47 protein-coding genes and 1 tRNA gene (1 of these 48 running past the window's edge) are annotated in these 57,671 nt (G+C 70.7%); 27 read left to right on the top strand and 21 right to left on the bottom strand.

Features of this window, described 5'->3' with window-relative positions:
- Positions 1–419: the 3' portion of a hypothetical protein gene (locus J2X59_RS09215; RefSeq protein WP_326496466.1), read on the top strand. The gene continues 88 nt to the left of window position 1, outside the view; the window shows 419 of its 507 coding nt (coding positions 89–507); its start codon lies beyond the left edge, outside the window; it ends in the stop codon at positions 417–419.
- 89 nt (positions 420–508) lie between these two features.
- On the opposite strand, the gene J2X59_RS09210 is transcribed toward J2X59_RS09215, so the two are convergent.
- The 8 genes from J2X59_RS09210 to J2X59_RS09175 all read right to left on the bottom strand — a co-directional run bounded on the left by J2X59_RS09210 (position 509) and on the right by J2X59_RS09175 (position 9,709).
- On the bottom strand, positions 509–2,932 hold the full coding sequence (locus J2X59_RS09210; protein ID WP_326496465.1) for an MDR family MFS transporter: 2,424 nt from the start codon (positions 2,930–2,932) through the stop codon (positions 509–511).
- Between the two features lie 212 nt (positions 2,933–3,144).
- Positions 3,145–4,764 (bottom strand): phosphoglucomutase (alpha-D-glucose-1,6-bisphosphate-dependent), encoded by a 1,620-nt coding sequence (pgm, locus tag J2X59_RS09205; RefSeq protein WP_066652245.1) that lies wholly within the window; start codon positions 4,762–4,764, stop codon positions 3,145–3,147.
- A 210-nt stretch (positions 4,765–4,974) separates the two neighbouring features.
- Positions 4,975–5,220 carry a hypothetical protein gene (locus J2X59_RS09200; protein ID WP_066652247.1) on the bottom strand — a complete coding sequence of 82 codons (246 nt, stop codon included), beginning with the start codon at positions 5,218–5,220 and terminating at the stop codon, positions 4,975–4,977.
- Between the two features lie 120 nt (positions 5,221–5,340).
- Entirely contained in the window at positions 5,341–6,003 is a 663-nt protein-coding gene (locus J2X59_RS09195; RefSeq protein WP_326496464.1) for a methyltransferase domain-containing protein, read from the bottom strand.
- Positions 6,000–6,650 (bottom strand): TIGR04282 family arsenosugar biosynthesis glycosyltransferase, encoded by a 651-nt coding sequence (locus tag J2X59_RS09190; protein WP_326496463.1) that lies wholly within the window; start codon positions 6,648–6,650, stop codon positions 6,000–6,002. The genes J2X59_RS09195 and J2X59_RS09190 overlap by 4 nt, the downstream gene beginning before the upstream one ends.
- Positions 6,647–7,390 carry a glycosyltransferase family 2 protein gene (locus J2X59_RS09185; RefSeq protein WP_058728516.1) on the bottom strand — a complete coding sequence of 248 codons (744 nt, stop codon included), beginning with the start codon at positions 7,388–7,390 and terminating at the stop codon, positions 6,647–6,649. Before J2X59_RS09185 ends, J2X59_RS09190 begins: the two co-directional genes overlap by 4 nt.
- A gap of 388 nt (positions 7,391–7,778) precedes the next feature.
- Positions 7,779–8,852, bottom strand: coding sequence for an NAD-dependent epimerase/dehydratase family protein (locus tag J2X59_RS09180; protein WP_326496462.1), 1,074 nt, complete (start codon positions 8,850–8,852; stop codon positions 7,779–7,781).
- Complete coding sequence (locus J2X59_RS09175; RefSeq protein WP_326496461.1) at positions 8,849–9,709, bottom strand: MTAP family purine nucleoside phosphorylase; 861 nt, start codon at positions 9,707–9,709, stop codon at positions 8,849–8,851. Before J2X59_RS09175 ends, J2X59_RS09180 begins: the two co-directional genes overlap by 4 nt.
- Positions 9,710–9,826: 117 nt before the next feature.
- Between J2X59_RS09175 and J2X59_RS09170 the strand changes: the two genes are divergently transcribed.
- The 7 genes from J2X59_RS09170 (at position 9,827) to J2X59_RS09140 (ending at position 15,743) form a co-directional block, all read left to right on the top strand.
- On the top strand, positions 9,827–11,068 hold the full coding sequence (locus J2X59_RS09170; protein ID WP_326496460.1) for a molybdopterin molybdotransferase MoeA: 1,242 nt from the start codon (positions 9,827–9,829) through the stop codon (positions 11,066–11,068).
- The gene (gene moaC, locus J2X59_RS09165) at positions 11,065–11,565 is read left to right on the top strand and encodes a cyclic pyranopterin monophosphate synthase MoaC (protein ID WP_326496459.1); all 501 of its coding nucleotides are present in this window, start codon (positions 11,065–11,067) and stop codon (positions 11,563–11,565) included. Before J2X59_RS09170 ends, moaC begins: the two co-directional genes overlap by 4 nt.
- Positions 11,562–12,074, top strand: coding sequence for a MogA/MoaB family molybdenum cofactor biosynthesis protein (locus tag J2X59_RS09160; protein ID WP_326496458.1), 513 nt, complete (start codon positions 11,562–11,564; stop codon positions 12,072–12,074). The genes moaC and J2X59_RS09160 overlap by 4 nt, the downstream gene beginning before the upstream one ends.
- Entirely contained in the window at positions 12,071–12,499 is a 429-nt protein-coding gene (locus J2X59_RS09155; protein ID WP_326496457.1) for a molybdenum cofactor biosynthesis protein MoaE, read from the top strand. Before J2X59_RS09160 ends, J2X59_RS09155 begins: the two co-directional genes overlap by 4 nt.
- Positions 12,496–13,164, top strand: coding sequence for a hypothetical protein (locus J2X59_RS09150; RefSeq protein ID WP_326496456.1), 669 nt, complete (start codon positions 12,496–12,498; stop codon positions 13,162–13,164). Before J2X59_RS09155 ends, J2X59_RS09150 begins: the two co-directional genes overlap by 4 nt.
- A gap of 58 nt (positions 13,165–13,222) precedes the next feature.
- Complete coding sequence (locus tag J2X59_RS09145) at positions 13,223–13,621, top strand: PLD nuclease N-terminal domain-containing protein (RefSeq protein ID WP_066652280.1); 399 nt, start codon at positions 13,223–13,225, stop codon at positions 13,619–13,621.
- Positions 13,622–13,895: 274 nt separating this feature from the next.
- Positions 13,896–15,743: an ABC-F family ATP-binding cassette domain-containing protein gene (locus J2X59_RS09140; protein WP_326496455.1), complete on the top strand. Its 1,848-nt coding sequence runs from the start codon at positions 13,896–13,898 to the stop codon at positions 15,741–15,743.
- 59 nt (positions 15,744–15,802) lie between these two features.
- On the opposite strand, the gene J2X59_RS09135 is transcribed toward J2X59_RS09140, so the two are convergent.
- From J2X59_RS09135 to J2X59_RS09125, 3 genes are read right to left on the bottom strand one after another with little or no spacing between them, the layout of a single operon-like run.
- Positions 15,803–16,366, bottom strand: coding sequence for a hypothetical protein (locus J2X59_RS09135; RefSeq protein ID WP_326496454.1), 564 nt, complete (start codon positions 16,364–16,366; stop codon positions 15,803–15,805).
- Positions 16,367–16,401: 35 nt separating this feature from the next.
- Positions 16,402–16,869, bottom strand: coding sequence for a VOC family protein (locus J2X59_RS09130; protein WP_326496453.1), 468 nt, complete (start codon positions 16,867–16,869; stop codon positions 16,402–16,404).
- A 58-nt stretch (positions 16,870–16,927) separates the two neighbouring features.
- The gene (locus J2X59_RS09125; RefSeq protein WP_066652288.1) at positions 16,928–17,422 is read right to left on the bottom strand and encodes a MarR family winged helix-turn-helix transcriptional regulator; all 495 of its coding nucleotides are present in this window, start codon (positions 17,420–17,422) and stop codon (positions 16,928–16,930) included.
- Positions 17,423–17,516: 94 nt separating this feature from the next.
- On the opposite strand from J2X59_RS09125, the gene J2X59_RS09120 reads away from it, so the two are divergent.
- The 4 genes from J2X59_RS09120 to J2X59_RS09105 all read left to right on the top strand — a co-directional run bounded on the left by J2X59_RS09120 (position 17,517) and on the right by J2X59_RS09105 (position 21,737).
- Positions 17,517–17,588: transfer RNA gene (locus J2X59_RS09120), tRNA-Gln, on the top strand.
- A gap of 44 nt (positions 17,589–17,632) precedes the next feature.
- A complete protein-coding gene (locus J2X59_RS09115; protein WP_326496452.1) occupies positions 17,633–18,772 on the top strand; it encodes a sensor histidine kinase in 1,140 nt (379 codons plus the stop codon).
- Positions 18,769–19,428, top strand: coding sequence for a response regulator transcription factor (locus J2X59_RS09110; protein WP_326496451.1), 660 nt, complete (start codon positions 18,769–18,771; stop codon positions 19,426–19,428). The genes J2X59_RS09115 and J2X59_RS09110 overlap by 4 nt, the downstream gene beginning before the upstream one ends.
- Before the next feature lie 98 nt (positions 19,429–19,526).
- Positions 19,527–21,737: an MMPL family transporter gene (locus tag J2X59_RS09105; protein ID WP_326496450.1), complete on the top strand. Its 2,211-nt coding sequence runs from the start codon at positions 19,527–19,529 to the stop codon at positions 21,735–21,737.
- Between the two features lie 87 nt (positions 21,738–21,824).
- Here J2X59_RS09105 and J2X59_RS09100 read toward each other — a convergent pair whose 3' ends face one another.
- Positions 21,825–22,829: a LacI family DNA-binding transcriptional regulator gene (locus tag J2X59_RS09100; RefSeq protein ID WP_326496449.1), complete on the bottom strand. Its 1,005-nt coding sequence runs from the start codon at positions 22,827–22,829 to the stop codon at positions 21,825–21,827.
- Positions 22,830–22,955: 126 nt separating this feature from the next.
- On the opposite strand from J2X59_RS09100, the gene J2X59_RS09095 reads away from it, so the two are divergent.
- The 6 genes from J2X59_RS09095 to J2X59_RS09070 all read left to right on the top strand — a co-directional run bounded on the left by J2X59_RS09095 (position 22,956) and on the right by J2X59_RS09070 (position 33,618).
- Positions 22,956–24,329, top strand: coding sequence for an MFS transporter (locus tag J2X59_RS09095; protein ID WP_326496448.1), 1,374 nt, complete (start codon positions 22,956–22,958; stop codon positions 24,327–24,329).
- Positions 24,330–24,352: 23 nt separating this feature from the next.
- Positions 24,353–26,863 carry an alpha-L-rhamnosidase gene (locus J2X59_RS09090; protein WP_326496447.1) on the top strand — a complete coding sequence of 837 codons (2,511 nt, stop codon included), beginning with the start codon at positions 24,353–24,355 and terminating at the stop codon, positions 26,861–26,863.
- Positions 26,860–29,175, top strand: coding sequence for a glycoside hydrolase family 3 C-terminal domain-containing protein (locus J2X59_RS09085; RefSeq protein WP_326496446.1), 2,316 nt, complete (start codon positions 26,860–26,862; stop codon positions 29,173–29,175). The genes J2X59_RS09090 and J2X59_RS09085 overlap by 4 nt, the downstream gene beginning before the upstream one ends.
- Positions 29,176–29,202: 27 nt before the next feature.
- The gene (locus J2X59_RS09080; protein ID WP_326496445.1) at positions 29,203–29,988 is read left to right on the top strand and encodes an SDR family NAD(P)-dependent oxidoreductase; all 786 of its coding nucleotides are present in this window, start codon (positions 29,203–29,205) and stop codon (positions 29,986–29,988) included.
- Between the two features lie 63 nt (positions 29,989–30,051).
- Positions 30,052–30,939, top strand: a complete 888-nt coding sequence (locus J2X59_RS09075) for an alpha/beta hydrolase (RefSeq protein WP_326496444.1) — start codon at positions 30,052–30,054, stop codon at positions 30,937–30,939.
- Positions 30,940–30,990: 51 nt separating this feature from the next.
- Complete coding sequence (locus J2X59_RS09070; RefSeq protein ID WP_326496443.1) at positions 30,991–33,618, top strand: family 78 glycoside hydrolase catalytic domain; 2,628 nt, start codon at positions 30,991–30,993, stop codon at positions 33,616–33,618.
- Between the two features lie 72 nt (positions 33,619–33,690).
- Here the strand turns inward: J2X59_RS09070 and J2X59_RS09065 are convergent, their stop codons facing one another.
- The 6 genes from J2X59_RS09065 to J2X59_RS09040 form a co-directional block, all read right to left on the bottom strand.
- A complete protein-coding gene (locus tag J2X59_RS09065) occupies positions 33,691–35,976 on the bottom strand; it encodes an alpha-L-rhamnosidase (RefSeq protein WP_326496442.1) in 2,286 nt (761 codons plus the stop codon).
- Between the two features lie 121 nt (positions 35,977–36,097).
- Complete coding sequence (locus J2X59_RS09060) at positions 36,098–36,979, bottom strand: carbohydrate ABC transporter permease (RefSeq protein WP_442781423.1); 882 nt, start codon at positions 36,977–36,979, stop codon at positions 36,098–36,100.
- Positions 36,976–37,905, bottom strand: coding sequence for a carbohydrate ABC transporter permease (locus J2X59_RS09055; RefSeq protein ID WP_442781427.1), 930 nt, complete (start codon positions 37,903–37,905; stop codon positions 36,976–36,978). The genes J2X59_RS09060 and J2X59_RS09055 overlap by 4 nt, the downstream gene beginning before the upstream one ends.
- 5 nt (positions 37,906–37,910) lie before the next feature.
- A complete protein-coding gene (locus tag J2X59_RS09050) occupies positions 37,911–39,236 on the bottom strand; it encodes an ABC transporter substrate-binding protein (protein WP_326496441.1) in 1,326 nt (441 codons plus the stop codon).
- A gap of 188 nt (positions 39,237–39,424) precedes the next feature.
- The gene (locus J2X59_RS09045) at positions 39,425–40,516 is read right to left on the bottom strand and encodes a LacI family DNA-binding transcriptional regulator (RefSeq protein ID WP_326496440.1); all 1,092 of its coding nucleotides are present in this window, start codon (positions 40,514–40,516) and stop codon (positions 39,425–39,427) included.
- A 45-nt stretch (positions 40,517–40,561) separates the two neighbouring features.
- Complete coding sequence (locus tag J2X59_RS09040; protein WP_326496439.1) at positions 40,562–41,572, bottom strand: LacI family DNA-binding transcriptional regulator; 1,011 nt, start codon at positions 41,570–41,572, stop codon at positions 40,562–40,564.
- 134 nt (positions 41,573–41,706) lie between these two features.
- Between J2X59_RS09040 and J2X59_RS09035 the strand changes: the two genes are divergently transcribed.
- The 7 genes from J2X59_RS09035 (at position 41,707) to J2X59_RS09005 (ending at position 50,634) form a co-directional block, all read left to right on the top strand.
- Positions 41,707–43,068, top strand: a complete 1,362-nt coding sequence (locus tag J2X59_RS09035; RefSeq protein WP_326496438.1) for an MFS transporter — start codon at positions 41,707–41,709, stop codon at positions 43,066–43,068.
- Positions 43,065–43,532, top strand: a complete 468-nt coding sequence (locus J2X59_RS09030) for an L-rhamnose mutarotase (protein ID WP_326496437.1) — start codon at positions 43,065–43,067, stop codon at positions 43,530–43,532. Before J2X59_RS09035 ends, J2X59_RS09030 begins: the two co-directional genes overlap by 4 nt.
- Positions 43,529–44,701 (top strand): L-rhamnose isomerase, encoded by a 1,173-nt coding sequence (gene rhaI, locus J2X59_RS09025; RefSeq protein ID WP_326496436.1) that lies wholly within the window; start codon positions 43,529–43,531, stop codon positions 44,699–44,701. Before J2X59_RS09030 ends, rhaI begins: the two co-directional genes overlap by 4 nt.
- Before the next feature lie 4 nt (positions 44,702–44,705).
- Positions 44,706–46,793 carry a bifunctional aldolase/short-chain dehydrogenase gene (locus J2X59_RS09020; protein WP_326496435.1) on the top strand — a complete coding sequence of 696 codons (2,088 nt, stop codon included), beginning with the start codon at positions 44,706–44,708 and terminating at the stop codon, positions 46,791–46,793.
- A 4-nt stretch (positions 46,794–46,797) separates the two neighbouring features.
- Positions 46,798–48,288 (top strand): rhamnulokinase, encoded by a 1,491-nt coding sequence (locus J2X59_RS09015; protein ID WP_326496434.1) that lies wholly within the window; start codon positions 46,798–46,800, stop codon positions 48,286–48,288.
- Between the two features lie 128 nt (positions 48,289–48,416).
- Positions 48,417–49,607, top strand: a complete 1,191-nt coding sequence (locus J2X59_RS09010; protein ID WP_326496543.1) for an alpha-hydroxy acid oxidase — start codon at positions 48,417–48,419, stop codon at positions 49,605–49,607.
- A 109-nt stretch (positions 49,608–49,716) separates the two neighbouring features.
- Complete coding sequence (locus J2X59_RS09005; RefSeq protein ID WP_326496433.1) at positions 49,717–50,634, top strand: helix-turn-helix transcriptional regulator; 918 nt, start codon at positions 49,717–49,719, stop codon at positions 50,632–50,634.
- On the opposite strand, the gene J2X59_RS09000 is transcribed toward J2X59_RS09005, so the two are convergent.
- Both J2X59_RS09000 and J2X59_RS08995 read right to left on the bottom strand, forming a co-directional pair.
- Positions 50,614–51,948 (bottom strand): glycosyl hydrolase 53 family protein, encoded by a 1,335-nt coding sequence (locus tag J2X59_RS09000; protein ID WP_326496432.1) that lies wholly within the window; start codon positions 51,946–51,948, stop codon positions 50,614–50,616. The two genes, J2X59_RS09005 and J2X59_RS09000, sit on opposite strands and share 21 nt — an antisense overlap.
- A gap of 131 nt (positions 51,949–52,079) precedes the next feature.
- Entirely contained in the window at positions 52,080–52,766 is a 687-nt protein-coding gene (locus tag J2X59_RS08995) for a FadR/GntR family transcriptional regulator (RefSeq protein ID WP_326496431.1), read from the bottom strand.
- A gap of 44 nt (positions 52,767–52,810) precedes the next feature.
- Between J2X59_RS08995 and J2X59_RS08990 the strand changes: the two genes are divergently transcribed.
- Positions 52,811–55,297, top strand: coding sequence for a family 78 glycoside hydrolase catalytic domain (locus J2X59_RS08990; RefSeq protein WP_326496430.1), 2,487 nt, complete (start codon positions 52,811–52,813; stop codon positions 55,295–55,297).
- Between the two features lie 82 nt (positions 55,298–55,379).
- Positions 55,380–56,618, top strand: coding sequence for an MFS transporter (locus tag J2X59_RS08985; protein ID WP_326496429.1), 1,239 nt, complete (start codon positions 55,380–55,382; stop codon positions 56,616–56,618).
- 291 nt (positions 56,619–56,909) lie between these two features.
- On the opposite strand, the gene J2X59_RS08980 is transcribed toward J2X59_RS08985, so the two are convergent.
- Positions 56,910–57,671, bottom strand: a 762-nt coding sequence (locus J2X59_RS08980; protein WP_326496428.1) for a hypothetical protein, incomplete at its 5' end; no start/stop codon positions are given.

Raw genomic sequence — 57,671 nt, 5'->3', positions numbered from 1 at the left:
CCCCGTCGTCGCGGCCCGAGGACGCGGAGCGAGCGGGGCAGCAGTTCGTGGACGACTCGGCCAGTGCGCTCGGAGGGGACTGGACCGTGGAGGAGGGCCCACGGCTCGGGACGTGCACGGACGAACGCGGCAACGGCGAGGGCGTGCACTCCACGATCCTGTCCTCGCGAGCCGAGCGCGGCGACGTCGAGACCGATGTCAGCACCCTCACCACGCTGTGGAAGCGCGCCGGGCTCGTGACGGAGCGCTTCACCAACGGGGACGGCAGCTACTCCGGACTCAACGGCAGGGGCGCCGGGACCGCGGACATCGCGTTCGACTCGTCCGACCCGGGCGGCGGCGACACGATCAGTGCGACCTCGGAGTGCGCCGCTGGCAACTACGTCGAGCTCCGGGAGCAGGAGCGCGGGCAGCGCTGACGAGCGCGGCGCCCGTCCGGGCGGGACGACGGAGGCGACACCCTCGACGTCGTACGACGTCGACGATGTCGCCTCCCAGCGGCGGCGGGCTACTCCGCCGTGTGTCGCCCGTGGTGCTCGGCCGTGGTACCCGGCGGCGTGGCCCCGTCCGACGCGGCGTGCGCCGGGTGCGTCCGGATGGTCGCGGTCGTGGCCGGAGGCTCGTCCACCGGTGCCGCCGCGGCGTGCGCGCCGTGCGTGGTCGCGTCGGTGAGCGGTGCCCGCGTGCCGCCCTCGGGGTCGTGACCGGCACGGTCAGCTGCACCCGTGTCGGAGGCGAGCCGGTCGGCGGGGGAGGTGGTGCCTCCGGACCGGTCCTGCGGCTGCTGCACCGTGACGTCGGGCGAGGTCGGGACCGCCCGGACCGACCCTGTGTCCGGGGTGACCAGCGAGCCGGTGTCCGCCGCCGCCTGCTGCGCGTCCGCTGCCAGGCGGTCGGAGTCGCCCTTCGCCGCGTTCGCCTGTTCCTGCAGTGCAGACACCTTGCGGAGCGGCGGGACCCGGAAGAACCAGGTCAGGACGAAGGCGAGCAGGATGACGCCCAGCCCGACGGAGTAGACGACGACGGCCGACTGGCTGAACCCGACCAGGAACGGACGGGTGAGCCGCTGGTCCGCACCGTTGAGGAACGACGTGTCGCTCGTGGCCGAGCCGGCGGACGAGCTGGCCGCCGTGTCGCCGTTCTCCAGCTGGTCGACCAGCTTCGGCGCGACCTCGTCGACCACGGCCTTCCGCTGGTCGGCGTTGCTGTAGTCGATCTGCAGCGTGCCGTCGACGACCTCGGCGTTCGCCTTCGACGCGGCGGTCTCGAGCGCCTGCTGCTCGGCGGCCGACTTGTTCGCGGCGACCTGCTCGGCGATGACCGAGTCGGCGGAGGCTGCGGGGATCCGGCCGGCGGCGACCTGCTGCTGCACCTGCGCGGTGACCTGCTTCGTCACGGCCTGGTCCGCGGCCTGCTTCGCCGCTGCGGCACCCTGGTCGAGACCCTGCTGCACGTTCTGCTGCACCGGGTCGACGATCTTCGACCAGATCTGGTCCATCACGCCCTTGTTCTCGGACGCGCTCGCGACCGAAGGGGTGAGCGCGGCGGTGAGGGCCGGCTTGAGCGTCGACTCGTTCTGCATCGCGCCGGTGATGTTCGTCGGCATGAGCGTGAACAGGACGGACAGGAGCACCGCGGTGCCCATCGTGCCGCCGATCTGGCGGAAGAACGTCGCCGCACTCGTGGCGACGCCGATGTCCCGCGGGGAGACCGAGTTCTGCGCGGCGAGGGTCAGTGTCTGCATGAGCTGCCCGAGCCCGAGACCGATGCCGAACATGCCGAGCATGAGGAACCAGAGGGGGCTGTCGGCGGTCAGGAAGGTGAGGAGCGTGAAGCCGATCGCCGTGAACGCGGTGCCCGTGATCGGGAAGGCGCCGTAGCGGCCGGTGCGCGAGATGATCTGACCCGAGGCGATCGAGGAGATCATCAGACCGAGCACCATCGGCAGCATGGCGAAGCCGGACTCGGTCGGGGTGACGCCCTTGACGATCTGCAGGTAGAGCGGGATCGTCAGCATCGCACCGAACATCCCGAAGCCGACGAGCACGGACAGGACCGCGGCCATTGAGAACACCCGCGAGCCGAAGAGCTTGAGTGGGAGGATCGCGTCGTCGCCCATGGAGCGCTCGACGATCACGAAGGCGACGAGACCCAGCGCGCCGATCGCGTAGCAGGCGATCGCGCCGGGGGAGTCCCAACCCCACTCGCGGCCCTGCTCGGCGATGAGGAGCAGCGGGACGAGGGTGACGATGACCAGCGAGGCGCCCCACCAGTCGATGCGGGGCTTCCCGCGGTCGCCGAACTTCGGCAGGTGCAGGAACGTCGTCACCATGAAGAGCGCGATGATGCCGACGGGCACGTTGACCAGGAAGACCCAGCGCCACCCGCTGACGAACAGGATCTCGGACGCGCCGGCGAAGAGGCCGCCGACGAGCGGCCCGATGACCGAGGAGATGCCGAACACGGCGAGGAAGTAGCCCTGGTACTTGGCGCGCTCGCGCGGGGCGAGCATGTCCCCCATGATCGCGAGCGGCAGCGACATCAGGCCGCCGGCGCCGAGGCCCTGCAGCGCGCGGAACCCGGCGAGCATGAGCATCGAGGTCGAGAACGACGCGGCGAGCGACCCGAGGATGAAGATGCCGATCGCGGTGAGGAACAGCGGGCGGCGGCCGAAGATGTCGGAGAGCTTGCCGTAGATCGGCGTCGTGATCGTGGACGCGATCAGGTAGGCCGTGGTCACCCACGCCTGCTGGTCGAGCCCGTGCAGGTCGTTGCCGATCGTGCGGATGGCGGTGCCGACGATGGTCTGGTCGAGCGCGCCGAGGAACATGCCGGCCATCAGTCCGTAGATGACGAGCAGGATCTGTCGGTGGTTCATCACCGCGTTCGAGGACGTGGTGGGGGCCGCGGGTGCGGTCGCCGTCTGGGTCATTCGGTCTCCCGTGCGTACTGGTGCTCGCGCGTCGCTCTCGCCCGGGCGCGGGGGAGCGTTGTTGCGCGCACTGCAAAAATACAACCAGCGCAAACGGATTGTTCCCATCCGCCTCGTTCCTGTGGACATCGGCAGGGTCCTCCGGCGGATGCGGAGGAGCGACAGGGGCGCCACCGGACGGATCCGGTGACGCCCCTGTCGGTCGTCGGGGACTACGCGCCCAGGGCGGCGTCCACGATCTCCTTCGCCTCGCGCTGCACCTGCTCGAGGTGCTCCTGCCCGACGAAGCTCTCCGCGTAGATCTTGTAGACGTCCTCGGTGCCGGAGGGCCGTGCGGCGAACCACGCGTTCTCCGTGACCACCTTGACGCCGCCGACGGCGGCGTCGTTCCCCGGCGCCTTCGAGAGCTTCGCGGTGATCGGGTCGCCGGCCAGGGTGTCGGCGGTGATCGCGTCGCCGTCGAGCTTCGAGAGCCGGGCCTTCTGTTCCTTGCTCGCAGCGGCGTCGACCCGCTGGTAGACCGGCGCACCGAAGCGCTCCGTGAGCTCGGTGTAGAGCTGCGAGGGGGTCTTACCGGTCACCGCGGTGATCTCGGACGCCAGGAGCGCCAGGATGATGCCGTCCTTGTCGGTCGTCCACGCCGTGCCGTCCTTGCGGAGGAACGACGCGCCCGCGGACTCCTCGCCGCCGAACGCCACGGAGCCGTCGATGAGACCGGGGACGAACCACTTGAAGCCGACGGGGACCTCCCACAGCCGGCGGCCGAGCGACTCCGCGACGCGGTCGATGATGCTCGACGACACGAGCGTCTTGCCGATCGCCGCGTCGTCGCGCCACTCGGGGCGGTGCGCGTAGAGGTACTCGATCGCGACGGCGAGGTAGTGGTTCGGGTTCATCAGGCCGCCGTCGGGCGTGACGATGCCGTGGCGGTCCGAGTCGGCGTCGTTGCCGGTCAGGACGTCGAAGTCGTCCTTGTGGGCGAGCACCGACGCCATCGCGGACGGGCTCGACGGGTCCATGCGGATCTTGCCGTCCCAGTCGAGGGTCATGAACGCCCACGTCGGGTCGACCTCGGGGTTCACGACGGTCAGGTCGAGGCCGTAGTGGTCGCGGATGCGCTCCCAGTACGGCAGCGACGCCCCACCCAGGGGGTCGGCGCCGATCTTCACCCCGGCGCGCTTGATCGCGTCGATGTCGATGATGTGCTCGAGGTCCGCGACGTACGTGCCGAGGTAGTCGTAGCCCTCGGCTGCGGTCTCGTCCTGGCGGCGGACGTCGGCGTTCCCGCCGGCGATGATCGCGTTCGCCCGGTCGGCGATCCACGACGTGGCGTCGCTGTCGGCCGGGCCACCGTGCGGCGGGTTGTACTTGAAGCCGCCGTCACGAGGGGGGTTGTGGCTCGGCGTGATGACGATGCCGTCGGCGGTGTCGCCGTGCTCCGCGCGGTTGTACCGGATGATCGCGTGGCTCAGTGCGGGCGTCGGGACGAAGCCGTCCTCGGCGTCGGCGAGCACGCGGACGCCGTTGGCGGCCAGGACCTGGAGCGCGGTCTGCTCCGCCGGCGCGGAGAGCGCGTGCGTGTCCCGGCCGATGAACAGCGGACCGGTGGTGCCCTGCTCGGTGCGGTACTCGACGATCGCCTGCGTGATCGCGGCGATGTGCGTGTCGTTGAAGGCGGTGTCGAGCGACGAGCCGCGGTGGCCGGAGGTGCCGAACACCACCTTCTGCTCGGGGATCGACACGTCGGGGACACGCTCGTGGTACGCGGCCAGGAGGGCGTCGAGGTCGACGAGGTCGTCTGCGGTCGCGGGGGTGCCGGCGCGGTCGTTCATGCGCCCATCCTGGCACCAGGACCCTCCGCGCGTCGCCGGGTGTCACGCAGCCGCACGGGTCCGGCAGGAGACTGCCCCGGTACGGCACGAGCGGCCGCCCTGCCGGGGACGTGGGGGGACGTCCCGGGTCGGCACGAGCGGCCGCCCTGCCGGGGACGTGGGGGGACGTCCCGGGTCGGGCGACCGCTCGCGGTCTGGGGGAGCCGGGGCTCAGGCGGTCCGGAACGATCCGGTCGTCGTCCGCAGCGAGCCGGTCACGGTCCGCGTCGAGGACGTCGCGGTGCCGGGACGGCGGGACTGGGTGTCCACGAAGCGGCCGAGCGCACGGCCCGCCCCGGTGCCGGTGTAGCTGCCGACCGGGCGCCACGCGGCCTCGACCGTGTACGCGCCGAGCTCGTCGCGCTGCTCGAGACCGGAGACGTAGGCGCCGCCGAGGGGGTTCTGTCGGTTCTGCACGGGTGCTCCTCGTCGTCGTGCCGAGGATCCCGGGCCGTCGGACCGACGACCAGGACGCCGTCGGCTGTTGCCCACGACGCTACCGCGTTGTCTTGAATCATGCAAGACAACGCGACGCGATCACGCGACGAGTTCGCAGAACGTCCGTCCGTCGGCGGTCCAGCTCTGCCGGGCACGCAGCCCCGCGGTGGCCGCGTGACGGAGGAGTGCGTCGACGCCGACCTCGGCCCACGGGAAGCCCTCGCTCCGGTTGCCGTCCACGTCGACCACGTGCGCGGTGAACGCACGGTCCGCCGCGCGGTCCACGTGGGTCTCGACGACCACGCGACCGCCGTCACGGACGATCTCGCCGCACCGGGCCAGGAGCGCGACCGGGTCGCCGCCGATGCCGATGTTGCCGTCGATCACGAGGGCGGTGTCCCAGCGGCCCTCGTCGGGGATCGGGTCGAACACCGAGCCCTGCACGGCCGTGCCACCGGAGCGTCGGGCGATCGCGACGGCCTCGGTGGAGACGTCCACGCCGAGCGAGGGGATGCCGAGCGCCCGGGCGGCGACGAGCATGCGACCGGGGCCGCACCCGATGTCGATCACGGGGCCGTCCGCGCCCTCGAGGAGGGAACGGTCGATCCGGTCGGCTGCGGCGCTCCAGCGGCCGACGTCCATCGTGACCTCGACGTCGGGACGCTCCGGGTCGGTCAGGCGCAGGTGGCCGTCGGTCTGCAGGGCACGGGCGTACGGTTCGCCGCCGCCGGCGCCGAACGTGACGGTGTCGTGCATCGTCATCGGGCACCTCCGGTCGTCGTGGTCAGGGTCGTGTCGTGCTCGGCGGCGAACGCCGTGGCGAAGCGCGAGGTCGGCGCGAGGGCGGCGACCTGCTCGGCGTCCGCGACGGTGTCGACGTCGAGCAGCGCGGGCAGGGTGCCGACCGACAGTCCGGCGTCGGTCAGGCGCGCGAGCTGCACGGCGCCCGTGTCGTCCTGCGACATCGGGACGCCGCGGAGCAGGGCGCCGTCGGGCTCGCGCAGGTACAGCGACCAGAAGCCACCGTCGTCCGCCGGACCGAACCACGCGTCGCGGTCCGGGTCGTCGAACACGGGTGCGAGGTGCTCGGGGGTGGCCTGCGGGGTGTCCATGCCGACGAGCAGCGTCGGACCCGTCATCGCGTCGAACATCGCCCCGAGGCGTTCGTCGAGCCCGCCACCGACCTGGTGCAGGACCTCGAAGTCGTCGGTGCCCTCGGGCAGGACGACGCCGTCGTAGAGCAGCACGCGACGCGTGGCGGGCAGGGCACGCACCGTCGCGATCGTGTCGGCCAGCGCGGCCGAGGCGACGCGGGCTGCACCCTCCGGGGTCAGGGCCGGCGTCAGCCGGGTCTTGACCTTGCCGGGCAGGCACTCCTTGGCCACGACGACCACCGTGACGTCCGTCATGAGCGTGCTCCTTCCGTGGTGGACCCGGCCACGTCGCGGGCCGGACCGGGCGCGACCACGCGGGGGCGTGCCTCCCGGCCGTACTCACGCAGCAGACGGGACATGTCGCGGACGGCGTTGACCGTCCCGCGGAGCGTGCCGGTGACCTTGCTGTCACCGACGCGCTGGGCGTACCCGATGTCGGACTCGTCGACCCGCCACCCGGCCGCGTGTGCCGCCAGGACCATCTCGAGTGGGTAGCCGCTGCGCCGGTCCTGCAGGTCGAGGGCGACCAGGTCGGCGCGGCGCATGACGCGCATCGGCCCGAGGTCGCGGAGGCGGTAGCCGGTCGCGCGGCGCATCAGGACCGCGAGCACGCGGTTCGCGAAGCGGGCGTGCGGCGCCCACGCGCCACGGGTGGTCGGCACGCGCCGACCGAGGGCGAGGTCGGTCCGCCCGTCGGCCACGCGGGCGACGAGGTCGGGCAGCTCTGCGGGGTCCATCGAGGCATCGGCGTCGCAGAACGCGACGTACTCCGCGGTCGCGGCGGCGACGCCGGCGGCACACGCCGAGCCGAAGCCCTTGACCGGTTCGGTGACGACCGTCGCGCCGTGGGCGCGGGCGACGTCGGCGGATCCGTCGGTCGAGCCGTTGTCGACGACGATGGCGCGGTACCCCTCGGGCAGGCGGCCGATGACGCGCGGGAGCGCGTCCGCCTCGTCCAGGCAGGGGAGGATCACGTCGACGGTCATGTGGTCCATTCGGTGCGGGTCGCCCTGGCGACGGGGCCGATCTCCGGTCGCGCGCGTCGCGTCCTCGTCGGGCTGGTCGCCGGCGGGTGGGGTTCGGTCCATGCTCACGACGTAACACGATGACACGTCGCGGGGTACAGGATCCTGTCCCCCGGGGCGTGTCGAGCGCGGTGATCGGACCGTCTGGCCCGCCTTCGGGGGACGGCCGGGAGGCCCGGGTGCGGTCCCGGGTCCGCGTGCGCGGGCGGGTGGTGCGTGCTCGCCCCGCGCTGCGGTGGCGTCCCGCGCTGGCGGTGGCGGACGCGAGACTCGCCTGGGCGGACACGGCTCGCGCCCCGAGGCGCGAGCCGTGTCCGCTGAGACGAGTCTCAGGCGGCGTCGTCCGCTGGACGCTGCGTCACCGCTGCACGGCGGCGCGGAGCGGTGCGGTCGCGAAGTCACGCATGCCCTGCTCGAAGTCGACCTGCGCGTGCCAGCCGAGCTCCGAACGGATCCGCTCGGACGACGCCGTGACGTGCCGGACGTCACCGAGCCGGTACTCGCCGGTGACGACCGGCTGCGGGCCGTCCGGCCCGGCGATGGCCGCGGCCATGTCACCGATGGTGTGCACGACGCCCGAGCCCACGTTGTACGCGCGGAAGGTCTCAGCGGGCAGCTCCGCGGTCGCGGCGATCGACGCGGCGTTGGCACCCGCGACGTCGTCCACGTGCACGAAGTCGCGACGCTGGCGGCCGTCCTCGAAGACGCGGGGTGCCTCGCCGCGGGCCAGGGCAGAGCGGAAGAGCGACGCGACACCGGCGTACGGGGTGTTCGACGGCATGCCCGGCCCGTAGACGTTGTGGTAGCGCAGGGCGATCGCGGTACCGCCGGTCGCGCGGGCCCACGACGAGGCCAGGTGCTCCTGCGCGACCTTCGTCTGCGCGTAGACGTTGCGGGGGTCCAGGGCGGCCGATTCGTCGATCAGCCCGGGCACGAGCGCGCGGCCGTCGGGCCCGATCGGGTCGAAGCGTCCGGCGTCGAGGTCCTCACGTCGTCGTGCCGGCGGCCGCATCGGTTGACCGTCGGCGGTCTCGTACGCGCCCTCGCCGTAGACCACCATCGAGCTCGCGACGACCAGGCGGCCGATGCCGTGCCGGTCCATGCCCGCGAGCACGTGCGCGGTCCCGGCGTCGTTGGACGACACGTAGTCCGGGGCGTCCTGGAAGTCGACGCCGAGGCCGACCTTGGCCGCCTGGTGGCAGACGACGTCGACGCCGTCGAGTGCCGCCTCGAGGGCGACGCGGTCACGGACGTCACCGTGCACGAACGACAGGCCCTGCTGCTCGTGGGCGCGGACGACCTCGGACGGGTCGCCGTGCACGTCGTCACGCAGGGAGTCGAGCACGCGGACCTCGTGCCCCTCGGCGAGGGCGCGGCGGACGATCGCGGACCCGATGAAGCCCGCGCCGCCGGTGACGAGCAGGCGGCTCACGCCGTCGCCCCGAGGACGCTGGCGCTGGCGGCAGCCGGGACGAGTTCGCGCGGGGTGTAGTCGTCTGGCAACGCGGCGACGACGCCGCCGATGGCGCGGACGATGACCTCGTTCGCGCGGGCCAGGCGCTCCATGACGGCGCCGTGGGTGACCGGGGCGTCGGTGGACCGTGCCGCCTCGTCCTCGGTGGGGGCCAGGCCGGCGTCGTCGTCGGTCACGAAGGACAGGTTGACCGTGCCGATGCCGAGCTCGGCAGCGAGCGGCACCTCGGGCGTCATCGTCATGTTGATCGTGTGGCCGCCGGCCTCGCGCATCCAGGTCGACTCCGCGCGGGTCGAGAAGCGCGGGCCCTGGATGACGACGCACGTGCCCGTCGGCCGGAAGGGCACGTCGAGTGCGGCGACGGCGTCGATCGCGGCGCGGCGGAGCACCGGGTCGAAGGGGTCGGCGAAGGACAGGTGCTGCACCTGGTCCTCGAAGAACGTGTCCTTCCGGCCCCAGGTGCGGTCGATCAGTTGGTCGGTCACGACGAAGGTGCCGGGGGCGTAGTCCGGGTGCAGGCCGCCGACCGCGCTGGACGAGACGATCGCACGCACGCCGAGGGACCGGAGGGCCCAGACGTTCGCGCGGTGGTTGATCAGGTGCGGGGCGACCGAGTGCTCGCGACCGTGGCGGGTGAGGAACGCGACGCGCTTGCCGGCCATCGTGCCGACCGTGATCGGACTCGACGTCGGGCCGTAGGGCGTGTCCACGGTGATCTCGTCGGCGGTGCCCTCCTCGAAGAGGCGGTAGAGGCCGGAGCCCCCGATCACCCCGATGCGAGCCGTCGTTCGGTCCACAGGTTCGGTCGTGGTCACGTGGTCCTCCACAGGTCCTCCGGATGTCCTCGGCGCGTGGTGCGCCCTGGATACGCTACTGACGCCCCTCCGGCATCGACCGGGAACGGGGCGTCCCCACGAGGTTCGGAGGCATCCGTGCGCACGATCGGTCAGCACCGCGACGAGGTCGCCGCGCTCCTCGCGCCCGTGCTCGCTGCGCGGGCGGAGGAGACCCTGCCGATCGACGCGCTGGCGGACGGCGCCGGTGCCGGCCGTGGGTACCGGGTGCTCACCCGGGCCGTCTCCGCGCCGGTCCCGCTGCCGGTGTTCGACAACAGCCAGATGGACGGGTTCGCCGTCCGGTCGACCGATGCCGGCAACGACGTCCGCGTGGTCGACCCGATCCCCGCCGGGGCCGTGCCGGCACCGCTCGGCCCGGGCACCGCTGCGCCGATCATGACCGGGGCGCGGATCCCCGAGGGCGCGGACGCCGTCGTGCCGGTCGAGGCGACACCGCCGGGGGCGTTCCCCGCGGCGCTGGGGCTCGACGTGCTGACCGTGCCCGCCGGGACGACCACCGGGACGTTCGTCCGCCGGGTCGGCAGCGACGTCGCCGTCGGCGCCGAGCTCGCCCCGACCGGGTCCCCGGTGACGCCGGCGCTCCTGGGGGCCCTGGCCTCGGCGGGTGTCGGCGAGGTGTCCGTGGTCCGCCCGGTCCACGTGCTCGTCGTGTCCACCGGCAGCGAACTCGCCGGTGACGCCGCGCCTGACGGGCTGGACGGAGCGGGCGCGGTGATCCGCGACGCGAACGGTGTCGCGCTCCGTGCGGCCCTGGCCGAGGTCGGTGCGATCGCCCGTGGCGTCCGGCTCAGCGACGCCCCGGACGCCTTCCTGCCGGGGCTCGAGTCGGCCGTCGGTGACTGGGCCGACGTCGTCCTGACCACCGGTGGGATCAGTGCGGGGGCGTACGAGGTCGTGCGTCAGGTGCTCGAGCCGCGCGGACTCGCCGTGACCCCGGTCGCGATGCAGCCCGGCGGACCCCAGGCCCTCGGACTCGTCGACCTCGCCGGTCGACGAGTGCCGGTCGTGGCGTTCCCGGGCAACCCCGTGTCCGCCCTCGTGTCGTTCGAGGTGTTCCTGCGGCCGGCGCTCGCGGCCCTCGTCGGTGCACCGGACCGCCCGACCGCCGAGCTGCCGGCCGCCGAGTCGGCGAGCTCACCCGTCGGCAAGCACCAGGTCCGCCGCGGCCGGGTCGCCGACGGGCGTGTGCACTTCGTGGGCGGGCCGAGCTCGCACCTGCTCGGGCACCTCGCCGCTGCCACCCACCTCGTCCACGTCCCCCTCGGCACCGACTCCGTCGAACCGGGGGACCCGCTGACCGTCTGGAGCCTCCGATGACCGACGACCACCCGAACGGCGTGCGCGACGCCGAGCTCTCCCACGTCCGCGCCGACGGCACCGCGCACATGGTCGACGTGTCCGACAAGGACGTCACTGCCCGCTCGGCCACGGCCACGGCCACGCTGGTGACCCGCACCGACGTCGTCGAGCGGATCCTCGACGGATCGCTGCCCAAGGGAGAGGTCATCGGCACCGCCCGGATCGCGGCGATCATGGCCGTCAAGAAGACGTCGGACCTGGTGCCGCTCTGCCACCCGCTGCCCATCGCCGGGGTCGAGGTGGACATCACCGGCGACGGCGACCGCGTGCGGATCGACGTCTCCGTGCGCACGACCTCCCGCACCGGTGTCGAGATGGAGGCCATGACCGGCGCGAGCGTCGCGGCACTGACCGTGTACGACATGGTGAAGGCCGTCGACCGCACGGCCGTGATCACGGACGTCCGGGTGCTCGAGAAGCACGGCGGACGCTCGGGCGACTGGAGCAACCGATGAACCCCGAACCGACCAGGGGCCGCGCGGGCGTCGTCGTGGTCTCCACGCAGGCCTCGACCGACCCCGCGCTCGACCGCACCGGACCCGTCATCGCCGCATGGCTGCGCGAGCGCGGCTTCGCCGTCGCCGAGCCGACGATCGTGCCCGACGGCGGCCCGATCGCCGAGACGGTGTCCGCCGAGCTCCTCGCGGATGCGACGGTCGTCGTCACCACGGGCGGCACGGGCGTGACCCCGACCGACCGCACGCCCGAGGCCGTCGCACCCCTGATCGACCTCGAGCTGCCGGGCATCACCGAGGAGATCCGCCGGCGCGGACTCGCCGGTGCCGGTCCGACCGCGCTGCTGACCCGCGGGGTCGCGGGCATCGCCCGTGGCCGCACCGTCGTCGTGACCCTGCCCGGGTCGCGCGGGGGCGTCGCCGACGGGCTCGCGGTGCTGGACGGGGTGCTCGACCACGTGCTGGCCCAGCTGCACGGCGAGGGCCACGCACCCCGGAGCGCGTCGTGAGCGGCGACCGTGTCGTCGTGGCCGACGTCGTGGACCGGGTGATCACGGTGGACGAGGTCTCCGCTGCCGTCACGACCGACCGCGACGGCGCCGTCGTGACCTTCGCCGGGGTCGTCCGCGACCACGACGAGGGCAAGGGCGTCACGGCACTCGACTACGAACGGCACCCGAGCGCGGGGGACGTCATCGCCGAGGTCGCCCGGACGATCGCCGTCGACCACCCCGAGGTCCGCATCGCCGTGCTGCACCGCGTCGGCGCGCTCGGCATCGGGGACGTGGCGCTCGCCGCAGCAGTGTCATCGCCGCACCGTGCCGAGGCCTTCGCAGCCTGCGCCGCGCTCGTCGACCTGGTGAAGGAGCGGACGCCGATCTGGAAGCGTCAGGAGTTCACCGACGGCACGGACGAGTGGGTCGCTGCTCTGTGACGGACGAGGAGACCGCGGCCGGTCACCGGTGGGCACTCGCGCAGGAGCGCGCGGAGGCCGTGCTCGCGGTTGCTGCCCCGGCCGACCGTCAGCGATCGGCGGGTGCCGTCGCATGGGTCCTCGGCGGGTCTGCGGGGGTCGTCGCCGTCCTGGTCGCGCTGGCACTCACGGCGCCACCCGAGGCACCCGCGAGGACGGTCGTGGCCATCGGCGTCGCCCTCGGCGCGCTCGTCCTCCTGGTCACGCAGATCATCCGGGCGGCCGCGGCACGTCGACGCGCCGGACCGGCGCCAGCGCCGGTGGTGGCGGTCCTGCAGACGCGCGAGCGGCACGCGGTCCGGCAGGCGTTCCACGGCCGCCGCTTCGTGCCGGACGACCGTCACGACGTCGTGACCGCCGCGGCCGTGCAGGCAGCGTCGGGAACCGAGCTGGTGTGGTTCTGTGCCACAGCGGTGCTCTGGGTGGGCAGTGCTGCCGTCGGTGGCACGCTCTGGCCGATGTACGCCGCGCTCGCCGTGGTGAACATCGCAGCCGTCGTCGTTCCCGCTCGGGACACCCTCGCCGCGCGACGGTGGCTGACGCAGCACCCGCTGGCCGGGGGCGCTCTCGACGTCACCACGGCCGAGACCTGTGGAACCGCGCAGGAGACCGACGCCCGATCGTGATCGCGCCACCCGATCAGGGCATGGTCCGGCGCTCGGTCGCGCCGTAGAGTCCGGAGCCATGAGCGTTCTGCTGTACGGCGCGGGGATCGTGCTGCTCGTCTTCGCCCTGATCGACATCGTCACCCGGGGCGAGGACCAGGTCCGCGGACTCCCGAAGTTCGCGTGGGTCCTGATCTGCATCTTCGTGCCCGTGGTCGGCAGCATCGTGTGGTTCGCCGTCGGGCACGACTGGAGCGCGAACGACCGGAACCACGGCCGCTACCTCGAGCCGAACCGTCACGAGGACCGGTACGCCAGCATCGGTCACGCCCGTGCCGCCCACGGTGACAAGCGCGTCAACGGTACCGAGCAGGAGCTCGCCGCGCTCGAACGCGAGATCGAGTACTGGGAGGCGCAGGCGCGCCTCCGGCGTGCCAAGGAGGCCGCGGGCGAGGGCGAACCGACCCCGGGGAGCTGAGCCGCGCCTCCAGGCCGGCCGCCGCTGCCGCGCTCGCTCGCCGCAGCCGCCACCCCGCTCGCCGCAGCCGTTACCCGCTCACCGCAGCCGTTACCGCTGGCCGCAGCACAACCGGAAGCACGTCGCGCCGCGGAATCTCGTGGCGCGACGTGCTTCCGCTTGTGCGGGAGCACACAACACCACCGAGCCACCGGGGCCACCCCGCGGCGCCCGCACCCCGCGGCACCCGCACACCGCGGCACCCGCACCCCGCCGCGCCGCCTACCCTTGACGGGTGGCTCATCTCCTCGGCGCCGAGAACGTGCATCTCGAGTTCCCCACCCGTGTCGTCTTCGACAGCGTCACCCTCGGCCTCGACGAGGGCGACCGCATCGGCGTCGTCGGCCGCAACGGTGACGGCAAGTCGACCCTGCTCGCCCTGCTCGCGCAGCGCCTCGAGCCGGACGCCGGCCGCGTCACCCATCGGCGCGGCCTGACCGTCGGGTACCTCGACCAGCGCGACGTCCTGCCTGCGGGGGCGACCGTCGGCAGCATCGTCGTCGGCGAGCTCGAGGAACACGAGTGGGCCGGGGACCCGAAGATCCGCGACATCATCGGCGGCCTCGTGTCCGACATCCCGTGGGAGGCCACGGTCGACGACCTGTCCGGTGGGCAGCGGCGACGGATCGCGCTCGCGAAGCTGCTCGTGGGTGACTGGGACGTGCTGTTCCTCGACGAGCCGACGAACCACCTCGACGTCGAGGGCATCCAGTGGCTCGCCGACCACATCAACCGCCGGTGGTCGTCGAACCAGGGCGGCATGGTCGTCGTGACGCACGACCGGTGGTTCCTCGACGCGGTGTCGACCGACACGTGGGAGGTCCACGACGGTGTCGTCGAGCCGTTCGAGGGCGGCTACGCGGCGTACATCCTGCAGCGCGTCGAGCGTGACCGGCAGGCAGCCGCGAGCGAGCAGCGGCGGCAGAACCTGGCCCGCAAGGAGCTCGCCTGGCTCCGCCGCGGTGCCCCCGCGCGGACCAGCAAGCCGAAGTTCCGCATCGACGCGGCGAACGCCCTGATCGACGACGTGCCGCCGATCCGCGACACCGTCGGCCTGTCGCAGACGGCGACCGCCCGGCTGGGCAAGGACGTCGTCGACCTGCTCGACATCGGTGTCTCGTTCGGCGACGACGTGATCCTGCGTGACGTCGAGTGGCGGATCGCACCGGGGGAGCGGACCGGCATCCTCGGACCGAACGGTGCGGGCAAGTCCACGCTCCTCAACCTGGTGTCCGGCAAGCTGCAGCCGACCACCGGCCGCGTGAAGACCGGCAAGACCGTGCAGGTCGCGGTGCTCGACCAGCAGCTCGCCGACCTGCAGCAGTTCGCGGACGACCGTGTCCGCGAGGTCGTCGCCCGCAAGAAGACGAGCTACGTCGCAGACGGCAAGGAGATGACGCCGTCGCAGCTGCTCGAGCGGCTCGGCTTCACCTCCGAGCAGCTGTCCACGCCGGTCAAGGACCTGTCCGGCGGGCAGAAGCGCCGCCTGCAGCTCATGCTCATCCTGCTCGACGAGCCGAACGTGCTGATCCTCGACGAGCCGACGAACGACCTCGACACCGACATGCTCGCCGCGATGGAGGACCTGCTCGACACCTGGCCGGGCACCCTGCTCGTCGTGTCGCACGACCGGTACCTGCTCGAGCGGGTCACCGACCAGCAGTACGCGGTCCTCGGCGGGCACCTCCGCCACCTGCCCGGCGGCGTGGACGAGTACATGCGGCTGCGCGCGTCCGGCTCCGTCCCGCAGACGGCTGCTGCGGCCGCCGCGGCCTCGGCCGGGAGGCCCGACACGGCTCCGGCAGGCGGCTCCGGCGGTGCCGCGGCCGGGTCCACCACCCCTGCCGCGCCCGGCCTGTCGGGTGCGGACCGTCGCGCCGCGGAGAAGGAGATGTCGGCCCTCGACCGGAAGATCGCGAAGGCGGGGCAGGACCGGCAGAAGCTGCTCGACGCGTTCGCCGCGCACGACCAGTCGGACTACGCGGGGCTCGGGGCGCTGCAGACGAAGCTCGGGGCGCTCGACGCCGAGGTCGAGCAGCTCGAGGAGCGGTGGCTCGAGGTGGCCGAGCAGCTCGGGGTGTAGCGGGGGCCGCGGGTCGGAGACCCGTTCTCGATGGACTCAGCGTTGCCGGGCGACCCGGGTCAGGGGCCCTCGCAGCCGAGTTCGGTCGGCTCGAGGTCCTCGCCCCGGCCCACGCCGTAGGCGGACGGATCCGTGACCGTGCGCAGCCGTCCGAGCCGGTCCTGCTCGGTGACGACGACGGCGCGGACGAACCCGGCGCGCTGGTCCTGGTCGAGCACGAACCGTCCGACGACGTCGAGGTGCCCGTGCGGCGGGACGACGACCCCGCTGTCGACCGGTACCGTCCGGCCGTACTCCGACGGGCGCGCGGCGTCCTCGGTGACGGTGAGCCCGGCAGCGTCGGCGGTCGGGTGCGGCGCGAGCGCGAGGTGTTCGAGCCGCACGCCCTGCACGGTGTCGACCCGGACCGTGCGGACGTGCACGTCCTGGGCGGTGTCGTTGGCGAACTCCGTCAGGAACCAGGCGGCTGCGTCGCTGTCGTCGTCGGGGAAGGTGCCGCTCACGCAGCCACCCAGGATGTCCGTCGACAGTCCACGGGCGGGTGCGAGCTCGATCGCGAGGCCCGCCGCGAGCACGAGTGCCCCGACGATGCTCGCTCCGACGACGGCCCGACCTCTGTCCATGTCGCAACCGTAGGGCAGGTCAGGGTCGGGAGACGTCACTCGATCGACTCCGGGTCGACGCTGTCCTGCTCGGGGTCCGCTCCGGCCGGGTCACCGCCACCGGGGTTCGCCACGACCTCCCAGAGGTGACCGTCCGGGTCCTGGAAGAAGCCGGACCACATGCCCCACGGGCGCGTGTACGGCGCCGCGAGCATCGTCGCTCCGGCGGCTGCCGCACGGTCGAGGAAGGCCTGTGCGGCCTCCTGCGACGGCTCGAAGTGCCCGATGGTGGTGCTCGGTGCCTCGGCCAGTGCGACGCCGGAGTCCTTCCGCATGTCCTCGCGCCCGTAGACACTGACGATCAGCCCGTCGTCGAGCGCGAACATCGCGGTGGTGCCGCCCGCCGCGGTCTCGGTCGCGGGGTACTCGGTGCCGATGATGCCGCTGCCGTCGATGCCGAGCAGTGCGCGGTAGAAGGCTGCCGATCGTCCGACGTCGGCCACGGCGAGGGTGATGGCGTGCATGCCGCGCACGCTACGCCGGACCGGCTGCCGGCTGCCGGCTGCCGGCTGCCGGTTGCCGTCAGTCGCCGAGCCCGAGGATGAGTCGTCGGAGCAGCCCGGACAGCTGCGCCTGCTCGTCCTCGGACACCCCGGACAGGATCGCGCGTTCGGCCTGGAGCAGGTCCGCGATCGCGGCGTCCACGGCTGCGCGACCGCTCGCCGTGAGGGACACGAGGATGCCCCGACCGTCCCGCGGGTCCGTCCGCCGGTTCACGAGCCCTCGCGCCGCGAGCCGGTCGACCCGGTTCGTCATCGTGCCGCTCGACACCAGGGTCTGCTGCAGCAGCGCCTTCGGGCTGAGCTCGTACGGTTCGCCCGCGCGCCGCAGCGCCGACAGGACGTCGAACTCCCACGGCTCGACGTCGCTCGCGTCGAACGCGGCCCGTCGTGCGCGGTCGAGGTGCCGGGCGAGCCGGTCGACGCGGGACAGGACCTCGAGCGGCCCGAAGTCCAGGTCGCCCCGCTCCCGACCCCACGCCGCGACGATCCGGTCGACCTCGTCCTGCTGCGGCATCCCTCCATCTTGGCCGAACCGGTCGCGCGCGGCCAGCGCCCGGGCCGTGGGAGGATGGACGGGCACCGGACGGGCTCCACCGCGTCCGGTTTGTTCCGCCTTGGTGTAACGGCAGCACGACGGCCTTTGGTGCCGTTAGGTCCGGGTTCGAATCCTGGAGGCGGAGCTCGCCCCGTAGTCTTGCCGCATGGCTCGTGGACGGCGGCCCCGATGACCGCGCTGCCGAGCGGCCGGCTCTGGCACGCCGCGAGGGTGTGGGAACGCGGACTCGACGTCGTGCTCGTCGTGACCCTCGTCGTCGAGGCTGCTCGGACGGCCAGTGGGACCGGTGACCTGGCCGAGGTCGTGCTCGCCGCCGCCGGCACTGCCACAGCTGCGCTGCGCCGCACGACGCCGGTGACGGTCATGGTGATCCTGCTCGTCCTGTCCGGCGCCGGAACGCTGCTCGAGCCGACGACGATGGTCGGGGTGTGGGTCGCCGCGCAGGTGGGCCTGTTCTCCGTGGCACTCCGGCGCAGCCGCCAGATGGCACTGGTCTCCGCGGCGCTGCTCGCGGGCACCCTGTACGCGGTCGTCCTCGCCGTCGACGGCCTGCCGTGGATCGACCCGACCTCGTTGGTCGTGGTCGTCTGGACCGCCGCAGTCGTCGGTGCGGCCTTGACGATCCGTGCACAGCACGACACCGTCGAGGCCGAGGCGCAACGCGTCGTGTCGTTGCAGGAAGCGCAGGAGAGCCTCGTCGCACGGCGGCTCACCGAGGAACGCGTCCGCATCGCACGAGACCTGCACGACTCGGTCGCGCACGGCATCTCGGCCATCGCCCTCCAGACCAGTGCGATCGATGCGTCGCTGGGGGAGCCGGACGTCGCTCGAGAGCGTCTCCGGGCGGTTCGTACGACGGCTCGCGCGGTCCTCGGCGAGACCCAACAGGTCCTGCAGCTCCTCCGCGAGGGCGGAGGAGCGACAGGCGGTGCCAGCATCAGGACCGTGCTGGAGGATGCACGCGCCACCGGCGACGACATCGACGAGACGCTCGACCCACGGTTGGACGCGGAGCCCGAAGCCACGCGGGTCGCGATGGCACGCGTCCTCCGAGAAGCGTTGACGAACGCCAGGCGCCACGGGCGCGGCAGGGTGACCGTGCGGACTGCTGTCGAACGGGGGACGGTGTCCCTCGTGGTCGTGAACCAGCCCGCGACGCTGCCCCCGACGACGTCCTCCCAGGGCTTCGGCCTCCAGGGAGTGCGGGAGCGCGCGGAGGCGATGGGTGGACACCTCGAGGTCCACCGCTCGGAGCACGAGTTCTCGTTGACGGTCCGGCTGCCGCGGTCGGAGGAAGGACACCGATGATCACCGTTGTCGTGATCGACGACCAGCCGCTCGCACGGGCCGGTATCGAGGGCATCGTCGCGGGAGCGGCAGACATGGTCCACGTCGGGTCGGCCGGAGACGGTGCCGCAGCGCTCCGTCTCATCGACGAGGTCACGCCCGACGTCGCCCTGATGGACCTCCGCATGCCGATCATGGGCGGTGTGGAGGCGATCCGGGCACTCCGGGCGACCGACGTACGCACGCGCGTCGTGGTGCTGACGACGTTCGACGGCGATCCTGAGATCCGTGCGGCGCTCGCCGCGGGCGCGGCGGGGTTCCTCGGGAAGGCGAGCGAGCCGGACGAGATCCTGGAGGCGGTGCGTGCGGTGCACGCGGACCGTGCGGCGATCTCGGAGCGCGCGTTGCGCCTCCTGGCCGAACCAGAGCCGGCGCCGTCGGTCCCGGAAGTCGACCCGGTCCTCCATCGTCTGCTCGGCGACCTGACGCCGCGGGAGCGCGACGTCATGACCGCCGCAGCGCACGGCGACGACAACGACACGATCGCCGCGGCGATGTTCATCTCACCGCTGACCGTGAAGACGCACCTCGCGCGTGCGATGCAGAAGATGCACGCGCGGGACCGCGCGCAGCTCGTGGCGTTCGCCTACCGCTCGGGACTACTCCAGACGGAGTAGACGAGGCACTGCGAGCGGAGGACGACGCCGGCGCTCTGATCGCCGAGCCTGGATGGTGCCCGGTTCCGGGCCGTTCCTCGAGCATCGGAGATCACCCCTTGGCACGTCTGCTCTCTCGTCTGGGCCGCTTCAGCGCCCGGCACCGAGTCCTCTTCCTGGTCGGCTGGGTGGTCGCCCTGGCGCTCCTCGCCGTCGTCGCGATCAGCAGCATGCGCTTCAGCGACGGAAGCTTCGACGTGCCCGGCACGGAGTCGAGTCGGGCGATCTCGACCCTCGACGAGGAGTTCCCGTCGGCGGACACCGACGCGAAGAGCCTGCAACTCGTCGTCGAAGCCCCAGACGGGCAGCAGATCACGTCGCCGGAGCGCTCGGCGGAACTCCAGAGCGCCCTCGAGCGGCTCCGCGGGACCGATCACGTCAGCGCCGTCTCGGACCCGGTCGACCCCGAGCAGCCGTACGTGTCCCGCGACACGACCACCGCCGTGGCGACCATCAGCCTGACCGGCGTGACGGACGACAACAGCGAAGCAGTCCACGCGGACATCGTCGCGGTCGCGGACGACCTCCGACACGACGGGTTCACCGCCGAGGTCGGCGGTTCGATCGCGAACCCGGTCCCCGAGATCCTCGGTCCGACCGAGATCGTCGGCGCCGTCCTCGCCTTCCTGGTCCTGTTCCTCACCTTCGGTTCGCTCGTCGCCGCCGGGGCGAACATGGCCGGCGCACTCGTCGGCGTCGGCGTCGGCATCCTCGGCGTCCTCGGCTTCTCCGCGATCACACCGATCGGCTCGACGACGCCCATCCTCGCGGTGATGCTCGGCCTCGCCGTCGGGATCGACTACTGCCTCTTCGTCATCGCCCGCTTCCGCGCAGAACTCCGGTCCGGCAGGACCGTCGACGACGCGATCGGCCGCAGCATCGGAACCGCAGGGTCCTCGGTCGTCTTCGCCGCCGCCACCGTGATCATCGCCCTCGTCGGCCTGACCGTGGTCGGCATCCCCTTCATCAGCGAGATGGGACTCGCCGCCGCCTTCGCCGTCTTCGTCGCCGTCCTCATGACGCTGACGTTCCTCCCGGTGCTCCTCCGGACGATGGGCCGCAGAGCGCTCCCGCGGAAGCAGCGGGACCCCGCGACCACGCCGCAGCGGACCGACGACCGGATCGGCTTCCTGGACCGCTGGGTCCGCGTCGTGACCGGGAACCGCGTGCTGTCGATCGTCGGGTGCGTCGTGCTCCTCGGGATCGTCGCAGCACCCGTGCTCTCGCTCCGCACCACGCTCGACATCCCCGGCGGCGAGGACCCGAAGTCCACGCAGCGCGCCGCCTACGACCTCGTCGCGGACAAGTTCGGCGCCGGGGCGCAGAACCCGCTCGTCGTCCTCGTGGAGCGGGAGGACGGCGACCTGACCGAGGCGCTGCCGAAGGTGCAGCGTGCACTCGAACGGCAGGAGGACGTCGCCACGGTGATCCCCGGTGCGGTGAGCGAGAACGGCGACTGGGCGATGGTCACCGTGCTCGCCGACTCCGGTCCGCTCTCGGACCGCACGACGAACCTGATCCAGTCCATCCGGGCCGATGCCGACGAGACCGCCGGGACGCACCTGCTGGTCACCGGCGGTACGGCTGTCGCGTTGGACTCGAACGAGAAGCTGCAGTCGGCACTCGTGACGTACCTGATCGTCGTCGTCGGGCTCTCACTGCTGCTGCTGATCCTGATGTTCCGGTCGCTACTGGTGCCGCTCATCGCGACGGTCGGTTACCTCCTGTCCCTCGGCGCCGGTATGGGGGCGACGATCGCGATCTTCCAGTGGGGGTGGCTCGACCCGGTCATCAGTGCCCCGCAGGGCAACCCGCTGCTGAGCCTGCTGCCGATCATCCTCACCGGCATCCTGTTCGGGTTGGCGATGGACTACCAGGTGTTCCTGGTGTCCCGGATCCACGAGGCACACCACCGCGGTCTGTCCGCGCGGGAGGCCATCCTCGATGGCTTCGGCCGATCTGCCCCGGTGGTGGTCGCCGCTGCCGCGATCATGGCTGCGGTGTTCGGCGGGTTCGCGCTCAGTCCGTCCTCGCTGGTCGGTTCGATCGCGCTCGGGCTCGCGGTCGGTGTGGTCGCGGACGCCTTCATCGTCCGCATGATCCTCGTCCCGGCGACCCTCGCGCTCCTCGGCAACGCGGCCTGGTGGGTGCCGCGGTGGCTGGACCGCATCCTGCCGCAGCTCGACACGGAGGGGTTGTCACTGGACAGCGAGGACGACTGGACCGCCCGTGGCAGGCCCGAGACGGCGCGCAGCCAGCCCAGTCGGTGACGTCCGGAGGTGCGCCGTGCCGCATCGGTGCGGCGCACCTCCTCCTCTGCGCAGGCGGCGAGTCCGGTGACCCTCGACGGGGACGCGTCAGGCTCGGCCGGGTCCGCCGGTCGATTCCCGGACCACGAGCACCGCGGCCTCGGCCGGCAGCGGTGCCGGCTCAGGACCACCGAGCGCCGCCAATGCGGTGTCCGCGAGGAACCGACCGATCATCGCCGTGTCGACCCGGATGGTGGTCACCGCCGGGTAGAGGAGCGCAGCGAACGGGCTGTCGTCGTGACCGATGATCGAGAGGTCTCCCGGGACGCGGAGCCCGGCCTGCAGCGCGGCGCGGACCACGGCCGCGGCGACCTCGTCGTTGTAGGCCGCCACCGCCGTGATACCGGCCGCACGCCAGCGCTCCAGAGCCCTCCCCGCGTCGCCGACCCCTTCGACGTCGAACAGCTCGACACCGAGGTCCGTCGCGGTCTGTTCCGCGAGCCCGACGCGGTCCTCCAGGAGCGCACGAAGTCGCGCATCCGTAGTCGCCGCGAAGCCGATCCGCCGGTGACCCAGCTCGACGAGGTGCTCGACCTGCATCGCCGGTCCGCGCCCGAACGGCGTGGACGCCAGCGCCGGACTTCGGACCCCGGGAGCCGGCACGATGTGCTGGATCCCGCTCGCACGCATCGCTGCAACGTCCTCCTGTGCGAACGGCACCGTCCCGATGACGACGTCCGGAGCGAGCGTCTCCCAGAGTGGGCGGGTCGTCCCGTCCTCGTGCGGTGTGTACGACACGAGCGTGTAGCCCGCGGCATCCAGCGCTTCGGACGCTGCATCGAGGTGCGCACGCATGCTGTGGTCCAGCGGCCAGTCGGGCAGGACGTGCACGACGATCATCGACCGCCCACTCGCGAGCGCACGAGCAGCGACGTGCGGACGGTACCCCAACCGATCCGCTGCCTCGAGGACGCGATCGCGCGTCTGTGCCGAGATGGTCTGCCCGGGCGTCCGGTTGAGGACGAACCCAACGGTCGCTCGGGACACCCCCGCTTGGGCAGCGATGTCCGCTGCCGTCACCCGTCGCCCCTGGGGCCGCGCACTCGTGGACATGGACGTCACGATATCGAACGCGGGGCTTGCGCGCTCTAGCGAGTAGGCCCTACAGTCGCCGCTAGCACGCGCTAGCGGCCCGTCCAGAGCCAGTTGCGCGCCCCCCACCCGACAACGGAGTCACAGATGTCCCGACGTTCCAGCGCGCACGACGCGTCGCAGAAGATCCCCACGCCGACCGCCCCCGGCATCGCCGACCAGACCCTCGCGATCCAGGATCCGCCGGAGTCGCCCGTCACCGTCTCGACCGCGACCGTCCTCGAGGACGTCACCGAGTCCGTCAGCGCCAAGTGGATCTGGCTGATGGTGATCGCCCAGTTCGGCACCTTCGTGGCCTTCATCACGCCGCTGGCGATCTCGCTCTCGATCCGCCTGCAAGCGCTCGCGCCCGGTCACGAGGAGTACCTGGGCTACATCACCGGCGCCGGCGCGGGTTGGGTCGTCCTCACCGCACCGTTCTTCGGCGTCCTCAGCGACCGCACCCGCACCCGCATCGGCCGACGCAAGCCCTTCACCATCGTCGGCATGCTCGTCGGGATCGTGGCCCTGTTCGTGATGGCCACCGCGCCGAGCGTCTTCGTCCTCGGCGTCGGATGGGTCCTCGCCCAGGCCGGTTGGGGACAGGTCCTCGCATCCCTGACCAACCGCACCGCTGACCGGCTCCCGGAGCAGCAGCGCGGGAAGGTTGCAGGACTCATCGGCTTCGCGACCCAGGTCGCGCCGGTGCTCGGTGTCGTGGCGGCCGGTTCGTTCGCGTCGAACGCACTGCTGCTGTTCCTCGTCCCGGGTGCCATCGGCGTCGTGCTCACGCTCCTGTTCATCCTGTTCGTCGGCGAGCCGGACAGTCGACGCATGAAGTTCCCGCCGCTCAGCATCGGCTCGACGCTGAAGAAGTTCGTCTTCAACCCGCGGCAGTACCCGGACTACGGCTGGAACTGGCTGGGTCGCTTCTTCTTCTACTTCGGTCTGTCCCTCAACACGACCTTCACCGCGTTCTTCTTCGCGCAGCGCCTCGACCTGACGCTCACCGCCGTCGCCGGGCTCATCGCGATCGTCTCCGTCGGCGGCATCCTGACCACCACGCTCGGCGCGATCGGCGGCGGCTTCCTGTCCGACAAGCTCCGACGTCGCCGGGTGTTCGTGTTCCTGAGCGGCATCCTCTTCGCCCTCGGCGCGGTCGTGATGGCGTTCTCGTACGACCTCCCCCTCCTCATCGCCGGCTCGCTCATCAGCAGCATCGGTGTCGGCATGTTCTCCGCGGTCGACCAGGCGCTGCTGCTCGACGTGCTGCCCGAGCGTGAGACCGACGCCGGCCGCTTCATGGGCATCACCGGATTCGCGACGAGCGTCCCGCAGGCGGTCGCCCCGCTGCTCGCCCCGGTGTTCCTGCTCCTCGGTGCCACCGGCGGCGAGAAGAACTACACGATCCTCTACCTGCTCGCGGGCGTCTGCACCCTGATCGGTGGCTTCCTGGCCACGCGGATCAAGTCCGTCCGTTGACCCACCAACACCACGAAAGGACGATGATGACGCTCGACTGGCGTGCTCCCTTCATCACCCCCAGCACCGACCACTCCGGGGAGGAGACGCCCGCGTCGTACTTCCGCAAGGAGATCCAGCTCGAGGCGAAGCCGACACGTGCCCTCCTGCGCGTGACGGCGGTCGGCATCGTCGAGCCGTGGCTGAACGGCACCCGGGTCGGCGACGAGGTACTCGCGCCGGGGTGGACCTCGTACCGGAACCGACTGATCGCATCGACGTACGACGTCACCGACGACCTGCACGCGGGCGGCAACGTGATCGGTGCGGTCGTCGCTGACGGTTGGGCGCTCGGCCGACTCGGCTGGGACGACCGGTCCCAGCACTTCTCGGACCGGCGCGGACTCTCGGTGCAGCTCGAACTGACCTACGCCGACCGCACCGAGACCGTCGTCTCGGATGAGTCGTGGTCGGTCGGCACCGGCGCGACACGGAGCGCGTCGATCTACGACGGCGAGACGCACGACGCTCGACTCGAGCCCGACGGTTGGGACGCGCCGGGCTTCGACGACGAGGCCTGGTCCTCGGCGGTGCTCCTCGACTGGGCCGGTCCCGTCGAAGACCCCACCAGCGAGCCGATCCGCCGGGTCGAGGAACTCGCCCCGGTCGCGGTGCTCCGCACGCCGTCCGGCCGGACCGTCCTCGACTTCGGCCAGGAGATCAGCGGCTGGGTCCGCCTGCACGGCACGGTCCCCGAAGGCCGGGAGATCACCCTGCGCCACGCCGAATGGATGACCGGCGGCGAGATCGACCTCGAGACCCTCCGTACCGCGAAGGCCACCGACGTCTACACCGGGAACGGCCGAGCCGACCAGGAGTGGGAGCCCCGCTTCACCTTCCACGGTTTCCGCTACGTCCAGGTCGACGGCTGGGAGGGCGACGACCTGGGAGCGGCCTTCCGCGCGGTCGTGGTCCACACCGACATGCGCCGCACCGGGTGGCTGACCACCTCAGACGAGCGGCTGAACCGCCTGCACGAGAACGTCGTCTGGTCCATGCGCGACAACTTCGTCGGCGTCCCCACGGACTGCCCGCAGCGCGACGAGCGCCTCGGCTGGACCGGCGACATCAACGCCTTCGCCCCGACGGCGTCCTTCCTGTACGACGTCCGCGGCGTGCTCGGCTCCTGGCTGCGCGACCTCGCGCTCGAACAGCAGGAGAAGGGCTTCGTCCCGTGGGTCGTCCCGGACGTCCTGTCGAACGCGTCGACGCCGACTGCGTTGTGGAGCGACGTCGCCGTCAGCCTGCCCTGGACGCTCTACCAGCACTACGGTGACGCAGCGATCCTCGAGCGTTCCTACGAGTCGATGACGTCCTTCGTCCGCGACGTCGCCGGCCGACTCGACGAGCACGCGACGTGGTCGTCCGGGTTCCAGTACGGCGACTGGCTCGACCCGGACGCACCCGACGAGAACCCGGCCGGCGGCAAGACCGACCGGCACCTCGTGGCCACCGCCTACTTCGCGAAGGTCGCCCGTGAGATGGCACAGGCTGCCGAGGTCCTCGACGCGTCTGAGGACGCGGCGGAGTTCACGGCGCTCGCCGACCGCGTCCGTGCCGGATTCCTGCGGGAGTACGTCACGCCGGCCGGCCGCCTCACCAACGAGAGCGCGACCGCGTACGCCCTGGCGATCGTCTTCGACCTGCTCGACCCCGAGCAGCGGGCGCACGCCGGCGACCGACTGGCGGACGTCGTCGCGAAGAACGGCTACACGATCTCCACCGGGTTCGCCGGCACACCGCTGGTCACCGACGCGCTCAGCAGCACCGGGCACCTCGAGGAGGCGTACCTGCTCCTCACGCAGGAGCGGTGCCCGTCGTTCCTCTACCCGGTCTCCATGGGCGCGACCACGATCTGGGAGCGCTGGGACTCGGTCCGCCAGGACGGTACGATCAACCCCTCGGGGATGACCTCGCTGAACCACTACGCCCTCGGTGCCGTCGCCGACTGGATGCACCGGACGATCGGCGGCCTCACCGCCACCGCGCCCGGCTACCGCAGCGTCCGCATCGCCCCGCTGCCCGGCGTCGGGCTGACGAGCGCCTCGCTCGTCCACGACGTCGTCGACGGTCGCATCGAGGTGTCCTGGTCCCTCGAGGACGGCCGCGGTCGCCTGGCGGTCACGCTCCCGGACGGCACCAGTGCCGAGATCGTCCCGCCGCTGCACGCGGAAGGCCTCGTAGAACAGGTCGAGGGCGGGACCCACGAGTGGGAGTACGCACTCGCGGACGACCCGACGGCGTCCGTCGTCACGATGGACACGCCGCTGTCGAAGCTCGGCGCGAGCCCGACCGTGTGGGCGCGGATCTCGGAGGTGTTCGCCCGACACCTTCCCGGCATCCCGATCGACGCGACGGCGCCGGAAGCTGCGGGCATCTCGTTGAGCACGATGCTCGACTTCATCCCCGGCGACTCCTCCGCCATGCGCACGGACCTCGAAGACGTCATCGCCGCCGTCAGCGGCTCCAGCACCAAGGAAGCGGTCTCCGCATGAACACCGATCCGAGCGACCTCACCCTCGAGGAGCAGGCCTCCCTGCTCTCCGGGCGCGACTTCTGGTCCACGAAGGCGATGCCGGAGCACGGTGTGCCGTCCGTCGTCATGACCGACGGCCCGCACGGCGTGCGTATGCAGCGTGCCGGTGCGGACCACCTCGGCATCAACCACAGCGAGCCGGCCACGTGCTTCCCGCCGGCCGTCGCCATCGGCTCGAGCTGGGACCCGACGGCCGCGGCGCGCATGGGCTCGCAGATCGCCTCCGAGGCGCGCGCGCTGGGCGTGCACATCGTGCTCGGCCCCGGCGTCAACATCAAGCGGAGCCCCCTGTGCGGCCGGAACTTCGAGTACTACAGCGAGGACCCGTACCTGTCCGGCGTCCTCGGCGCGGACTACGTGACCGCGTTGCAGGCCGCCGGTGTCGGCGCCTCGGTGAAGCACTTCGCGGCGAACAACCAGGAGACCGACCGGATGCGCGTCAGCGCCGACGTCGACGAGCGCACGTTGCGCGAGCTCTACCTGCCGGCGTTCGAACGGGTCGTGACAGAGGCTGCGCCCGCGACGGTCATGTGCTCCTACAACAAGGTGAACGGCGTCTACGCGTCCGAGAACCACTGGCTGCTCACGGACGTCCTCCGGCACGACTGGGGCTTCACCGGTGCTGTCGTCTCCGACTGGGGGGCCGTGAGCAACCGCGTCGCCGGCGTCGCTGCCGGCATGGACCTCGAGATGCCCGGCAGCGGTGGCCGTACCGACGCCGAGATCGTCGACGCGGTGCAGAGCGGGGAGCTCTCAGCGGACGCCGTCGAGCAGTCGGTCGCCCGCGTCCTGGCGCTGACCGAACTCGTCGCGGACGCAGAGGGCGAACTCGAGGCGGACGCCGGTCACACCCTCGCGCGTGAACTCGCCGAGGGATCCGCCGTGCTCCTCCGCAACGAGGGCGGCGTCCTGCCGCTCGACCGGGCGGCCTCCGTCGCGGTCATCGGCAGGTTCGCCGTCGAGCCACGCTTCCAGGGCGGCGGGAGCTCGCACATCAACCCGACCCGCGTCGACGTGCCGCTCGAGGCGATGCAGCAGCACGCCGAACGACTCGGACAGCAGCTCGCCTTCGCCCCGGGAACCGGCCATGACGACGGCGAGACGCTGCGCGCCGAAGCGGTCGAACTGGCTCGGACGAGCGAGGTCGCCGTCGTGTTCGTCGGCCTCGCCGAGGCGGACGAGTCGGAGGGCTTCGACCGTGAGGGCATCGACCTGCCCGCGGAGCAGGTCGCCCTGATCCGCGCGGTCGCCGCGGTGGCGCCGAAGACCGTCGTCGTGCTCTCGCACGGCGGTGTCGTGGCCCTCGACCCGTGGCACGACGACGTCGACGCCGTGCTCGACGGGTTCCTGCTGGGGCAGGCCGCGGGTTCCGCGCTGGCGAACCTGCTCTACGGCGTGGCGAACCCGTCCGGACACCTCGCCGAGACGATCCCGCAGCAGCTCACCGACACACCGAGCTTCCTCAACTTCCCAGGGGAGCAGGGACACGTCCGGTACGGCGAGGGTGTCTTCGTCGGGTACCGGTACCACTCGTCCCTCGGGGTGCTGCCGCGCTACCCGTTCGGGTACGGGCTGTCGTACACGACCTTCTCCACCGACCTCCTCGAGGCGCGCGTCGTCGACGAGACCACGGTCGAGGCGTCGGTCACGGTGACGAACAGCGGCCCGGTCGCTGGTGCACACGTCGTCCAGCTCTACGTGGCGACCGAGGCCGGTCCGGTGCGGCGTCCGGTGCGGGAGCTCCGACGATTCGCGAAGGTCGACCTCGCGCCGGGTGAGTCCACCACGGTCCGCTTCGAGCTGGACCGTCGCGCGTTCGCGTACTGGGACTCCGTCGAGCGGGACTGGGTCGTGGCCCCCGGCGACTACACCGTGCAGGTCGGGACCGACGCGGACACCATCGTCGCCGAGCAGCAGCTCACCCTCGTCGGTGAGACTCGTCTCGCTCCGCTCACCATGGACTCGACCATCGGCGAGTGGCTCGGCCACCCCGTGGTGGGCCCCGTCATGCGCGAGGGCATGGCCGCGGCGATCCCGGAGGACCAGCGCGAGCAGATGGCGGAGCAGGAGGACCAGCTCCGCATGGTCGAGTCGATGCCGATGCAGCAGTTCCTCGCGTTCGTCGGCAACCTCTTCCCGCCGGAGGCGCTGGAGTCGCTCATGGCGCTCAGCCGGCAGAGCGCGACCGACCAGCAGCCGGCGACCACCACCCACACTGCGACCACCGCAGCGTCGGACGCCGACGTGGCGAACACCACGACGACGGCCTGACCGGCCGAGGACCAGGAGTACCAGACGATGCAACGACACCAAGACCGCCGCGTCCTGATCACCGGGGGCGGATCCGGGATCGGGCAGGCCACCGTCCTGCGGTTCCTCGCCGAGGGCGCGCAGGTCGTCGCGGCCGACATCAGCGACACCGGCCTCGACGACACGCGAGCCAAGGCCGGCGGCGACGCGGCACGACTGCAGACCGTCGTCATGGACATCGGGAACGAGGAGTCCGTCCGCGACGGCGTCGCCCGGGCCGTCGAACTGCTCCACGGGCTCGACTCGCTCGTGAACGCGGCCGGCATCCTGCGGTCCGCGCACACGCACGAGATGCAGCTGTCCGACTTCGAGAGGGTCATCCGCGTCAACCTGATCGGGACCTTCCTCGTGATCCGCGAGGCGCTGCCGGCACTGCTCGACGCCGACGGCGCCGCCGTGGTGAACTTCAGCTCCACGTCCGCCGGCTTCGCGCACCCGTACATGGCGGCGTACGCCGCCAGCAAGGGTGGCATCCAGTCGATGACCCACGCGTTGGCGGCCGAGTACTCGAAGCAGGGTGTCCGGTTCACCGCCGTGCAGCCCGGATCGATCTCCTCGGGGATGACCGACGGCAGCGGCGCGAGCCGGCAGTCCGTCGGACCGGGTCTCCCCGAGGACGCCGACCTGATGCTCATGATGAAACTACAGCCCGGCCTCGGACAGGGCTTCGCCGGCCCTGACACGGTCGCGGGCGTGGTCGCGATGCTCGCGAGCGACGACGGTCGGTTCATCACGGGCACCGAGGTCCGCATCGACGGCGGCACGCACTACTGACCCCTCCCCGCAGGCGGTACAACGGTCGTCGTGCCGCCTGCGGTACCAGGAACGAGAACACGCATGTCCCTCCGCGCACTCCTGCTCGACGGGATCCTCCGTCGCGTCATCACGCACAGCGACGAAGCCGGTTCCGTCGAAGCAGCGGTCCAGCACCGCCGCCGAGACGGCGCACCTGAGCCGGCGGACATCCCGGCCGGCGTCCGGAAGCAGGTCCGTGTCGAGGAGCGGCAGGTGCAGGGACGACCCGTCGTCACCCTCCGGGCTCGAGCCGCGAACGCTCGACGAGCGCTCGTGTTCCTCCCCGGAGGCGGCTACGCGCAGCCCGTGTCTCCGTCCCACTGGACCGCCGTTGCTCGGTTCGTCCGCCGCGGCGGCGTGGACGCGGTCGTCCCGCTGTACCAGGTCGCACCGCAGGGCGACGCCGCGGCGGCACACGCCTTGGTCCGATCGGTCCTCGACGAGGCCATCACGACGTACGGTCCCAGCAACGTCCACGTGATGGGCGACTCCGCCGGCGGCGGTCTCGCCCTCGGCGCGGTCCAGCGGCAGCCCGGAGGCGTACGGACCCTGATCCTCCTCAGCCCGTGGATCGACGTCGAACTCACCAAACCCGCGATCGGAGCGCTCGCCGACTGGGACGTCATCCTCCGCGCCGACGAGCTCCGCGCGTGGGGCGTCGTCTGGGCAGCTGGCGCTGCCACCTCGGATCCCGAGGTGAGCCCCGTGCACGGCCCGATGGAAGGGCTCCCACCCGTCCACATCGTCACCGGAGGGCGGGACATCCTCCTGCCGGACGCGCTCGGACTGCACCGCGCGCTCACCGCGAGCGGGAACCTCGGAAGCCTCAGCTACGCCCCGGACGCCAACCACGCCATCGGTCTGCTCGGTCCCGCAACACCTGAGGGCGCTCGTGCCCTCCGCTTCGTCCTCCGCGCGCTCCGGAGCTGATCGCCTCACCGCGCGCCGCGCAGCGCGCCTTCACCGAACGGGAAGAACGACTTGCAGAACGCCCTCATCGACCAGGTCTCCGCGGCGGAGCACCTCGCTGACGCGAAGTGGATCAGCCGCCCCGGGTCCGTCCCACCCGCAGGGTGTCGACCAGCTCCCGTCTTCCGACGGACCTTCGAGCTCCAGGGGCCGGTGCACGAGGCGCAGCTGACCATCACCGCGCACGGCGTGTACGAGGCGTTCATCAACGGCACCCGCGTCGGCGACCAGGAACTCACTCCGGGACTCACCAGCTACGCGAAGACGCTCTACGTCCAGCAGTACGACGTCACGGCCCTCCTCCGATCGGGGGAGAACGAGCTCACCGTCGTGCTGAGCGACGGGTGGTTCCGCGGACGCACGGGCGCCCACCGGGTACCGGACAGCTTCGGGACGGAGACCGCGTTGCTCGCCGCGCTGACCGGTCGTCTCGAGGACAGCGCGTTCTCCGTCGTGACCGACGACAGCTGGGAGACCGGACTCGGCACCATCGTCGCCGCGGACCTGATGGACGGGCAGACGACCGACCTGCGCCACACCGGACGGACCGTGTGGGGGCCGGTGGTGCTCTCGACGGGCCCGTTGACGAAGGACCGGTCCAGGCTCGGGTACTCGCCGGCGCCGCCGGTCCGGAAGGCCGAGCAGTACCGACCGGTGCGCATCGAGCGGCTGCCGAGCGGCCGGCAGATCGTGGACTTCGGGCAGGACCTCAACGGCTGGGTCGAACTCCGCGCGCTCGGGCCGGCCGACACCACCGTCGTCCTCACGCACGGTGAGGCTCTGGATCCGGAGGGCGACCTGACGCTCGACCACCTCGACATCACGGTGTTGCCCGGGTTGCCACCGCTGCCGGTGGGTCAGGTCGACCGGGTGACGTTACGCGGGGTGCCCGGCGACGTCTTCGAACCGCGTCACACGTCCCACGGGTTCCGCTACGTCGCCGTCGACGGACTCCACCACGATCTGGAGGAGCACGACCTCGTCGCGCACCAGGTCCGGTCCGACATGCGCCACACCGGATCGTTTGCGTGCAGCAACGACCGACTCGACGCGCTCCACCGCATCGCCGTCGCATCGTGGCGGTCGAACACCCTCGACGTCCCCACCGACTGCCCGCAACGCGAGCGGTGGGGGTACACCGGCGACTTCCAGATCTTCGCCCGTTCGGCGGCGTTCCTCGACGACATCGACGGTTTCGCGGCCAAGTGGCTGCAGTCCCTCCGCGACGACCAGCACGCCGACGGCAAGGTGACGAACGTCGCACCGGACTGTGGGATCGAAGCCGAACCCGTCGTCCCGATCTCCTTCGACGGGTCCGCCGGTTGGGGCGACGCCGTGACCATCATCCCGTGGGAGCTCTTCCGCGCCTACGGCGATCCCGCGGTGCTCGAGGAGAGCTTCCCGGCGATGACCGCGTGGGTCGACTTCGTCGCCGCGACCGCACGCTCCGGGCGACACGCGAGCCGGGCGGCCCGCGGCGCAGCGCAGGAACACGAGCAGTACATCTGGGACACCGGCTGGCACTGGGGCGAGTGGCTGGAGCCGGACGTCCCGTTCTCACCGCAGGCGGACCCGGCCATCGTGGCGACGGCGTACTTCGCACGCTCGGCGCAACTCGTCGCCGACGCAGCGTCCGTCCTCGGTGACGTCGAGGCGACGGAGCGCTACAGCGCACTCGCCACGCGGGTGGTCGAGGCGTGGCGGACCGAGTTCCTCGACGACGACGGCACCCTGACCGTCCCGACGCAGGCGAACCACGTCCGCGCTCTCGCATTCGGGCTCGTCCCGGCCGAGCTCGTCGAGCCGACTGCCGACGCGCTCGTCGAGCTCGTGGAACGCAACGGCAACCACCTCGGCACGGGGTTCCTGTCTACCGGGATGCTGCTGCCCGTCCTCGCCGGACACGGCTACGCCGACGTGGCGCACAACGTCCTCTTCCAGGACGGCGAACCCGGTTGGATGGTGATGCTCGAGCGTGGGGCGACGACGGTGTGGGAAGCGTGGAACGGCATCGACGCAGACGGTCGACCGCACGAGTCGCTCAACCACTACTCGAAGGGCGCCGTCATCGACTTCCTGCACACCGTCGTCGCCGGCATCGCCCCCGCCGCACCCGGGTACCGGTCCGTCACGTTCCGCCCACGACCCGACCCGCGCGTGACCTGGGCCGAAGGATCGATCGAGACGCGACACGGCCTCGTCCGCTCGCGCTGGGAGGTCCAGGACGGCCGGATGCGGCTCCGGACACAGACGCCTGACGGGGTCGCCGCGACCGTCCACCTGCCGGACGGTCGCGTGGTGGAGGCCGAGCCGGGCGCGCACTCGTGGGAGAGCGACCTGCCGGTCGTGGCCCCACGTCCACGGTACGAGCGGACCTCGGCTCCGGACGCCGTCGAGACGCCCGACCCGGCATCAGGCCTCACCTGGGGCCGTCTGGACCCAGAGCGGACGGTCTTCGGAGATCTCCTCGGAGACCCTGCCGCCGTCGCGGTACTCGAGCGAGCGATCCCCGGCATCACGAGCAACCCGATGGTCGACATGGCTCGTCCGATCCCGTTCGGACAGGTGCTGCCGCTGGCGACCGACGGCTTGGAGGACGACCAGCGCAGTGCCGTGTGGGCGGGGCTGGCTGCTCTCTGATCGCAGGAGACGGACGGGAGGCGCGATGCCAGCCGGCACCGCGCCTCCCGTCCGTCTCCTGCGCGCGTCACCTCACACGGCAGCTCCCACGGGAGCGCGGAACGTACTGGTGCCGGTCGGTGCCGCCTGCTCCTCGGCGCCCGGGAGGGCGACGACCGCGCTGACTCCCTCCGGCACCGTCGCCTCGACGACGAGCTCACCGTCGACGAGTTCCCACCGCACGGCGATCGTCCCGTGCACACTGTCGATCGACGTCGATGCCCACATCAGGCCACCGCCGGGCTGCGGGGCGATGCGCACCGACGCGTAGCCGGGAGCCGTCGCCGTCAACCCGCCGACCACGCGGTGCGTCCAGTCCGCCACGGCGCCGAGTGCGTAGTGGTTGAAGGAGGTCATCTGTCCCGGGTTGATGGTGCCGTCGGGCAGCATCGAGTCCCACCGCTCCCACACCGTGGTCGCCCCCATCGTGACCGGGTAGAGCCACGACGGGCACTCGGTCTGCAGCAGGAGCCGGTACGCGTCGTCGAGGTGCCCGGTCTGCGTGAGCGCGTCGGTGATGAACGGCGTGCCGGCGAAACCGGTGGAGATCCGGTACCCGGACGCCGCGACCAGTTCGGCGAGCCGGTCGCCCGCCCGCTGCTCGTCCTCGGCGTCGAGGATCCCGAACACGATCGCCAGCGTGTAGACGGTCGTGCAGTCGGACAGGATCCGGCCGTCGTCCTGCAGGTAGTGGGTGCGGAACGCGGCCTGGAGGCGTCCGGCGAGTTCCCGGAACTCCGCCCCCTCTGCCTCGTGGCCGCCCAGGACGTCGGCCGCCTCTGCCACAAGGGTGGCGGACCGGAACGCGCAGATCGTCGCGACGACGCCCTTGTCAGCCTTCGCGGCCGCTGGGTCCTCCGGCGGGGCGTCCGGGTCGAGCCAGTCGCCGAACTGGAAGACGGTGTCCCACAGGTCCTCGGGGGAGAGGTGGTCGCGGATCCGTCGGAGGTGGGCGGCCATCGAGTCGAACTGCTCCTCGAGCACGGTCGCGTCGCCGTACGCCTGGTACAGCGTCCACGGCACCCAGACCCCGGCGTCCGACCAGACCGCGGTGGCGTCCGGATCGGGGAAGTCCTCCGCCGGCTGGTACTTCAGCACGTCCGGGACGACGAACGGGATGATCCCGTCGGCGTGCTGCTGTTCCAGCCAGACGTCGCGCAACCAGTCGCTGAGGAATGCCTTCGTGTCGAACAGGTACGACGCCGTCGGGGCGAACGCGGCGATGTCGCCGGTCCAGCCGAGGCGTTCGTCACGCTGTGGGCAGTCGGTCGGGACGCTGAGGAAGTTCCCCTGCATGCCACGCACCACGTTGTCGTGGAAGGTGTTCAGCAGGTCGTGGCTGGACGAGAACGTTCCGGTGCGGGTGAGGTCGGAGCCGACCTGCACAGCGGTGACCGCGTCGCAGAGCTCGTCGAGCGTCCCTGGCCACCCGTCGACGGACGCGTACCGGAAGCCGTGGAAGGTGAACCGGGGCTCGAACACGTCCGGTTCGTCGCCACCGCTCAGGGTGAGGTGGTCCGTCGCCTCGGCAGTGCGCAGCGGACGGAGGCCGAGCTCGTCGTGCTCGAGGACCTCGGCGTGCCGCAGGGTGAGGACCGTGCCGGCGGTGCCGCTGGCGCGCACACGCAGCCACCCGACGAGGTTGACACCGAAGTCCATGAGTGTGGCACCGGACGGGCTCGTCCAGACCTCGACCGGGGCGATCTCAGCGAGCGGTCGCACCGGGGGTACGGTGTCGGCAACGAGCTGGCGCTCACCGAGGTCGACGGCACGTACGCCGCTCGCGCCGTCGAGCGGGCCGGGGCGCTGCCACGCGTCGGACACCCCCGCGTCGATGTCCTGCCCGTCGTACAGGTCGTCGGCCGTGATCCCGCTCGGGACCGCCTGCCAGTCGGTGTCCGTCGCGATCACCTGCTCGTGTCCGTCCTCGAACTCGATGCGCAACTCGGCGGCGCCCGCGTGCTCATCGGCGTACCACGCCCCCTTGCCGCTCCACCCGAGCCGACCGAGGGCCCAGCCCTTGCCGACGACGAGGGCGAGGACCGAGGTGCGTCCGGGCTCGTCATGGGCGAGGCGTTGCGTGACGTCGTGGGACACGACACGGACACGCCATTCGTAGCTCGTCCAGCCGGGTTCGAGCAGGTGGTCGGAGACGCGCTGCCCGTCGATCCACGCCTCGACGACACCGAGGGCGCTCATCCGGAGGGTGGCGTTCGCTACGGCGCCGTGGCCGTCGTCGAGGGTGAACTCCCGGCGCAGGATCGGTGCGCTGCCGAGGTCGTGGTCGCTCGCGAGGAACGATGCGGTCCAGTTGGTCATGGGGTCTGGTCCTTTCACGACACCGGTCGTCGTCGACCGGTGTCGGGTTCGGGGACCGGGCCGCCCACGGACGTGGATGGTCCGGCGGAGGCGAGACGCGCCTCCCGGATGGTGTCGGGCGTCAGCCCTTGACGGCGCCGCTGGTCATGCCGGCGACGATCTGCCGGTTGAAGAAGATGTAGAGGACCAGTGGCGGGATCGTGATGAGCAGCACGTCGGTGAAGAGCAGGTTCAGCTGACTGACCGACTGGCTCTGGAACGAGAACAGCGTCTGTTGGACGGTCTGGTTCTCGGCGCCCGGCAGGAAGTAGAGCGGGTTCGTGAAGTCGTTGAACACCGTCACGGACTGGACGAGCACCACGGTGATGATGACCGGCTTGAGCAGTGGCAGCACCACGCCGAAGAACAGTCGGATCGGTCCGGCTCCGTCGAGGACCGCGGCTTCGTCGAGCTCCTTCGGGATGGTGGCGACGAAGGCGCGGAACAGCAGGATGCAGAACGACAGGCCGAAGGTCGCCTCGACGAGGATCATCCCGCCCATCGTCTTGAACAGGTTGAGCCCCTGGAGCACCCAGATCGTCGGGACGATCGCGGGCGGGACGATCAGGCCGGCGAGGACGAAGAAGTTGATGACCCCGTTCCACTGGCTCGGTCGGCGCTGCAGCGTGTACCCGACCATGGCCGAGAACACCACCATGATGGCGACGCTCCCGACGGTCAGGACCGCGCTGTTGAGGAAGGCCCGCAGGATGCCCCCGTCGCCGGAGCTCAGGACGGCGGCCAGGTTCTGCCACAGCTGGAACTGCGTCGGGAGCGTGAAGCCGAGCTCGTTCGCCTCGGCCGGGGACTTCATCGCCTGGAGCAGGATGAAGGTGAACGGGACGAGGAACACCACGAAGCTGACGACGATGGCGATGCTGCCGACGACCCACTTCCGGGTGGTCTCCCTCGTGTTCCGCCTGGAGGAGACTGCGGTGAGCCGTCGGTCGGCGATGGTGGTCACAGTTCCGCCTCCTTGCGGTTGATGAGCCATGAGATGGGCACCATGATCGCCGTGACGACGACGAACAGGACGACGTTCCCCGCGGTCGACAGGCCGTAGAAGCCGGCCTGGTACTGCTTGTAGATCACGCTCGCGATGACGTCGCTGGTGAACCCGGGACCGCCGCCGGTCATCGCCCAGATCAGGTCGAAGGACCGCAGCCCGCCGATGAGGGACAGGATGATGACCGTCCCCATCGCCGGACGCGACAACGGCAGGGTGATGTTCCGGAAGATCGTCCATGCGCTCGCGCCGTCGACGCGGGCTGCTTCGAAGTACTCCTGCGGGATGGCGACGATGCCGGCGATGAAGATGAGCGTCGCGATGCCGACGCCCTTCCAGATGTCCACCGCGGCAACGCTCCACAGGGCCAACGCCGGATCGGTCAACCACCCGGGGGTGGGGAGGCCGACCGAGCCGAGCACGCCGTTGACGATGCCGTGGAACGGGTCGAGCAGCGCCTTGAACGTGATGCCGATCCCGATCGTGGAGACGAGCACCGGGAAGAACACGACGGCGCGTAGATAGCCGCGCCCCAGTACCGGGCTCGTGAGGAGCAGGGCGAGGGCGAGTCCGAGGACCACCTTCGCGACACTCGTCACGAACCCGTACTGGAACGTGTGCACGAACCCGGAGACGAGCTGCGGGTCCTGGAAGAACCGGACGAAGTTGTCGAAGCCGATGAAGGTCTGGTCGAACAACGTCCAGCGGGTGAGGGAGAAGTAGAACCCCGCGAAGGTCGGGACCGCGAAGAACACGACGTACAGCGCGATCGCCGGGATGAAGAACCAGGCCGGGTAGTACGAGCGCATCCGCTTGCGGGCTGGCCCGGGGCCGGCCTTGAGGATCTGCGGCGGCGCCGCCGCCGTCGTGAGGGTCGCGGTCACCGTCGTCACCAGCCCTTGATGCCGAGCTGCTGGGCCTGCTGCACGACGTCTTGGTCGTACTGCTTCGCTCCGACCGCTGCCGAGGAGATGCCCGAGCCGACCTGCACGCAGATCTTCTCGAGGTTCGGGCCCTTGATCGGGGAGAGGAACTCGAGCGCGGACCCGGCCTTCTTGTCGGAGACGTACTTCGCGACGTCGGAGACGATCGGCGGGACGGAGTCCGGGAGCGTGCACGAGCTGATCGCGTACGGGCCGCCCGGCGTGCTGGTGTCGTTCTGCACCTTGCATCCCTCGGACGAGTTCGCGAAGGCGACGAGCTTCTTCGCGGCTTCGAGCTTGTCACCCTCGGCTGTCTTCGGGATGTAGAGGCTGTTCGGCTGCCACTGCGTGAGCGTGGTGTCGTCGGCGTCGTCGGCCGGGATGGCGAACGCGCCGATGTCGTTCACCGCGTCCGGGTTGTCCTGCTGGATGGTCGCGATGGCGCTGGTGAGCATGGGGTACTGGGCGCCGGTGCCGTCGGCGAGCATCTTGAGCCCGTTCGCCTGGGTGGCGGAGGCGTAGTCCTCGTTGAGGAGGTCCTTGTCCTTGATCTCGGCGAGGTGCTCGAAGCCGGCCAGCGCGGGCTCCTTCGTGTACGACTCCTCGTGGGCGGTGTACTTCTCAGCCCAGTCGGACTGCTGCGCGGTCACGTTCGCGAAGTCGCCGAGGACGAGCAGCTGGCTCGTCCAGGTCTCGCCGTACGTCTGGATGACCGGAGCGACGCCGCCGGCGGATTTGATCTTCTCGCTGTTGCTGATGAACTCGTCCCACGTGGTCGGGACGCTCAGGCCGAGCTTCTCGTAGACCTTCTTGTTGTAGAGCATCGCGCCGGCGAAGGAGGACAGGAACGGTGCGCCGTACATGCCCTTGTCCGTGCTGACGGTCACGCGGTACTGGTCGTCGATGTCCTTGGCCCAGCTCTCGTCGGAGAGGTCGACGAGGGTGTTGTCGGGGTTCAGCGCCTGCAGGAGCGAGCCGGAGTTGTAACTGAGGACGTCCGACATCTCGCCGGTGGACAGCTGCGTCTTGACCAGGTTGTCGCCGTCGGTGCCCTGGGGGCGGGTGTCGACCTTGACCTTGATGTCGGGGTAGGCCTTCTCGAATGCAGCCACCAGGGCCTTCGTCGTCGCGGCGGTCGCCGTCGAGTTGTCGACCTGGTAGGTGATCTCGGTCTTCCCGCCGGTGTCGGCGGAGCCGCCCGACGAACACGCTGCGGTGCTGCCGATGAGTGCGAGTGCGCCGCCGATGGCGAGCCACTTGAGCGATGTCCGGCGCGGGGAGAGTGCTGGCATTTCCTTACCTCCTCGTAAGGCCCGGGCTCGGGGAACCCGGGGTGAAACGGATCTGCGGCGGGCGTCGGTGCGAGCCGCAGGAGTGTAATTGAAGCGTTTCAACCGGAATGGAACCACGCGCGTTGAAGCGTGTCAATCGATCAGCGAGATTTGTTACGCGACCGGTGGGTGCCCGCTCCGAGCGCTGCTCACGCCTCGGTGCGACGCGGGTCGCAGGGTGAGGTGCTCCGCCGCGCGTCGGCGGCTCGCGTCCGCCCGACCGTGCTCTCGCGGGCGATCAGCTCGCTGTCGAGGACGACCGTGCGGTGGACGTGGTCCCGCCCCTCGGTCATCTCGGCGAGGAGCAGGGCGAGTGCCGCTACTCCCATGTCCTGACCGTGCTGGGTCACCGACGTGAGCGGGACCGCACCGCCCCAGGCGACCGAGTTGTGGTCGCAGCCCGACACCGGGATCTCCTCGGGGACGCGGATGCCCGCTGCACGCAGCTCGGTGACCACCGCCATCGCGAGCAGGTCGGTCACCCCGAGCACGCCGTCGGGTCGCTCGTGCGCCGGCATCGCGGCGATGCGGGCGCCTGCGTCGGTTCCTCCGGGTGGATCGATGTCCCCGGCGTCGACCTCGACGAGCGTGACGTCCGGGTGCTCGGCGATCGCACGCAGCAGCCCGACGCGGCGACGCGCCACCGGCTGGAGGTCCGGTCGCGCGCTCACGAACCCGATGCGCCGACAGCCCTGCTCGATGAGGTGGGTGCCGGCGATGTAGCCGGCGCGCTCGTTGTCGACGATGACCGAGCATGCCTCGACGGTCGACGGCTCGTAGTTGACGTAGACGACCGGCAGACCGTGCTGCCGGACGGCGGTCACCTGGTCAGCCGACTCGGTCATCGAGGCGAGCAGGATGCCGGAGACGCGCGCACTCTCCATGAAGGCGAGGTGCTCGCCCTGTCGTGTCGTGTCGTTCTCGGCACTGGCCATGAGCAGGGTGAGGCCGTGCTCACGCGCTGCGTCGTTCGCGCCGCTGACCATGTCGGTGAAGAGCGAGTTGCGCAGCGACGAGAGCACCAGGCCGACGCTCCGCGTGCGTCCGGAGGCGAGCGCGCGCGCGTTGTGGTTCGGCGTGTACCCGAGCGCCGAGATCGCGTCGCGCACCCGGCTGGCTGTCGCATCGGAGACGCGTTCCGGGTGGTTGATCACGTTGGAGACCGTCGCGAGCGACACCCCTGCCCGTGCCGCGACGTGGTGCACGCTCGGTGGGGCGCTCCGCCGCGGGATCTGCGCCATGCTCCGATGGTAGGCGGCGGGCGCGACGGCGACGACCCGCGTCGGTCAGTCCGTCGGCACGGTCGACTGACGGACGACGAGTTCCGGCGCGAACTCGACCCGCTCGAGGTCGATGTCCTGGCCGTGCTCGACCTGTGCGACGAGCAGCTCGATGGCGCGGCGACCGATGTCCTGTGCCGGTTGTCGGACGGAGGTGAGCGGGACGACCGCGGCCTCGGCGAAGGCGATGTCGTCGTAACCCACGATGGCGACGTCCTCGGGGACCGCGACGGAACCCCGCATGACGAACGCCTGCTCGAGACCCACGGCGAGCAGGTCGTTCGCTGCGAAGACGGCGTCCGGGCGCTCGTGTGCGGGACGCTCCCGCAGCGCCTCTCCGATGCGACGGCCCTCGAGCACCGAGAGTGACCGGGTCGGGAGGACCTCGAGTCCGATGCCTGCTGCGGCCGCAGCGGCCCGCGCGCCCGCGAGACGGTCGGCGACCTGGCGGATGCTCGACGGACCCCCGACGAACGCAATGCGGCGGCGCCCGACGGCGGCGAGGTGTTCGACGGCGATGCGCCCCCCTGCGACGTCGTCGACCGACACGGATGCGAAGTGCTCATCGTCGGCGCGCCGGTCGACCAGGACCACCGCCGTGCCCTGGTCGCGGAGGCGGGCGAGGCGCGAGAGGTCGTCGCCTGCGGGGGAGATGAGCAGGCCGGCGACGCGTCGCTCCTCGAACAGGTCGACGTAGGTGCGTTCGCGCTTCGCCGACTCGTCGGAGTTGCCGATGAGGACGGCGAGTCCGGCTGCGAGCGCGGCGTCCTCTGCTCCGCGTGCGACGTCGGTGAAGAACGGGTTGCCTCCGTCGAGGACGATGAAGCCGACGGTCGAGCTCCGACCGGCACGCAGCTGACGGGCCGAGTCGTTCCGCACGAAGCCCAGTTCCTCGATGGCGGTCTGCACCCGCTCGACCGTGGCCGGCGCCACCTTGTCCGGCCGGTTCAGGACGTTCGAGACCGTCCCGAGCGACACGCCTGCGCGCGCTGCGACCTCCCGCACGCTCACTGCCATGTCGCCATCCTGGCACCCCCGCCGTCGGAACCGGTGCAGCACAGCACCGCTTGCACCCGCTTGCAGCGCCGAGTACATTCCTCGCAGCACCACCGTTGAAACGATTCAGAGCCGAACCTGCGAACGGAGGACCAATGGCGGTCCGCATCGGAGCCCGGAACACCACGGGCTGGAAGGCGACGATCTCCGTCGCCATGTCGAACTACATCGAGTCGGGGTCGATCATCGCGATCGCCACGAGCCTGAGCCTCTGGCAGGCGCAGTTCGGGATCGGCGACCTGCAGGTCGGACTCCTCGCGAGCCTCTCCGCCAACGCCTTCGGGGCTGCGGCCGGCGCGATCATCGGCGGACCGCTGTGCGACCGGTACGGGCGCAAGTTCATCTACACCTACGACCTGCTGCTCTACGTGCTCGGCATCCTGCTCGCCGTGTTCGCCGGCAGCTACGGCATGCTCCTGACCGGCTTCATCCTGACCGGCATCGCGGTCGGCGCCGGTGTCCCGGCCAGCTGGACCTACATCGCCGAGCAGGCACCGGCCGGCAAGCGCGCCGCCCACGTCGGAACGGCGCAGCTCGCCTGGTCCATCGGACCGATGGTCGGGTTCGCGCTCGCCATCGCCGCGGCGCCCCTCGGGCTGCTCGGCAGCAGGCTCATCTTCGCGCACCTGTTCGTCGTCGCGGCCGTCGTGTGGTGGCTCCGACGCGGCCTGCCCGAGTCGACGCTCTGGAAGGACGAGCGGGCCGCCGCGGGCAGCGCGAACTTCTTCCACGGCATCACCCAGCTGTTCAGCAAGCGCGTCAACCTCACCGCGATGCTGTTCCTGTTCGGCGTCTACGCACTCTGGAACACCGTCGCCGGGCAGGCCGGCATCTTCCAGCCGCGCGTCTACTCCGCCACCGGCGTCACGAGCGTCCCGGAGCAGTACGGCCTGCAGGTGCTCGTCTGGGGATGCACCGTCGCCGCGACGTACTTCGGCTTCATGCGGTTCGCCGACCGGGTCAGCCGCCGGGTCCTGTTCGCCGTCGGCGCCGTCCTCGCCATCGTCGCGTGGGCCGTGCTCATCTACGCGCCGGCGAACCTCGGGACACTGCTCTTCTTCGCGATCGCATGGGGTGTGTCGTCAGGCATCGGCGCGCAGGCGTTCTACGGGCTCTGGACCAGCGAGCTCTTCGCAACCCGCTACCGCGCCAGCGCCCAAGGCGTGCTCTTCCTCGCCGCCCGCGTGATGGTCGGCCTGCTCAGCATCTGGTTCCCGCTGCTCCTGGCGGACATCGGACTGCGCGGGCTGGGCGGCCTCATCATCGGCCTGCTCGCGCTCTCGTTCCTCGTCGGCACGATCTGGGCACCCCGGACACAGGGCAGGACGCTCGAGGACATCGAGGCCGAGCGCTACGGCACCGTGACCAGCCTCACGGGCACGACCCGGACGGTGGACGAGCACGACGAGCGCCAGCGGTCGCTCCGCACCCCACGCGGCGAGCGGACGCCACGGTGAGCGACCTCGACCAGCGTGATCCGCGCCTCCCGTCCGCCCTGCCGGGACGCGCGACCGACGTGACACGCGTCTGCTTCCGTCTCCAGGTGGCAGTGGGGCACCTCGATGCCTACCGGGAGCGGCACGCGGCGGTGTGGCCGGCGATGCTGCAGGCCATCGCCGCTGCCGGGCGTCGGAACTACTCGCTCTTCCTCGACGACGACGGACTGCTGATCGGCTACTACGAGACCACGTCCGTAGCCGACGCCGACGCGGCCCTTGCGGCGTCCGAGGTCGCAGCGGCCTGGGAAGCGCACATGCAGGACCTGTTCCACGGCGCCACCGGCCGCGCAGACCAGGCCGCTCGGATCCTCCCCGAGGTCTTCAACCTCGACGACCAGCTCACCGCGGCGAACGGCTTGCAGCACCGTCTCGACGCCGCTAGCATTGAAACGATTCAATCACCACGAGGAAGTGCACGATGACATCGACCCCGACCTTCGCCGGCATCGCCGAGCAGCTCGCCCGACAGCAGATCGAACTCCCGAGCTGGGCGTTCGGCAACTCGGGTACCCGCTTCAAGGTGTTCTCCACGCCGGGCACCCCGCGCGACCCGTACGAGAAGATTGCCGACGCCGCGCAGGTGCACCGGTACACGGGCCTCGCGCCGACCGTCGCGCTGCACATCCCGTGGGACCTCGTCGACGACTTCGCCGACCTGAAGCGTCACGCCGAGGAGCACGGCGTCCGCCTGGGCACGATCAACTCGAACACCTTCCAGGACGACGACTACAAGTTCGGCGCCCTGACCCACGTCGACGAGAAGACCCGTCAGAAGGCGATCGACCACCACCTGCAGTGCATCGACGTCATGCACGCCACCGGCAGTCGCGACCTGAAGATCTGGCTCGCCGAGGGCTCGAACTACCCGGGGCAGGAGGACATGCGCTCCCGCCAGGACCGCCTGCACGACTCGCTCTCGACGATCTACGACCGACTCGGCGACGACCAGCGGCTCGTGCTCGAGTACAAGTTCTTCGAGCCGTCGTTCTACCACACGGACGTCCCCGACTGGGGCACGAGCTACGTGCAGACCGCGGCACTCGGGGACAAGGCGATGGTCTGCCTCGACACCGGTCACCACGCGCCGGGGACGAACATCGAGTTCATCGTCATGCAGCTGCTCCGGCTCGGCAAGCTCGGCAGCTTCGACTTCAACTCCCGCTTCTACGCCGACGACGACCTCATCGTGGGCGCCGCAGACCCGTTCCAGCTGTTCCGGATCCTCGTCGAGGTGATCCGCGGTGGCGGCTACGACAACCCGGACGTCGCCTTCATGCTCGACCAGTGCCACAACGTCGAGGACAAGATCCCCGGCCAGATCCGCTCGGTGCTGAACGTGCAGGAGATGACCGCTCGCGCGCTGCTCCTCGACCGCGTCGCGCTCACCGCCGCGCAGGAGGCACACGACGTCCTCGGCGCGAACGAGATCTTCATGGACGCGTTCCAGACCGACGTCCGCGCCGACCTCGCCGCGTGGCGCGAGTCGCGTGGACTGCCCGCGAACCCGATGCGCGCGTACCTCGACTCCGGCTACCAGCAGCAGATCGCTGAGGACCGTGTCGGCGGCGTCCAGGCCGGATGGGGTGCGTGAAACGATGACGACGAACAGCCTGGAGGCACGGGTGGACCCCGCAACGCAGCACACGTCAGCGCGCGAGACGGTCAGCGCGCTCATCGCGCGATCGAACGCGCTCGGCTCCGACCCGCGGATCACGAACTACGCCGGCGGCAACACGTCCGCGAAGGGTACCGACACCGACCCGGTCACGGGCGAACCGGTGGAGCTGCTGTGGGTGAAGGGCTCCGGTGGAGACCTCGGCACCCTCGAGCCGCCAGGGCTGGCCGTCCTGCGGGTCGACCGGGTCCGCGCGCTCCGTGACGTCTACCCGGGCGTGGAGCGCGAGGACGAGATGGTCACCGCGTTCGACCACACCCTGTTCGGCAAGGGCGGTGCCGCGCCGTCGATCGACACCGCCATGCACGCCCTCGTGGACGCCGCACACGTCGACCACCTGCACCCCGATGCCGGCATCGCGATCGCGACCGCCGCCGACGGCCCCGAGCTCACCGAGCGGATCTTCGGCGACAAGGTCGTCTGGGTGCCGTGGCGCCGTCCGGGCTTCCAGCTCGGCCTCGACATCGCCGCGATCAAGGACCAGCACCCCGAGGCGATCGGCACGATCCTCGGCGGCCACGGCATCACCGCCTGGGGTTCGTCGTCCGAGGAGACGGAAGCGAACTCGCGGTGGATCATCGACACCGCCGAGCAGTACATCCGCGAGCACGGCAAGGACCAGCCGTTCGGTGCCGTCCGTCCCGGCTACGAGGCGCTGCCCGACACCGACCGCCGTGCCCGTGCAGCCGCACTCGCGCCGACGATCCGCGGGATCGCCGGCCACGACAAGCCCGTCGTCGGGCACTTCACGGACAGCGACGTCGTCCTCGACTTCCTGGCGTCGTCGCGTGCTGAAGAACTTGCGGCACTCGGTACGAGCTGCCCGGACCACTTCCTCCGCACCAAGGTGAAGCCGCTCATCCTCGACCTCCCCGGCACGGCGAGCGTCGAGGAGCAAGTCGCACGACTCCGCGAACTGCACGAGCAGTACCGTGCCGACTACCAGGCGTACTACGACCGCCACGCCACCCCGGAGAGCCCTGCGATCCGCGGCGCCGACCCGCTCATCGTGCTCGTCCCGGGCGTCGGGATGTTCTCCTACGGCAAGGACGCCCAGACCGCCCGGGTCGCGGGGGAGTTCTACGTCAACGCGATCAACGTCATGCTGGGCGCCGAGGCGCTGAGCGCCTACGCGCCGATCGACGAGGCCGAGAAGTTCCGCATCGAGTACTGGGCGCTCGAAGAGGCGAAGCTCCAGCGCATGCCGAAGCCGAAGCAGTTGGCGACCCGCATCGCGCTGGTCACCGGTGCGGCGAGCGGCATCGGCAAGGCGATCGCGAAGCGCCTCGCTGCGGAGGGTGCCGCCGTCGTCATCGCCGACCTCGACCTCGCCAAGGCGCAGGACGCAGCGGCCGAGATCGGCGGCCCGGACCACGCCATCGGTGTCGTCGCGAACGTCACGAGCGCGGACGCCATCGACCAGGCGATCCAGGCGACACTGCTGCACTTCGGCGGCCTCGACCTCGTCGTCAACAACGCCGGGCTCTCGCTGAGCAAGAGCCTGCTCGAGACCACCGAGCAGGATTGGGACCTGCAGCACGACGTCATGGCGAAGGGCTCGTTCCTCGTGTCCAAGGCGGCCGCGAAGGTCCTGATCGAGCAGGGCCTCGGCGGCGACATCGTCTACATCTCCTCGAAGAACTCCGTCTTCGCCGGGCCGAACAACATCGCCTACTCCGCCACCAAGGCCGACCAGGCGCACCAGGTTCGACTGCTCGCGGCCGAGCTCGGCGAGCACGGCGTCCGCGTCAACGGCATCAACCCCGACGGCGTCGTCCGCGGCTCGGGCATCTTCGCCTCCGGCTGGGGCGCGAACCGCGCGAAGACGTACGGCGTCGACGAGCAGGACCTCGGCAAGTTCTACGCGCAGCGCACCATCCTCAAGCGCGAGGTCGTACCCGAGAACGTGGCCAACGCCGTCTACGCCATCTGCACTGCCGACTTCTCCCACACGACAGGTCTGCACGTGCCGGTGGACGCCGGTGTCGCCGCGGCCTTCCTGAGGTAGCGCGATGCACACCAGCGGCAGCGTCGCCGCCGTCGACCTCGGAGCGACCAGCGGTCGGGTCATCGTCGGTCACGTGGACGGTGGCGGCGTGCGGATGGAGCACGTCGCCCGGTTCGCGAACGGTCCCGTACCGGTGTGGGAGGGCGAGCGCGAGGCCCTCCACTGGGACGCACTCGAGCTGTACCGGCAGGTGCGGCTGGGTCTCCGGGACGCACTGGCCCGCCACCACGACGTCGTCAGCATCGGGGTCGACTCGTGGGCTGTCGACTACGGCATCGTCCGGGCCGGCCGCATCACGCACCAGCCGTACCACTACCGCGACGAACGGAACGACGCGGCGTCACGATCGATGTTGCGGAAGATCGGCAAGGAGGCGCTGTTCCGGCGCAACGGCCTGCAGCACCTGCCCTTCAACACGGTGTTCCAGCTGCACGCCGACCTGCGCGACGGACTCCTGCAGAGCGGCGACCGGGCCCTGCTGATCCCGGACCTGCTCGGTTACTGGCTGACCGGCGCCCAGGCGGCGGAACGGACGAATGCCTCGACGACGGGGCTGCTCGACGTCAACACCGGGCGGTGGTCCGACGACCTGCGCTGGTCGCTCGGGCTGCCCTCGGGCATCTTCCCGGAGCTCGGGCAGCCCGGCGTCGAGCTCGGTGGGCTCCTGCCCGCCGTGGCCGACGCCGTCGGAGCCGGGCCGTCCACCCCGGTCACGCTGGTCGGCTCGCACGACACCGCCTCGGCGGTCGTCGCCGTGCCCGCGACGGAGCCCGACTTTGCGTACATCTCCTCCGGGACGTGGTCGCTGGTCGGCGTCGAGCTCGATGCACCCGTCGTCACGGACGCCGCACGCGAGGCGAACTGCACGAACGAGGGCGGCGTCGACGGTCGAGTCCGGTTCCTCAAGAACGTCTCCGGACTGTGGCTGCTCTCCGAGAGCGTCCGCACCTGGGAACGAGACGGCGAACGGATCGACCTGGAGGCACTGCTCGCCTCCGCCGCCGACGTCACCACCGCGGTCCCCGTGTTCGACGTGGCCGACGACGTGTTCGCGGCGCCCGGCGACATGCCGGCGCGCATCGCCGCGTGGTGCGCCGCGCACGGGCTGGAGGTGCCCGGCTCACGTGCCGAGTTCGTCCGGTCGATCCTCGAGTCCCTCGCGGTCGCCTACGCCGAGACCCTCCGCACGATCGTCGACGTCACCGGCAAGGACGTCCGGGTCGTGCACGTCGTCGGCGGTGGATCGCAGAACCGCCTGCTCTGCCAGCTCACCGCCGACCGAACCGGACTGCCCGTCCTCGCCGGACCCGTCGAGGCGACCGCGCTCGGCAACGTCCTCGTCCAGGCTCGTGCCCACGGACTCGCCGGACTCGGCGGAGCATCCTTGGAAGCACTCCGCGACGTCGTCGCCCGGACCACCGAACCGGTCCGCTACACACCCGCTCCGGGCTCGGACGCCCGACCCCTCCGCACCACCGTCAGGAGCCACGCATGACCACCACCGACGACCAGCACCGCGTCGACCCCGCGACCGGCGCACCCGCAGCCTCCACCGGACCCGCCTCGAGCGCCCGCGTCCGGGTGCAGCGGCAGCTGCCGAGCGTCCGCGACCTCGCACCGCTCATGCAGTTCAAGAAGCCCGCGCTGCCGGGTCGGCGACAGCGGCTCGACTCCGCGCTGACGATCTGGGACCTCCGCGCGATCGCCGCCCGACGCACCCCGAAGGCAGCGTTCGACTACACCGAGGGTGCCGCGGAGGCGGAGATCTCGCTCGCCCGCGCGCGGCAGGCGTTCGAGGACATCGAGTTCACCCCGGCCATCCTCCGCGACGTGTCGAAGGTCGACACGTCCCGCGACGTGCTCGGCGCGTCCACCGCCCTGCCGTTCGGCATCGCGCCGACCGGCTTCACCCGGATGATGCAGACCGAGGGCGAACGCGCCGGCGCCCGGGCTGCGGGACGGGCGGGGATCCCGTTCTCGCTCTCGACGATGGGCACCACGGCGATCGAGGACGTCCGCGACGCCAACCCGCACGGCAGGAACTGGTTCCAGCTGTACATGTGGAAGGACCGCGACAAGTCGATGGCGCTCGTCGACCGGGCCGCGAAGGCCGGGTTCGACACGCTGCTCGTCACGGTCGACGTGCCGGTCGCGGGTGCGCGCCTCCGCGACAAGCGCAACGGGTTCTCGATCCCGCCGCAGCTCACGCCGAAGACAGTGATCAACGCCATTCCGCGGCCGTGGTGGTGGTTCGACTTCCTCACCACCGAACCCCTCGCGTTCGCGTCGCTCGACCGGTGGTCGGGGACGGTCGGTGAGCTCCTCGACCACATGTTCGACCCCACCGTGACCTACGAGGACCTCGAGTGGATCCGTGACCAGTGGCCCGGCAAGGTCGTCGTCAAGGGCGTCCAGTCCCTCGCGGACGCGAAGCGCCTGGCGTCGATGGGCGTCGACGGCATCACCCTGTCGAACCACGGAGGCCGGCAGCTGGATCGCGCTCCCGTCCCGTTCCACCTGCTCCCCGAGGTCGTCAAGGAGGTCGGGAAGGACACCGAGGTGCACCTCGACACCGGCATCATGTCCGGCGCCGACATCGTCGCGGCGGTCGCACTCGGTGCCCGGTTCACGATGGTCGGCCGGGCCTACCTCTACGGCCTCATGGCGGGCGGTGAGGCCGGCGTCGACCGGATGATCCAGATCCTGTCCGAGCAGATCGAGCGCACCATGCGCCTGCTCGGCGTGGCCACGCTCGACGAGCTCGAGCCGGGACACGTCACGCAGCTCCAGCGGCTCGCACCCGTCCGTCGCTGAGACCGAGACCGGCGGAGTTCCGATCGCTCCGCCGCCGAGCCGCGTCCGAGCGCCCCGCACCGGGCGCGGCTCGACCCCCAGCAGGAGAGCACCTCCTCGAGGAGTGACGATGCGCGTCCCACCCCTGTTCCACGCATCGGAGCGTGTCCGTGACCGGGACGGCAACGTCCGGCTCGACGCACCGCCGCTGTACGTAGGGCTGCACCGGCACCGCGACGCGTACCCGCTGCACACGCACTCGTTCGTCGAGGTCGCGTTCGTGGTGGGCGGAGCCGGGAACCACGTCTGCGATGCCGTCGCGACGCCCCTGCGCGCCGGTGACGTCCTCGTCCTCGAGCCGGGGCGGGCACACGGCTACAGCGACTGCGACGAACTGACCGTCCTGAACTGCTGCTTCACCGAGCCGTTCTTCGACGCCCTCACGGCTTCGTTGCGCAGCGACGTGGTTCCTCGACATGATGCGGGCCGCCTCGTGCAGGGACGGTTCGCGGTCGACGACGCTGCTCAGGTGACCGCCCACATCGCCGAGGTGCTCAGGCTCCTCTCCGCGCAGCCCGTCTCGCCACCTGCGGTCCTCGCGGAGGTGGTCCACCTGCTCGCGCAGCTTCCGTCCGCGATGCCGGTCGTCACGGCCGGGCATCGTCCGCCAGCACGGATCGTCTCGGTCGCGTGTGCTCGACTCATCGATGCAGCGCTGGACGAACCGATCACGCTCGACCACCTGGCGGACGAACTCCACCTCACGAAGCACCACCTGGTGCGGACCTTCACGGCGGACTTCGGCGTGCCACCGCTCACGTACCTCGCAGCCCGCCGCCTCGACGTCGCCGCGCACCTCGTCGCGACGACGGACCGGGGGATCGCTGACATCGCGACAGCAGTCGGGCTGACCGACGCGAACTACTTCTCACGGCGCTTCAAGCAGCGGTTCGGGCTCACCCCGACGGCGTACCGGACAGCGCAGGTCGTCGGCCCCGTCGTTCCTCGATCGGACCGGCGACCCCGTTCACGCGCTGCGGACGCCTGATGCGATCGCGCTGAGTGCGGGCTTCGCGCTGGCGATGGTCCCGTTCGGCGTGAAGAAACTCATCGGCTGCCAGCCACCGACGGAGTAGTCGGGTGCCCACGGACGGACGCCTGACAGGACACCGGAGGTCCTGCCCCACGCTGTCACGTCCCGGTAGAAACGCGACTGACCATCGTCGTCCTGCGGGTAGCCGACCAGCGGTGAGTTCCACGCGAAGGGTGCGTTCATCGTGCCGGTGGGGTAGCCGCCCTCGGCGATGAAGACGGGTCGCCCGAACTGCGCTTCGAGGGCTGTCGCGGTCGCCTGGAACGTCGCCAGGGTCCCACCGGAACTCGTCGGGTAGTAGGAGACGCCCAACTCGTCCACCTCGAACCCGGCGTTGCCCATCGCCTGCCAGAAGGCCGGGAGGAGTCCCGGCAGCTGCAGGCTGACGGTGCTGGTGTGCGTCGTGAAGCGGGCGTGCCGATCGACACGGCGGATGCCGTCGGCGACCGCGGCGAAGAGCGCACCCACGTACGGCCAGAGGTGCTGCTCGAGGAACGCGTTCCGGTCCGGCATCGAGAACAGGTCGACGACGCTGACCTTTCCGATCTCGGGGTCCACCTGGTCCGGTGCTGCGTACGTGAAGTAGTCGGTGGACTCGGTGAAGCTCCGCAGCGCGACGCCCGCGACGCCGAACTCGACCTCGTTCCCGAGGTCCCACACGTTCACGCCCACCCCGATCCGGAGGATCTGCTGCGCCACTTCGGCGCCGTACCGCCGCATCGCCTGCGTCATCTGCGCGAGGGTCAGCGTCGACCAGGGCCCCGGGAGGCGGATCGTCGGGTAGTTGCTGAAGTCGGGTGCCGGCTGGTGGGACACGTCCCCGTAGATCTTCCAGAGACCGAGCTCTGGGTTGAAGGGCAGTCCGAGGCGTCGAGCGAGTCGCGCCTTGTGGAGCCCGGCGAGGAACCCGTGCTCCGCGTCGTCCTGCTGTGCGAAGCGCTTCGTCGCGATCCGGGCGTAGAGCTCGGAGGCGCCGTGTGCCACGAAGAGCCGTTGCAGCGCCTCGGCGGACCGGGCGGTCCTGCTCCCGTCGGTGAAGGTGAGTCCCCGCCGCAACATCGTGTCGGTGAACGGGCTGATCGACATCGCGTTCCGGAAGGTGTGAGTCGGCCTCCGGCGGAGCTCGTTCTGCTGTGCATCGGCCCGCGCCGATGATCCGCGAGTGATGGCACCGGTCGCGCCGAGGGCGACGCCAGCGCCGACCATCGCCGTGAAGCCGCGTCGCGTGATCCCGCTCGCAGTCCGGGCTTCGTCGTTGTTCTCAGACATCATCGTCTTCTCCAGCTTGCTGCTCAGGTGCGGTACACAGTGATCCTGGAGCACGGCGCGCGGAGCGAACAGCACTGCATTGACGAGGTGCCGCACGAGGTTGACCGCTCTTCCGCCCTGCAGCAGGAGTGCTACGGCACCAGCCGCTGGATGATGCCGCTCAGGAGCTCGCGACCGGCGCGTTCGGCGGCGGAGGGGTCCTGATCCCTGATGGCTGTCGCGATGGCCAAGTGACGGTCGACCTCGCCCGTGTCCACGGGATCGCCGGCAACGCCGAGGCCTGCGCGCCCGCGGAGCGCTTCGAGCATCGCGGGTTCGAGTGCGCGGAAGACCGGGTTCCCGCCGGCCGACAGGAGAGAGGCGTGGAACGACACGTCAGCGTCGAAGTACTGTGCACGGGCCGCGGGGTCCGCGCTGTGTGCCCGCATCGCCTCCGCCGCTTCCATGATCTGCTGACGAGCCTCCGTAGTCGCACGTTCCGCTGCGAGACGTGCCGCTTCCGGCTCGACGACCCGTCGGAGCTCGGCCAGTGCGTGGAGGAACGCCTCGCGGTCAGGGGACTCGAGGCGCCACCGGATCACGAGGGGTTCCAGTGTGTTCCACTCGCTGGCCGGCAGGACGCGGACGCCGATGCGTTTCGTCAGGGAGACCAGACCGAGCGCCTGCAGGACACGGACCGCTTCGCGCGCGACTGCCAGCGAGACCGAGTACTTCGCCGTGAGGTCCGACACCCGCACGGTGGTGTCCGTGGGCATCCGACCGGCGACGATGTCCCCGCCGAGCTGGTCGAGGACGTACGAGTGCAGACGCGAGGTCATGTGCAGGAGCCTACTCAGCTCTTGAAAACTGTTTTAATCGGTCCATGAATGCTGGCACCGCACGACTCCCGTCCGACAACGGCCTGAGCGGCTTCGGGGGCGCCGTCGCGGTCACACCCGACGTCGTGGACTCCTGGGATGATCCAGCGCCGATCATCTCGCACGAGTTCGAGCTCCCCGACGGGGTCGTGTCCGCACGGCTCGCCGTGACGTCGCTCGGCGTGCACCGCACCACTGTGAACGGTCTCCGGGTCGGCGACGACGAGCTCGGTCCTGGTTGGACCGACTACCGATCGCGCCTGTTGTGGCACGAGTACGACGTCGCTCCGCTCCTGGTTCCGGGGCGGAACCGCATCGATGCGCTCATCGGTAACGGCTGGTACCGCGGTCGACTCGGGCGCCCGGCGAGACGAGACCTCTACGGCCCGGACCTGGCGCTGCTGGCGCGCCTCGTCGTGACCATGGCGGACGGTGCGCGAATCGACGTCGGCACCGGCCCGGACTGGACCTGGCAGGACAGCGAGCTCCTGCGCAACGACCTCTACGACGGCGTGGTCATCGACCACCGACCGACGCTGGAGCGTCGAGGCGGACGGGTCCGTACCGTCCCGATCCCCGCGCGTCTCGAGCGTGCGCCGCATCCTCCGGTCCGGGTGATCGACGAGCGAGCTGCCTCCTGGTGGCCGCACGGTGAGGGCGTCCGGGTCGACGTCGGTGCGAACGTGGTCGGATGGCTGCGGGTCGAGGTCGAGGTCGACGGACCCGAGCGAGCGGTGGTGGTCCGACACGCGGAGGTCCTCGAACACGACGAGCTCGCCACCCGGCCCCTCCGCGACGCGGCGGCGACGGACGTCCACCTGCTCCCGTCCGGACCGCACACCCTGGTCCTCGACCCGGTCCACACCTTCCACGGGTTCCGCTACGCCCACATCTCCGGCCTGACCTCCGACGAGGTGCGATCCGTCACGACGTGCGTGGTGTCGTCGGACCTGGAAGCCGTCGGCTCGTGGGACTCGTCCGACGAGTTGCTGAACCGCCTGCACGAGAACGTCCGCCGTTCGGCGCGCGGCAACTTCGTGAGCATCCCCACGGACTGCCCGCAGCGCGACGAGCGCCTGGGGTGGACGGCGGACATCCAGGTCTTCGCGCCGACGGCGACCTACCTGTTCGATGTCAGGGCATTCCTCGAGTCGTGGCTCGACGACGTCGTCGCTGCGCAGGGCCCGGACGGATCCGTGCCGGTCGTCGTCCCCGACATGTACCGCCGGGCAGGGGTGGCGACGGCAGGCTGGGGCGACGCGGCCGTCCTGGTGCCCTGGCAGCTGTACTGCGAGACCGGGGACGTCGAGATCCTCCGTCGCTACGAGGAGCTGGCACGGCGGTGGATCGCGCGAGTCGACAGCGCGGTCGACGCGGACGGCATCTGGCGCGACGGTCACCAGTACGGCGACTGGCTCGACCCGAACGCGCCGTCTGACCGGCCTGCTCAGGCGATGACGGACCCGAGCCTCGTCGCGACGGCGTACCGCGTGCGCGTCCTCGGGGTCTTCCGCCAGTGGGTCGCAGCCCTCGGGCGCGCGGAAGACGCAGCAGCAACTGCTGCACGTCATCGGGAGGCGCGTGACCAGTTCCGAGACCGGTTCGTCACACGTCGCGGCTTCCTCACCTCCGAGACGCAAGCCGCGTACGCGCTCGCAATCGTGTTCGACCTCCTCGATGACGGTCAGACGGCCGCCGCCGGCGCACGTCTGTCCGACCTCGTCCGCGGCACGGACTTCACGGTCGGGACCGGCTTCCTCGGGACTCCCGTCCTCCTGGAGGCGCTCAGCCGGACCGGTCACCACGACGTCGCTGTGCGCCTCCTGCTCGGGACCCGGTCACCGTCTTGGCTCCACCCCGTCCTGCAGGGCGCCACGACGATCTGGGAACGGTGGGACAGCCTCCTCCCCGACGGAACCGTCAATCCCGGGGAGATGACGAGCTTCAACCACTACGCGTTCGGAGCGGTCGCCACGTGGATGCACGAACGGCTCGGCGGGCTGCGGCACCGTGACCCTGGATGGAGGACGGCAACCGTGACCGTGCCGCACTGGTCCCCGCTCGACCACGTCCGGACGGCGCACGACAGCGTCGCTGGACCCTGGTCCGTCGCCTGGCGACGTCGACCCGACGGAAGCATCGCGCTCGACCTCACCGTCCCCGACGGTGCGCGTGCTGTCATCCGCGACGGCGAGCGCGAGACGGTGGTCGGTGTGGGCAGGCACGCACTCCTGTTCGAGTCGAACGGCTCTTCCGCGCTTCCGTCTGCCGGCGTCACCGTCCGCGGAGCGATGGACGACGAAACCCTGTGGGACCGGGTCGTGGCGATCCTCCGCGTTGAGCGACCCGAGTGGTCGCGTCGGGACATCGCCCAGCAGGCCCAGCCGTACCTCGACCTGCCACTTCCCGACCTCGCACGCATCGTCGGTCTGTCCATCCCCACCCGCACCGAGGACGCGGTTCGCGAAGCCCTGCAGGGCGCGACTATGTAAACAGTTTTGATTTGACCTATCTTAAAAACAGTTTTAATCTGCTGCTATGTCCTGGCACTGCCCATCTCGACGAGGAGAACCGATGGCACCCACCGCACAGCCCCTGACCCGCACGCACTGGAAGCTCGCCGTCGCCGGTGGCATGGCCAGCTACCTCGACTCCGGGCTCATCGTGTCGCTCGGGATCGCACTGCCGATCTGGTCGACGTCCTTCGAGCTCGACGCCTGGGCGATCGGCATCATCAGTGCCGGTCTCACCTTCGCGATCGCGGTCGGCGCGCTGTTCGGCGGCCGGATCGCGGACCTGTTCGGCCGAACGCGGGTGTTCAACATCGACGTGCTGCTCTACCTCGTCGGCGCGGTGCTCATCCTCGCCGCTCCGAACCAGGCGGTACTGGTCACCGGGGTGCTCATCGCCGGCGTCGCGGCTGGTGCGGACCTCCCGACGTCCATCGCGGTGATCTCGGAGCGTGCTCCCGCCGGAGGGCAGGGGCGGATGGTCGCGTTCACGCAGGTCATGTGGACCGTCGGCATCGTCATGGCGACGCTGCTCGGCTTCCTGTTCTCCGGTCTTGGCGACCTCGGAGCGCGATTCCTGTTCGCTCACCTGGCGATCGCCGCACTCGTGACCTGGCTGGTCCGCGTGTTCAGCCCGGCGTTCGCCCGCCTCGAGGTCCAGACGCTCCCATCGGGGTCGGAGGAGCGAGCGCTGCCCCTCGCCGGGCTCCTGCGGGACCGCCGGTACCTCGCTGCGATCGGCCTGACCGCGCTCTTCTACATCGCCTACGGCGTCGTGGCGAACACCATCGGGCAGTTCAAGACGTACTTCCTCGTCGAGGTCGGCGGGGCCACCCAGACCGTGGCGACCGGCTTCGCATTCGTCGCGACACTGATCGGGCTCACCTGCGCGGTCCTGTTCACCCGCGCAGCCGACGGCCCGTGGCGGAACCGCCTGTTCGGGATCGGCGCCGCGGGACTGGTCGCGGGACTGCTGCTCATCGTCTTCACGGGTGGGACGATCTTGCCGGTGGTGTTCGTGTTCCTCATCGTCTACAACCTGTCGAACCCGTTCTGCGGGGAAGCGGTCTACAAGGTGTGGACCCAGGAGTCCTTCCCGCCGAACGTCCGGGCCACGGTGCAGGGCATCACGTACGCGATCGCCCGGTTCGTCTTCGCCGGTGTCGCCCTCGTCACGCCGGCCCTGATCGCGTGGAGCCCCTCCGGCCTCTTCGCGATCCTGGCCGGCCTCGCTGTGACGTCTGCCCTGCTCGGCGCGGTCCTGATCCGGAGGACTCGGTCCGCTGTCTTGGTCAGCGCATGACGCTTCATGGCGCCTGCCGCCCGGCCTGAGCGGTCAGCCCGACGGCAGGTGATGCGGCTTCAGCTGTCACCGAGCACTCATCGCCACCGAGTGACGAGCCTTACCGAATGAGCGTTATCAGCAAGTCGCGACTGCACATCGCAAGCGGTAGCGGAGATGACGTTTCAAGTTGCGGGGTGCCGGCTGGATCGGTCGGCGTCTTCACCACCGGAATCTGACGCGGTGAAACCGGCCGCGACTTCCCGGGGGCGCTTTACGCCGTGCGAGGATCCAGCGCACTTCAGAGGGGCGCTACGTTTGTCGAAGTTCGGCCCGCGTGAGAGCGGCTTTGATCTCCGCCGAGATGAGCGCCGGGAATCCCAAAGCGTCGAAATCGTGCTCGCGTAGCCATACCAGGCACGCCTCGACGTCGAGATCATCGGGCACTACATGTTCTGCCAGCGACACCACAGTAGTCCGCGATAGCCCAAGGCCCATCATCGAGACTTCGGTAGTCCTCGATACCCCAAGTTCCATGAGCATTGCGATATCGGGTGGCGCAGGTGCGTCTTGGGCTCCTGGGAATGCTGCATTCAAAACGTCGGCGTAGCAGGCTAGATAGAGCGGTCCCTCAAAACGAGCATATTGCTCCACATCGGTCAGAACTTGTCGAATCTCTTGCGGAAGCCGTATTTCGCGGTTGTTGCGGCGAAGCCAGCCAAGCCTCTTAGACACTAGAAGTGATAGTGGACGGCCGCGCATCCAATCGATGAAAAGTAGCGCAAGTGAGAAGTGTCGACCAGGAATGTTTGTGAAGTCGGTGCCGAGGTATTCGGCGCAAAGAGAGATGGCGCGTACGTAACTCTCGAGCGCGTCATCAGATTCAGGCGGAGGCAATTCGAACGTCTCGCGCTCGCCTGACTTGACGAAGTAGTCATAGAGACGCTCGCGGCTCCTGCTGTCGAACAGGCCGAGCAGTCGGACGACACCGTCCTGCTGATGCGCCAGCGCTCGGAACCCGTCTCGCTGCGGCCGGACCCGACCGATCGAGTGCCCCTCGAGCGCGGCGACGGG

Origin of the sequence: Curtobacterium sp. 260, assembly GCF_030803485.1 — a bacterium.
Classification (GTDB): Bacteria; Actinomycetota; Actinomycetes; order Actinomycetales; family Microbacteriaceae; genus Curtobacterium.
Note: the sequence above shows the minus strand (reverse complement) of the source record. Positions and strands in the feature narration are given on the sequence as shown.

Bases quoted from the DNA above. Each gene is read 5' to 3' on its own strand.
- J2X59_RS09040 (WP_326496439.1), bottom strand. From the start codon at position 41,572: ATGGCAGTGAGCGTGCGGGAGGTCGCAGCGCGCGCAGGCGTGTCGCTC.
- J2X59_RS09160 (WP_326496458.1), top strand. From the start codon at position 11,562: ATGAACCCCGAACCGACCAGGGGCCGCGCGGGCGTCGTCGTGGTCTCC.
- J2X59_RS09005 (WP_326496433.1), top strand. From the start codon at position 49,717: ATGCGCGTCCCACCCCTGTTCCACGCATCGGAGCGTGTCCGTGACCGG.
- J2X59_RS09145 (WP_066652280.1), top strand. From the start codon at position 13,223: ATGAGCGTTCTGCTGTACGGCGCGGGGATCGTGCTGCTCGTCTTCGCC.
- J2X59_RS09190 (WP_326496463.1), bottom strand. From the start codon at position 6,650: ATGACGGACGTCACGGTGGTCGTCGTGGCCAAGGAGTGCCTGCCCGGC.
- J2X59_RS09115 (WP_326496452.1), top strand. From the start codon at position 17,633: ATGACCGCGCTGCCGAGCGGCCGGCTCTGGCACGCCGCGAGGGTGTGG.
- J2X59_RS09130 (WP_326496453.1), bottom strand. From the start codon at position 16,869: ATGCACGCCATCACCCTCGCCGTGGCCGACGTCGGACGATCGGCAGCC.
- J2X59_RS08995 (WP_326496431.1), bottom strand. From the start codon at position 52,766: ATGACCTCGCGTCTGCACTCGTACGTCCTCGACCAGCTCGGCGGGGAC.
- J2X59_RS09020 (WP_326496435.1), top strand. From the start codon at position 44,706: ATGACGACGAACAGCCTGGAGGCACGGGTGGACCCCGCAACGCAGCAC.
- J2X59_RS09045 (WP_326496440.1), bottom strand. From the start codon at position 40,516: ATGGCGCAGATCCCGCGGCGGAGCGCCCCACCGAGCGTGCACCACGTC.
- J2X59_RS09135 (WP_326496454.1), bottom strand. From the start codon at position 16,366: ATGGACAGAGGTCGGGCCGTCGTCGGAGCGAGCATCGTCGGGGCACTC.
- J2X59_RS08985 (WP_326496429.1), top strand. From the start codon at position 55,380: ATGGCACCCACCGCACAGCCCCTGACCCGCACGCACTGGAAGCTCGCC.
- J2X59_RS09050 (WP_326496441.1), bottom strand. From the start codon at position 39,236: ATGCCAGCACTCTCCCCGCGCCGGACATCGCTCAAGTGGCTCGCCATC.
- moaC (WP_326496459.1), top strand. From the start codon at position 11,065: ATGACCGACGACCACCCGAACGGCGTGCGCGACGCCGAGCTCTCCCAC.
- pgm (WP_066652245.1), bottom strand. From the start codon at position 4,764: ATGAACGACCGCGCCGGCACCCCCGCGACCGCAGACGACCTCGTCGAC.
- J2X59_RS09100 (WP_326496449.1), bottom strand. From the start codon at position 22,829: ATGTCCACGAGTGCGCGGCCCCAGGGGCGACGGGTGACGGCAGCGGAC.
- J2X59_RS09075 (WP_326496444.1), top strand. From the start codon at position 30,052: ATGTCCCTCCGCGCACTCCTGCTCGACGGGATCCTCCGTCGCGTCATC.
- J2X59_RS09000 (WP_326496432.1), bottom strand. From the start codon at position 51,948: ATGTCTGAGAACAACGACGAAGCCCGGACTGCGAGCGGGATCACGCGA.
- J2X59_RS09095 (WP_326496448.1), top strand. From the start codon at position 22,956: ATGTCCCGACGTTCCAGCGCGCACGACGCGTCGCAGAAGATCCCCACG.
- J2X59_RS09185 (WP_058728516.1), bottom strand. From the start codon at position 7,390: ATGGACCACATGACCGTCGACGTGATCCTCCCCTGCCTGGACGAGGCG.
- J2X59_RS09195 (WP_326496464.1), bottom strand. From the start codon at position 6,003: ATGACGATGCACGACACCGTCACGTTCGGCGCCGGCGGCGGCGAACCG.
- J2X59_RS09125 (WP_066652288.1), bottom strand. From the start codon at position 17,422: ATGCCGCAGCAGGACGAGGTCGACCGGATCGTCGCGGCGTGGGGTCGG.
- rhaI (WP_326496436.1), top strand. From the start codon at position 43,529: ATGACATCGACCCCGACCTTCGCCGGCATCGCCGAGCAGCTCGCCCGA.
- J2X59_RS08990 (WP_326496430.1), top strand. From the start codon at position 52,811: ATGAATGCTGGCACCGCACGACTCCCGTCCGACAACGGCCTGAGCGGC.
- J2X59_RS09065 (WP_326496442.1), bottom strand. From the start codon at position 35,976: ATGACCAACTGGACCGCATCGTTCCTCGCGAGCGACCACGACCTCGGC.
- J2X59_RS09110 (WP_326496451.1), top strand. From the start codon at position 18,769: ATGATCACCGTTGTCGTGATCGACGACCAGCCGCTCGCACGGGCCGGT.
- J2X59_RS09035 (WP_326496438.1), top strand. From the start codon at position 41,707: ATGGCGGTCCGCATCGGAGCCCGGAACACCACGGGCTGGAAGGCGACG.
- J2X59_RS09210 (WP_326496465.1), bottom strand. From the start codon at position 2,932: ATGACCCAGACGGCGACCGCACCCGCGGCCCCCACCACGTCCTCGAAC.
- J2X59_RS09015 (WP_326496434.1), top strand. From the start codon at position 46,798: ATGCACACCAGCGGCAGCGTCGCCGCCGTCGACCTCGGAGCGACCAGC.
- J2X59_RS09010 (WP_326496543.1), top strand. From the start codon at position 48,417: ATGCAGTTCAAGAAGCCCGCGCTGCCGGGTCGGCGACAGCGGCTCGAC.
- J2X59_RS09090 (WP_326496447.1), top strand. From the start codon at position 24,353: ATGATGACGCTCGACTGGCGTGCTCCCTTCATCACCCCCAGCACCGAC.
- J2X59_RS09080 (WP_326496445.1), top strand. From the start codon at position 29,203: ATGCAACGACACCAAGACCGCCGCGTCCTGATCACCGGGGGCGGATCC.
- J2X59_RS09085 (WP_326496446.1), top strand. From the start codon at position 26,860: ATGAACACCGATCCGAGCGACCTCACCCTCGAGGAGCAGGCCTCCCTG.